The sequence below is a fragment of the Paenibacillus taichungensis genome, assembly GCF_047302525.1.
Taxonomy (GTDB): Bacteria; Bacillota; Bacilli; order Paenibacillales; family Paenibacillaceae; genus Paenibacillus; species Paenibacillus taichungensis_B.
In genome coordinates, this window is sequence record NZ_CP168020.1 from 229,594 (window position 1) to 287,264 (window position 57,671).

Consider the following 57,671-nt stretch of genomic DNA (forward strand, 5'->3'; position numbering starts at 1 on the left):
ATATCAGGCTTTATGAATGAAGATGTTGCAACCCATTCAGGAAAGCGGTCACGGACAGTTGCAGGCTCTCATCCGGGTCAAAGTTCATGCCGAAGCCCCCCTTCTCACCCATGGAGGCAAAGCCGTGGCAAAGACTGCGTAAACCGCGAACGGCATGGAGTGCTTCCGCTTCACTTAGCGGATAAGGCTGCAACAGGCGGAGCAGCAGATCCAGGGCAGCTGTACTCTCGACAACGAGTTGCGGTTCCTGACGGTCTGGGGCATGGAAGAAGGCTTCGTACAGCCCTGGGTGCTTGCGGACGAAGCCGATATATGCGGCAGCGACCTCCTGAATGGCTTCGTCGCCCGAACGGCCGACAGAAGCCTCAGTTAATGCACGCCTGAGCTGCTGTGCGGACATCAACGCCATTTCCTGGCGAAGCCCGGGAAGACCGTTGATGTGGTTGTAAAGCGACGGGGAGCGCACATCCAGCCGCTGGGCCAGAGCGGCCAGTGTTAGCGAATGGAATCCGTCGCTGTCGGCAAGCTGGGTGGCGGCGCTTAACAGAGCGCCGCGATCCAGCCCTTGGCGGGGGCTCACAGATGCCCCCCGGCAGGGCGCAGCCGCTGCTCCGCGTCTGCCGTAGCTGCGCGCATGGCCGCGCCGGGCTGACGCAGCATTCGTCCGTGCCCTACAGCAAGCACGGACGGCTCCAGCTCAGCCAGGCGCTTGGCGCTGGCAAGAGCAAGTTCACGGTTCCACGTCGCCAGCGCGGGGAACGGAAAGAGCGGGCGTAGGCGGCCGGATACGGCGAGGCCGCCGTGCAGCTGATACGCGTCGCCAGCGATGAGCACGCGGCTACGCGTATCCATGAAGGCCATATGGCCCGGCGTATGGCCTGGGGTAGCAATGGCGACCAGAGATCCGATCCGGTCGCCGTCATCGAGCAAGCGGTCCGGCCGGGTGCGGATCGCTTTGGGTACACTGCCTCGTACCGGAGTCTGTGGCTCGCCGGGAAGCAGGGAAGCGTCTCCGGCCAGTAGCGGGGCATCCCGTCTGGAGATGCAGACTTCGGCTTTAGGCAACGCGTCCTTAAGACCATCCAGTGCACCAACATGGTCGCCATGGGCGTGAGTCAGAATGATTTTGGTAATCGGTTTGCCTAGGGATTGTGCGGTAGCCAGAATCCCCTTGAGACTGAATGGCATTCCGGCATCAATAAGAGTAAACCCATCTTCTTCTTCAACAAGATATACGTTCACGGGGAAGAGGCGTGGAAGGAATGAAACTTGGACAACATCATGCTCACGTGTAATTCGCATCATTGAATCCTCCTTATAACTAATGTTATTAGTAATATAACTAATGTCATTAGTTTTTGCAATACCCCCTGTTGATATGCTTAAAAAACAGGATATTTTAAGCTCCAAAAATACTTTACAAAAAAAGCGTTTTCAAAATAGGAATAACCGATTATAATAATCTCGTAAGCCCTTTCATATGTCTATCTTATTGGAGCCTTTCGCGAAGCGATTGGCTCACTTTTTTTGTTCTGTTCCCTTAAAACACGGATGGAACTCAACCTTTTTACTTAGCCTATGAGGGCCTGGATATACTGGTATGACAAGGGGAATCAGGTTTTCTAACCCCCAAGTTGAGAATGTTGACAAACATAACTGTTATTCCTATAATAACAGTTATACTTACCTTGGATTGAATTTTCATCGGTGAACGATATGCCGGGAAGGGAGTAAGTAATGAACAGTGAATTTACCATTGCTGTGCACTGTCTGGTCTTTCTGTCGATGAAGGATGAGTGTATGGCTAATAGTGAAGACTTGTCTCAAAGTGTTGGTACGCATCCAGCCAGAGTACGCAAGGTGCTTAGTGTACTGCGGAAGCATGGATTCCTGACAACCAAAGAAGGTGCCCACGGTGGATATCTGCTCAGCCGTAAGAGTGAGGAAATCAAGCTTGGAGAACTGTACAGACTGGTAGCAGGTGGATCTCTTGGTCCCAGCTGGTGTTCGGGAGAATCCGGTTCAACGTGCGTTGTTTCTTCCAATATGCAGGATGTGATGGGAAGCATCTACGATGGAGGCGAAGAAGCATTAAGCGCTTATTTTGACCGTATATCCATTGAGGATGTGAAGCATCGTATCGGTAATGGGGAAGAATGTTCCTTGTCTATGGAACCCTTGTCCATGAAGGATAGATCATGACAGATTTGATCGTTAATAGATCTTCATGATCTGCCTTGGACTGCTGCTGTCAGGCATGGTGGACAGGCTATATAAGGGCGTTTGCTCCGGTTGTAGGAAGGATCCATTGATGTTTCAGGCGATTCCGGGCATAACGTGAACACAGATGGAAGCGATCGTCTGCGCTGATGTTATTTTCGGAAGGTGAGTACTCGGTAGAGTTTGGCCTTGCGAATGTAAAAAAATAGAAAAGAACTTGGGGAGTGGAACGCATGTCCAGCATTGAAAACAATGAAACACTTCGCGTGATTAACGAACGTCACGCTGTCAAAAAGTACGAAAATGGTTTTGTTATGCCTGAAGCAGATCTGAACGCTATCCTGACTGCCGCTTCCGAAGCACCGTCTTCATGGAACCTGCAGCACTGGAAATTCCTCGTGATCGAATCCGAAGCAGACAAAGCCAAGTTGCTGCCAATCGCTTATGGCCAAAGTCAAATCACAGACAGCTCTGTTACGATTGCTGTACTCGGGGATCTGGAAGCGAACCGCAACGCCGTGATTTATGATCAGGCTGTTGAAGCAGGTGCAATCCCAGCTGAAGTTCGTGACGCATTGGTTGGGCAGATCAATGGTGCTTACAAAAATCCGCAAATCGCCCGCGATGAAGCGATCCGCAATGCATCTTTTGCTTCACAGAACATTATGCTTGCTGCACGTTCCCTGGGATATGATACTTGCCCAATGGGTGGTTACAACCCGCAACAATTGATCGAAACATTCAACATCCCTGCGCGTTATTTGCCAACGTTGTTGATCACTGTAGGTAAAGCTGCAGTTCCAGCTCGTCCGGCAGGTCGTTTCCCGCTGTCCGAAGTTGTTGTTAAAGGTTCTTTCTAAGACTGATTTTGAATCAGTTATCACTATAGATGTAACGTAAATAGCCGCATGTCCCCTCTAGAGGGAACATGCGGCTATTTGGTATTTAATTGAAGAGGGGCATTATTTCTCTGGTGTTTCCGGGATTTTCGGTGCATTGAAATCTTCCAGATACTCAATTGCGTTATACATCATAACCGCAGCTTCGGCGCGGGTAATGGTTTCCTTCGGATTGAAGTTGCCTTCTGCATCGAGCGTATTAATCTTCAAGACAAGGGAGCGTTGAACCGCACCTTGAAATTCAGGAGTAAGCTCTTTTTCATCCATGATATCTACAGGCTTGATGTTAATCATAGGCAGTCCGCCTTTGGCTTCAATGCCCTGCATCAAGAAAAGGGTATACTGTTCACGTGTCAACGCCTTGGAAGGATCGATATCGTTGGACATCTTAATACCATTGAACTGGGCACGGATAAAAGCATCACTGTACCATACGCCATCTTTTACGTTGGAGAAGTAGTCACTTGGCAGGGGTTGTTTGATAAAACGAATCGTGTCCAAATTCAGATGGAGACCATCTGCAATGAGCTGGATACCCTGAGCCGTGTTTAGTTCCTGTTCCGGTTTGAACAAGCTATCACTCACGCCTTTGATTAATCCATCCTGATGTAGGGATTCAATCTTGTCTGCCCCCGCAATACCTTGAATATCAGTGAATTCCGCTTGAGCGGCGTGAATCGGACCAGCGCTCAGAGAAAGGGTAAGTAAAGCTCCGGCTGTTAATGTAGCCAATATATTTTTTTTCATATCAGATTCGCCTCACTTTTCCAGGAAGTATCCCTTTGTATAAAAGTTATTTGTCCCTATAGACGACCCTATTCCTCAAAAGGTTGCTGTGATTTTCCATTGTTTTTCTACAAGAAATTCCGTTGGAATATGTACAAAGTGAATGGACTATTGTAAGGCCTTATACTTTGTATTATGGTGAGAAAAGATAACCACTGAAGCAAAAGTCTGTGATTTGGGTAAGTACATAACAGTGGAATCAACTATTCGGGTTACAACTTCTTATAATTGCATGTAATTAGAGTGTAAGGTTAATCATTTGAATCAATAAGGAGAGAATGAGACGATGGAACCGACAGCAACGAATGAAGCTTTTTTCTATACAGGTACTTATGCATCAGCAGAACAGCCGGGAATTTTTCTATGTGCGTTGAACAAGGATACAGGCGAGTTGCGGATTGTAAATCATATGGATGGGGTGGATAATCCATCCTATCTGGCTTTATCTGCGGATGGGAATGGTCTGTACGTGGTAAGTGAGACAGATGAGGGAGAGGTGCTGGTCTATCGCAGGGATGCCGCAACGGGTGAGTTGCACTTGATGGATCGCAAGTTAACGAAGGGCGCTTCGCCTTGTTATGTGTCTGTCACGGAGGACGGCAAGTGGGTGCTGACTTCGAACTACAGCAGTGGCAGTGTGAACGTATTCCTGGTAGGGGATCAAGGCACGCTTGAAGAGATGAGTGCGCTGATTGAGCATACAGGAAGAGGGCAGAATGATGACCGTCAAGAAGGGCCGCACGCCCATTCCATTCAACCAGACCCTTCGGGTCAGTATGCCGTTGTCTGTGATCTGGGTCTGGATCAGATTATCGTGTATCGTCAGGAAGAAGGCCGCCTGGTTACGCATCGTGAGACGAATCAGCCTCCAGGCTCCGGACCAAGACATCTCGTCTTCCACCCAAGCTCGAAATGGGCCTATGTGATTAATGAATTGAGTAACACCGTTACGGCATTCATGTATGATCAACGCAGAGGTGAGTTCACTACGTTGCAGCACATCACCACACTGCCTGAAGGACATTCTGGTGAAGGTACAGCAGCGGATATCCGTGTGTCCCCGTGTGGTCGCTTCCTGTATGCTTCCAACCGTGGGGACGACAGCATTGTGCTGTATCACATTGATCAGGAATCGGGTGAGCTGGAGGCTATAGAGTGGACTACCACTATTGGTCAGACTCCGCGTAACTTCAACCTGCTGCCAGGTGGTATTCTACTGGTGGCCAATCAGGACAGCAACAACCTCGTTGCTTTTCAGATCAATGGTGAAGATGGACGTCTGACACACAACGGATTCAAATTGGAGATACCCCGCCCAGTGTGTATTGCCCCGGTAGTATAAGGTGGGATGACACAACATTCTTTGTTACGTTCAGACTCCGATCGAGCGTGCGAGAAAGAAGCATCCAAGTCGAAAGATTCATCTTTCGGCTTTTTTCCTTTTTTCCATACATAAAATTACTAAGTTAGACCTATAGATGGAATTATATGTTTAATTTAAGATGAATATATTAAAGCGCTTACATTGATATGAGATGGCGCTACTAAGGGCATCGGGCTTACCAATTCGATTGGGGAGGCAATGGCTTTATGGGAAAACGATCGTTATGGAAGCGTACATTGCGGACCGCAGGGGTATCCCTGCTGAGTTCTGCGTTACTGGTTACTTCGCTCGGTCTTGGATACACGCCAGTCACTCATGCTGCAGGTGCCCGTCAGATGGAGTTTCTGGACCGAGGTGTAGTTGCAGTGAAGACAGGCACAGGTGTGTTTGTCAGTTGGCGGCTTCTGGGTACGGAAGGGTCGAATGTATCGTTTAATGTCTATCGGGATGGAACCAAGGTAAACGCATCGCCCATAACAAACAGCACCAACCTCCAGGATGCAAGCGGGACAAGCAGTTCCAAATATACGGTTCGAGCCGTAGTCAGTGGAACCGAACAGGCTGCTTCGGCGGCAGCGAGCGTGTGGGGCAATAATTATTTGTCTGTACCTCTCAGTGTACCCGCAGGAGGCACAACACCGGATGGTGTAGCCTACACGTACAGTGCCAATGATGCGAGTGCAGGAGATGTGGACGGGGACGGAGAGTATGAACTGATTGTTAAGTGGGACCCGTCCAACTCCAAGGATAATTCCCAAAGCGGCTACACGGGTGAAGTATTTATCGATGCCTACAAATTGAATGGAACGCGCCTATGGCGAATTAGTCTGGGTAAAAATATCCGTGCGGGTGCTCATTACACCCAGTTCATGGTGTACGATCTGGACGGAGACGGCAAGGCTGAAGTGGCGATGAAAACGGCTGATGGTACCAAGGACGGCACGGGAGTAGTCATCGGGGATGCCAGCAAGGATTATCGTAATTCCAGCGGATACGTTCTGTCAGGACCGGAGTTCCTTACGATCTTCAATGGACAGACAGGCAAAGCACTTTCCACGGTGAACTACGAACCGGCGCGCGGTAATGTGTCCGATTGGGGAGACAATTATGGCAACCGGGTCGATCGATTCCTTGCTGCGATTGCGTATTTGGATGGAGAGCGGCCAAGTCTGGTCATGGCGCGTGGATACTACACCCGAACCGTGCTGGTAGCGTACAACTGGCGGGATGGACAATTGACGAAACAATGGACTTTTGATTCCAATACATCAGGTAATTCCGGTTATGCTGGACAAGGTAATCATAATCTGAGCGTGGCGGACGTGGATGGCGATGGCAAAGATGAGATCGTCTATGGCGCGATGGCGGTAGATGATAACGGCAAAGGACTCTATACGACAGGACTTCATCATGGAGATGCAATGCATCTCAGTGATCTGGACCCGGATCGTGCAGGACTGGAAGTATTCCAGGTGCATGAGACAGCGTCCAATGCCGGAGTGGAATTCCGCGATGCGCGTACAGGTCAGTTGATCTGGGGCATACCTACGACAAAAGATATTGGACGCGGCATGGCAGCCGATATTGATCCACGTTATAAGGGTGCCGAAGTGTGGGCAGATGGTGGTTTGTATACAGCCAAAGGACAGAAAATTGGGACAACCCTGCCTTCCTCCACGAATTTTGGTATCTGGTGGGACGGTGATCTGCTCCGCGAATTGCTGGACAGCAATCGGATTGATAAATGGGACTACGCCAATAGCAAAACGGTTAATCTGTTGACGGCATCCGGTGTTTCTTCCAATAATGGAACGAAGTCCACACCGAATCTGCAGGCTGACCTGTTCGGAGACTGGAGAGAAGAAGTGGTATGGCGGACCAATGATAGCTCTGCGCTGCGCATCTACACGACAACAGCCGTTACGGACAAAAGGATCTACACCCTGATGCATGATCCGGTATACCGTCTTGGCGTAGCTTGGCAAAATGTAGCCTATAACCAACCGCCACACACGGGCTTTTATTTGGGAGATGGCATGAGTACACCTCCCGTACCGAATATCCGGTACGCTGGCAAATAAGAGGGAAAAGGCATGAACTCATGCCAACCCCCGGGATGATGTTTCAGCGAATAAAACATACACGCTGACAAGGGAACAACGGACTTTGGTCTGTTGTTCTTCTTTTTCTGCCAATTACACAGATATTCGGTAGAAATCGGAAAAAACGTTTGACAGTCATATGTACTGCCCTTATGATACGTATATAACTCACTAAACAGGTAGGAATAATAAAAATGACTATGCTCTATTTGCGGAAGCAGTCATTTACAGTCACATGAGAGATCGTAACGTGAACAGAATAACGTTCTCACCGTAAAAACGGAGGAACACCGCAGCGCATCATTTCTGGATGAAGCATACACGGCCTTTGGGTCGGCATGACTTTATGAGGGAGAAGTGCGCGGGGGTTCCTCCGTTTTTTGTTTTTTTCGGTGCGTTCCATGCTGTTCAGCCTGTTGAGGTAATCTTGCAGATCCATTCGGGGGGAGTGTTATCTATGAAAAAGAGAATTCATAAGGGTATTCTGGTTGGTCTGGCATTGGTGTTAACAGGGGTACTGGCGGCATGCGGATCGGATAGCGGTGGCACGAATGCGGCAGGAACATCGGGGGGAACGGAAGGTGGCAAAGAAGGGGCAAAAGCGATCGAGCTGCTGAATGTATCCTATGATCCGACACGTGAACTCTATGAGCAATATAACAAGGCGTTTGCGGCGTACTGGCTGAAAGAGAAAGGTCAGGAAGTAACGGTTAAGCAGTCTCATGGCGGTTCAGGTAAACAAAGTCGTTCTGTTATTGATGGGCTGGACGCGGATGTGGTTACTCTGGCATTGGGATACGATATCGATGCTATTGAAGATAAAGGTCTGATCAATGCGGGGTGGCAGGACAAATACGAGCACAACAGCTCCCCGTATACGTCAACGATCGTGTTTTTGGTACGCAAAGGCAATCCAAAAGGCATCAAGGACTGGGATGATCTCATCAAGGGAGATACCCAAGTCATTACCCCGAATCCAAAAACGTCCGGCGGGGCACGTTGGAACTATCTGGCGGCATGGGGATATGCGCTCAAACATAACAACAATGATGAAGAGAAGGCCAAAGCATTTGTTGCAGAGCTGTTCAAACATGCACCTGTCCTTGACTCTGGAGCACGTGGAGCGACGACTACGTTTGTAGAGCGCGGTATTGGTGATGTACTGCTTGCATGGGAGAATGAGGCTTTCTTGTCAGTTAAAGAGCTGGGTCCGGACAAATTCGATATTGTGGTGCCTTCTGTCAGTATTTTGGCTGAACCACCTGTAGCGATTGTAGATAAAAATGCAGACAAAAAGGGCAGCCGCGAAGTGGCGGACGCCTATCTGAAATATTTGTACAGCGAAGAAGGGCAAACCATTGCTGCCGAGAACTATTACCGTCCAACCCTGGACAGCGTGAAGGAAAAGTTCAAGGATCAATTCCCGCAGCTTGAGCTGTTCACATTGGACGATGTATTTGGTACATGGCGCGATACCCAGGCCAAGCACTTTAATGACGGCGGTATCTTTGACCAGATCTATGTTCCGGGCAGCTAATGCATCTGACGTCGATGATGTTGAGTGACCATGTAAGCGGCCAACCAGTCCGACCGACTGAAGGCAGAGAGGATGAACGTGCATGAGCAAGGTGATGGTGGCCCGGAGTCGCACACTGCCGGGATTCGGATTAACGATGGGTTACAGTGTGCTTTACCTGAGCCTGGTTGTACTTATTCCACTAGCAGCGCTCTTGTTTAACTCCACGGGGCTCACCTGGTCCACACTGATTGAGGTGGCGACCAATCCCCGGGTACTGGCTTCTTTCCAGGTGAGTTTTCTGACTGCAGGTGCAGCGGCCCTGATCGATCTGGTTCTCGGGCTGCTCCTGGCTTGGGTACTTGTCCGGTATGAGTTCCCTGGAAAGAGGCTGTTTGATGCCGTTATTGATCTGCCTTTTGCCTTGCCGACAGCAGTGGCGGGGGTTGCCTTAACGGCGCTGTATGCCGGGAATGGCTGGATTGGGCAGTTTGTGGAACCTTTGGGCATCAAGCTGGCCTATTCACAGGCGGGCATTACTCTCGCGCTGATGTTTATCGGGATTCCGTTTGTGGTGCGTACGGTGCAGCCGGTTTTGCAGGAACTGGAGACTGAAGTGGAGGAAGCTGCGGCTACGCTGGGAGCGGGAAGATGGCGGATATTTCGTAAGATTCTGCTTCCGGATCTGATCCCGCCGCTGCTGACCGGTTTTGCGTTAGCCTTTGCCCGAGGTATTGGCGAATATGGTTCAGTGGTGTTTATCTCAGGCAATATGCCGATGAAAACGGAGATTGCACCCCTGCTGATCATGGCGAAGCTGGAGCAGTTCGATTATGCGGGAGCTACGGCGGTAGCCTTGCTGCTGCTGCTGGTCTCTTTTGTCCTATTGCTGATCATTAATTCACTTCAACGCTGGAGCCGCAAGGCAGGTAGAGCTTAGTGAGCAGTGAGCCAACCTAAACCAAAAGGAGGTACAGAATATGGCGGGTACCGTTCCATTAACGCCTGCTTCCCGTGTGCGAACCGGGCCGGGGCCAAATCGTGCAACCACGGAAGCTCCGTGGGTTAAATGGTTGTTGATCGGATTGGCAAGTCTGGTGCTGCTCTGGCTGCTCATCTTGCCGCTGGTGATCGTGCTGATGGAGGCTTTAAAGCAAGGCTGGGGTGTCTACATCGCCGCGCTTACCGAGCCGGACGCGATGTCGGCATTGAAACTTACGCTGCTGGTTGCCGGGATTACCGTACCGCTCAATACGATATTCGGTGTGGCGGCTGCGTGGGTCATTACCAAGTTCCAATTCAGGGGCAAAGGACTCATGATCACCCTGATCGATCTTCCTTTTTCGATCTCGCCTGTCGTAGGCGGGTTGATCTTTGTTCTCATCTTTGGTTCGAATGGATGGTTTGGACCGTGGCTGGCCGAGCATGATATCAAAATTATTTTTGCCCTGCCCGGCATTGTCATCGCAACATTGTTCATTACGTTTCCCTTCGTTGCCAGAGAACTGATTCCGCTGATGGAGGATCAAGGCACGAGGGAAGAAGAAGCGGCGGTTACGCTTGGCGCCTCCGGGTGGCGGATCTTCTGGAACGTGACACTTCCCAACATCAAGTGGGGGCTGTTGTATGGCATTATTCTGTGTAATGCGCGGGCGATGGGCGAGTTTGGGGCCGTGTCTGTTGTATCGGGACATATTCGCGGGGAGACCAACACCTTGCCGCTGCATGTCGAGATCCTGTATAACGAATATCAATTCTCCGCTTCGTTTGCCGTCGCCTCCTTGTTGCTGATTTTGGCTCTGGCAACGTTGCTGCTCAAGAGCTGGTTGGGTCATAAAACGATTCCCGAAAAGTGATGTAACACTCCTGTATCCATGCCGATCATCTTGGTTATGAAGAGGGTTCCGATGAAAATGGATTTTGTTTAAACTTCATGAAAATTCGGATTGACAGCTACTGGAAGCCCTGCTAATGTATAAACCAAGTATATAGGTTGGATAAGAATGAATTATAAGTCGGGTTGGATGACAGCGCACTTGAGGACTATAGCGGGCAGTAGCCCGAGAAGAGGAGGCGGCTCTATGGCTAAGCCGTTAAAAGTGGATGAGGTATGGATGGATCGAATTGCCGGACAACTGAACGACATGGAGTTTGGCTCGTTACACATCGTTGTACATGAAGGCCAGATTGTGCAGATGGAGCGGACCGAACGCAAGCGTTTTGAAAATACACCCTCCGGCAGCGCCTCCAAATCCGGCAGCACTGCACGAAGCAGCTCACCCCGTTCACTGCGCTCATCGAATGCAAGCGCGAAGGGATAGGCATCATGTAATCCAGGATCGAATTAGGCATAATGCAAAAAATAGTAGAAACCCAAAAAAGAGAAGCCGCGATTTTCCGGGCTTCTCTTTTTTGGGTTTGAATGAACTGAGTCTGATGATGCAGGCAAACCAAGTTAACAGAGAGGTTCACTTTTCGGAAATGGCTCCAGATGTGCGTGGTTTATAGAGGTTTAGCTCCATATCCAGGTTCTCATCCTCATGTGCTTCTGTACTGCTATTCAATTCCTTATCCGAATCGGTGTGTCCCGCGTACGGGCGATCACTGCGAGAAGGCGTTCCTGTCAGGCTGAAGCCAGAGATGAACAGGATGAGTTGCAATCCCAATGCGTAGGGAGCAGCAGCAAGTCCGATCAGATGAAGCAGCGAGCACATGGCAATTAGAGTAACAAGTGCTTTGGTTACTGTGCCCGATGAACCCTGTCTTGGGCTGGACCAGAGCAGATAACCATAGAACACCGTGATGATCAAGGAAACGAAGCGTATCCATGGCAAAGCATTGAACCAGGAATGCCAGAAAGGATACAACAGACCTTGTTGACGAAACACAAAATCAGCGATTAGGTACAGTACAGCCGCGACAGCGGTGGGCTCGGCAGCTGGACGGATGACATTCCAGATCGCTCTTCCCCAATGGTCAGGATGTACGGATCGATTCAATTCATCGGACAATGCTGCACTCTCTCGTTCCAGAGCCCTGTGCATCAATGCCAGTCGAGCGGGATCAACATCGATAATACAGCTGCGGATCTGATCCTGAAGCTGTGGAGACAGATGCACTGCGGCTCTGCAGGACAGCATGGCCGTTAATAATTCATGGTGCTCATGTTCCGTTATAGCAACATTTCGTTGTTCATTGGCTGTGAGTTGTCCCAATAGGGTTGTACTTATGTATAATGTATCTCGTATCGCGTGCATTCGCCTGTCACGGCTTCGTCTGACCTCAGTGGCTGACCACACGTAGAGTCCAAGCAGCACAGCGATCATTCCGAGTAGTACCGCCACGAAGCCCGGATATGAGAATAGAGCAAGCATCCAGCGTTGAAGCACAATGGTTCCTCCTTTGCAAAAACTGTAGTGTAGCATGAAACACGGTTCACATAAGCTTTCTCTCACTATTACACAGGAATTGCGTGAATTCAAGCAGGAACAGTAGGGAGAGGAAAATCTAAATTTTAACAGTTTATTAGTGTTATATTGAGTATTCACGCAAACTACTTTAATTTGTCATTATTTATTTTCTTTTTCCGATGATTAATTACAAAATTCGACAAAATATGCGATTGCTTAAATTGCTTACAATAACTATTATTAATAGGGTTGCTAGATAGTTGTATAAATGTGGTAGAAAAGTCGAATTAGGAGGAATATTGTTTGAGAAGTCTAAAACGAGTATTTTTGTTATTTTTAACACTTTCAATTCTGATTGGAAATTTTGAAGTTGCAATAGGTTTCGCTGCTTCGGAAGGTGGCAAGGGAAACGCTTCAATTCCAGTAACTAAGCAGAACTCGCAAGACAAAACATCAACTGACCCCGAAGTGGGTTCTGTACCGATTGACCAAGTGGATAGTGATATAACCAATGAGGTGGAAACACCAGAAAAGGAGGCAGAGGAAGTTGTTGAAGAAACTGTCCCACTGCCTGAAGAACCAGTTCAAGTAGATTCTCCAAAAAATGATGTAAGCGATGTTTTAAACAATATTAGCGTTATTGGAGATGTACATAATAATAAGCCTCGTTCCAAATTTTTGGTTCGGCTTAAAAAGGAATTCTCGGTTCAGCTTCCTTCAGTAACTGAAAGTGTTTATAAAGGGTCGGCAGACCAGAAGAGCATGAAAATTCAAGGCTTAATGTCAGAAGATCCGACTAGCTCGATTAGTGACATCGAGTACAAACTTGATCTATATAATGTGAAAAGTTTGGAAAGTGTAAACTCTTTATCTATGGAGCTGAATACTGAAGAAGTTAATCTTCTTTTGTCTGATCCTAAAATAGAGTCAATAGAAGAGGACAAACCAATTGAGATTGCAGCTGACAATGTAACAGAAGTAGAAGATAAATCAGTAAAAGAGAGTGCGCAAACCATCCCTTGGGGAATTCATTCAACAGGTGCGTACATGCTTCAGTCCAAAAAGGGTACTGGTGATCGTGTTGTTAAGGTAGCGGTATTTGATACAGGAGTTGTAGATCATCTAGATCTTAATATTGCTGGCGGGATAAGTTTTGATGAATCATCGACCAGCTATACAGATGACAAAGGACACGGTACACATATAGCAGGTACGATCGCAGCTATTGACAATGGGATTGGAGTAGTGGGTATCTCTCCGTCCACAGAACTTTATGCAGTTAAAGTGATTGATGGTACAGGTAATGGTTATACGAGTTCAGTCATCCAGGGTATAGAGTGGGCGATCACTAACAACATTAATATTATTAACATGAGTTTTGTATCGTCCCAATATAGCGAAGCTCTGCATGAGGAAATAGTGAGAGCAAAGGAAGCCGGAATCATTATTGTGGCTGCAGCAGGTAACAGCGGTTTAGGAGAAGATACAATTAAATATCCTGCTAAATATCCTGAAGTTGTTGCTGTCGGTGCTGTTGATTATTCTTATCACAGAGCTGATTTTTCTAGCACGGGTAGTGAATTGGATTTGGTTGCTCCCGGCTTTGGCATTATCAGTACCACGATGGACGGTGCATACGGAGTTTCTTCGGGGACCTCCAATGCCGCTGCACATGTGACTGGTGCAGCATCTTTATTATGGAGTCATAATCCTTCTTGGACTGGTGAGGAAGTAGTTCAAAGAATTTATGAAACAGTTACACCTTTGGAAGATACTCATGAAACAGGTCGTGGGCTTGTCAATGTGGCTAAAGCGGCCAATGTCATTGAAGGTTCAATTGCACCCCTCTCAGAAGAAAACTTATCTGGACTGAATACGGTGATCCCAGTTGAACCGGAAGGCGAGATTACAACAGCTTCATATGATTTGAAAAATAACGGCGCGACAATTGAGCCCGGGGATACGGTTACCGTTTCGCTTAAGCTAGAGGGTGATCAGAATGGGAATAACCCTCATAGCAAAATTATTATTGAGGTTTCTGCTGCGTCTAATCCAAATAACATTATTGCTTCACAAACGATATCCAATCCAAGCTTAAATGTAGACATTCCTTACACCTGGCGTACGTCTGCTTCAACTCCAACTGGAACTTACTATATCAAGTATCGCTATCCAGGTGTAACTTCAGGCAAATTCGATGACACATTTATTATTAATGTTGCACAACAAGGATCAGGGCAAGATACGTATGAACCCAACAATACAATCCTTACAGCAAAAAGTGTTAATCCAGGAAATAGCTATATTTCATATATTTCTTCAAGTAGTGATATTGACTATTACAAATTGACAGCTGATAAGGACGGACAAATCTCAATAACATTAGATATACCTTCTTCTGTAGACTATGAAATGGATATCTATAATGAGTCGGGAATTCAGGTGGGTGAATCTTCTAATGGAACTGGCATCACTGAACATATTGATTTTGAAGTAACGGCTACCAAATCATATTACATTAAAATTACTGGTTTCAGTGGTCAGTTCAGTACATCACCATACACACTTACGCTAAGCAATATAACAGCACAGGCATTCAAAGCGCCGACAGGGCTTGAGGCAGTGCCTTATGCAACAAGTATTAAACTCTCTTGGAACACAATGCCAGATGCCACATCATATGTAGTAAGACTGGATGGAAAAGAAGTAGGAACGGTCAAAACATCTTCATATACTTTCAGCAGTCTTGAGCCCTTAAAAGCATATAAACTTGAAGTGGCAGCAGTATATGCTGGAGGCAAAAGCTCATTTGCTTCAATTCAGTCATCAACAACTATTCCTGAACTATTCGTAGCAAAGCCGGAAGATATAGATCAGCCTGCGGGCAGAGATCAGGTATATAGTTTTACACCAGCTACTACAGGGGTATATCGTATCCGTACGAGTGCTTATCAAGGATCAGGTCCTGATGTCGATACTGAGTTATCTATTTATTCAAGCCTTCAGCTTACGAAGCAAATGGCTTCCAATGATGATGCCAATGATTCGGTGTTTTCAGAGATTACTATCAGTCTAGTTGGTGGACAGACCTATTATGTGAAAGTAAATGGTTTTGATACGACACCGTTACGGGCAAGAATAACAGCTGATGTTGTTAGTTCAAGTATCCCTTATATCTATCTAAACCAACCTCAGGATATTAATGAACAAGCAGGTAATAGCAATGTGTATGTATTTATCCCTGCGAGTAACGGTAAATTTAGAATTGCTACAAGCAGATATAATGGCAGTGCCAGTTCCAAAATTAATGATACAGAATTAAATGTGTTCTCTGATGCAGATATGCTGACGCCGATTACCAACGGATACAATGATGATAAAGGAGAATCCGTCTATTCAGAAGTTATTGTTAATCTAAGCGCGGGAACACCGTATTATGTTCGTGTAAATGAAGCGAATAAAAGAAAGGTATTAGCCAGACTTCAGATTACTGCTGCAGGTCAGACAGGTTTTGATTCTTTGAAACTAGGTGAAGCAGTAAGTCTATCTAAACCAAGTGGCGAGCAAGCATACCTTCAGTTTACGCCGTCCACAACGGGTAAATATCGTTTTTTCACATCATACTACCCTGGTAGTAATGAAGTGAATGATACTGATATTGCCTTGTATAGTGATCCGGAAATGGAACGACTTTTGGATTCAAACGATGACGTGAAAGGATATAGACCTTATGGAGATTTATTCTCCAAGTTAGAAGTCACTTTGAATGCCGGTACCACGTATTATATGGCTGTAGGCAGTTATGGTTCTGCACAAGGTTTACGTGCACAACTGACTGTAGAGAGTATGGCACATAGTACAAGGGAGACTGCGCAACTCATTCCATTTGGAGAGAGTGTTAATCAGGACCGAGCAGGAAATTCCTTGTCAATTTCTTCGCTTTATGATGTAGATTATTACAAATTTGAGTTGAGTACTCCTGAGGAGCTTAGTATTGCATTGTCTGAAGGCGAAGGGATTTTGGAGGATGATAGTGGATTTACTGTAAGTGTGTCTGACTCAGAGTCTACGCAGGTCGTTGAACTTTATCCAGGGACGTATTACCTTAAGGTAAAGTCTGGACAATTCAAAAATACATTTAACCCGTATCTATACGATCTGGCTGTTGATATTAATAAAGTTGAATATCTGAACTGGGTCGACGGTGAAGAAGTAGTAGCAATGCGTATGGCTAAAGCAAGCGCTAAAGATGACCTTTATTTAGATGCAACCCCAGGATCCAACAGCTCAGCAACCATAAATTATCGTGTGAAAAATCCAACTCAGAAATTGTATTTTGAGGTTCGAACTATTGGTAAGAACCAGCTTGTATATAATGATTTTGTAGAAGGTAATTTCAAAAAGGGTCAGGATGTTGCAGTTGTATGGAAAGGACAGGTAAGCACTTTCAATAAAGATAAAGCAGAGTTCTCCAGACATGCTGTTATCTCAGGCAAGGATACTTACTGGGCGAAAAGTGCAACATACATTGTCACCATCTCTAGTTATAATGAAAGAGACAGGAGTAAGAAAGATATACAAGTGGTGAGAGTATACGTCAATAATGATAGTAAACTTAAATTAAACTGGATACCGGTTCCGCCAAAGAAGTATAAAAATAGTAATAAGCTTATTAAAGCAGGAGAGACCAAATGTTTGGAATGTAGAGATTACTTTTCTAGGTATGTATACATTCCCAACACTAAAGCTTACGAAACTCAGTATGATGCATGGTTCTCGGATATATATGGGAAAACTGGAATACAAAAGTTCTGGGCTGGGGCAGAGAAGCTCGCGACATGTCAAGATTTAAAAGGATCAAAACTAGTACACTGTACAATACAAAATATAGGTATGATCCCTATATTAGGTGAACCGTTTGACGGTATTGATGGAGTAATCTACCTAATAGAAGGTAACGTTGCTGAAGCTTTATGGTCTGCAGGATCAATGATTCCAATTGCAGGGAATGGATTAACAGGATTCAAGACTGTTAAGAGGGTATACAACAATACTTGTGGTTGTATGCCAGAAGGGACCTTAATCAAGACTAAGAATGGTGAAATTCCTATTGAGAAAATTAAAATAGGAGATCTTGTTCTAGCTAAGGATACTGATAAAGGCATACAGTCTTACAAGCCTGTAGAGCAGTTGTTTAATACAACGGCAGAGGAAATTTTCACACTGCAGATTGGTAAAACAAGTCTTAGATCAACAGGAGATCACCCGTTCTGGATAAAAAATCGGGGTTGGGTACCAGTTGATGAGTTAGCTGTCGGTGATCATGTTGAACTCCAAGATGGTTCCTTGGAAAAAATTAGTTCTATTGAAATTAATTATGAGTCTGTAAAAGTTTATAATTTTACAGTTAGTGACTTCCACACCTACTATGTTTCTGAAGCAGGAATTCTAACACACAATCTTCAAAAGGAATGTGATATCAGCAATTATATAAACCTAAAGACCAAAACTACTGGAGAAAAGGGAAGTAGCAATGGTGATAAGCTGGCTAAGGAGATTGAGAAATCCACTGGTATGAAGAGACCGGACGGATGGGATGCGCATCATATAGTGCCGGTAGGTTGCACAAAGGCTCCCTGTGTAAAGTTGCAAAAGATATTCGAAGATTTAGACATAGATCTTAACTCTTCTGCCAATGGAGTGTACTTGCCTAAAGACAAAGGAAAAGCAACTACAGTTATTGATGGAACATCAATGGCGACACACAACGGAGGACATGCAACTAGCTATTATGAATTTGTACTCGAAAGAATTCAACCAGTAAAAAATAACAAGAAGAAAGTGGAAGAACAACTTGAATGGATACGTGGAGAACTTATGTCCAGAAGATTAAGAATAGGGAACCTAGGTAAAAACGGGGAATCTTATGCACCATAAGTTAAAGGATGAGTTTATAAAATATGATTCAAATGAAGAGGATGTGATTCTTTGAAGGTATACGAATTAAGAAATAACGATAGCAGTATGGATCTTACTACTATTGATTGGGAACATGAACTGGTTTCTGATTTTAATGGAGATACTAAAGGTGGAATTTGGACCCCCACAAAAGTTAAAACTTTGTACAAAAAGAAATATAATGATTTTCCTAGGTTATTAATAGGAATAACAATCATGAAAGAGACTGTAAAAGAAGTATTTGAAGCCTTTATCTCCAGAGAGGCAGAATTTTTACCTTTAATTCATGATGAATTAGAGTTGTATGTTGTTAATGTTACAAATGTCCTTGATTGTGTGGATTGGACTCGTTCTGATGTAAGAACATTTAGTGACGGAGAGTGGGCAGATTTTAATAAATTGGTGTTTGATTTCTCCAAAATACCTGATGATACGTATATGTTCAAAATAAAAGAAACTGCTACTGTAAAGGTTTTCGTTACGGATTTGTTTAAAAAAGTTGTCGATGAACATAAATTCAAGGGCTTAAACTTCTCCGTAGTTTATGACTCTGAATTTACCCAAGAGAAGGAAGAAGAGCAGCAGCGACTATATGATGCTGCGCTCGAAGAGATCGAACGAAACAAAGGCCAAGAGTATACCTATGACGCTGCCCGTGAACTTGTAGATCAGGGAGAAGCAATGGCTAGCGGTCCGTGGAAGATGCAATTGAATCAGCATGGACAATTCTTGCAAGGTGAGTTGCTGAAAGATTTATCGTATCAATGGATGATTCCAGCTTATATTCCACCAGTGTTACTGTTAAAGTCATGGCATAAGATTAAGAAATCAGAAATTTAAATTGTTTTGGAGGATGAACATGAGAGGCTTGAGACATAATATTGCTGCTACAATAGCATTGGTCATGATTATATCCTTGCTCTCCCCCCTTTTTGGGGGAGTAGGCATTTCATATGCAGCGGATATACCGGGGGCCCCCATTACTACACATAATATTAAAGGGAATAAAAGCAGTAATGGTATCTACTATGGTGCCGTTGAATTGGAATTGATTGCTCAGGATACTGGTTCAGGCGTATCTATAACTAGATTCAGCTTAAATGATGGAGATACATGGTCTACCTATACTCAACCAATTCTTTTTTCGGATAAGAAAGTATATAACATCATCTATCAATCGGTTAGTAACAATAGCCGAGTGGAGACGCCCAAAGAATTGAGATTTACAATTAAAAAAGATACAAACCCTCCTGAAACTACGATTCAAGTTACAGGAACGCAAGGACAGAACTCATACTACCTAAGCCCTGTTATGATAAGTCTTCAAGGTACAGATACTCAATCATCAGTTGATTATACTGAATACAGCTTGGATGGTGGGCTGACTTGGGCGAGATATACAACTCCAATTACGGCCAATGAGGAGCAGAGTGCTATATATTATCGTTCACGCGATCTTGACGGTAATTTAGAGAAAACTAAAAAAAGTAAAATCAGTATTGATACAACTGCGCCGACCCCTCCTAATTTTAGTTATGAACCTGAAGAGTGGAGTAATTCTACATATTTGGTCAACATCTATAATGGTTCAGATGAACAAAGTGGAGTTATGAAATCTCAGTACAGATTGGATCAGGGGGCGACTTGGACTGACTATACAGTTCCGTTTAATGTAAGCGGTGAAAAGTTTAGAACGGTCTATGTTCGTACTCTTGATAATGCCGGTAATATTAGTGAAGTAGAGGAATTTACTTTGCAATTCGACAAAATGCCTCCTACCGCACCTAAAATTTATCTAGAATATGAAGAGTGGAGAGGTCACGAAATCTATGTGGAAATTGATGAAGGTACAGACGAAGATAGTAAGGTAAAGGGGTACGAATACAGATTAGGCTCCAGTTTGGAGTGGAAGGAATACATTAATTCATTCCCTGTACAGCAAGAGGGGATCACCAAAGTTTATGCTCGAACTTTAGATAGAGCAGGTAATGTAAGTGCAACAGTGGAAGCAGAAGTGAAGATTGATCTTACTCCGCCTTCTCCACCTGAGAATTTGTTTAAAGTTAGCCAATTGGGATCAACTGCTGTAATACGTTGGTCTCCTGCTAAGGATGAATTGTCTGGTATATATGGATATGAAATTTACAATGGCGATACACTTCTGGGTGAGACTACAGATACCAAGTTCACGATTACCAATCTCACACTTAATGAAATGCAGTCTATCTCAATCGTAGCGATAGATAGAGCTGAGAATTATTCAGAAAACAGCAGGCCTCTTATTTTCTTTACTAATAATTTGGCTGTCTCGGCTTATAGAGACCATACCTTTGCTTGGAATCAGCAAGGTCAAGTCTGGGGCTGGGGGCTCAACAGTAACTATCAGTTGGGTGAAGCTACTACAGCCAACCGTACAAGTGCTACCAGAATAACGAATCTGGACGGTTTTTCTATGATCTCTACTGGTTTAAAACAGAATATTGGACTCCGTCCAGATGGAACTGTGTGGACTTGGGGGGCTAATGACTATACCAATCAACGTCTTCCGCTTACGAGAGTTCCCGGGCTGGAGAAAATAGTTTCCATTTCTGCAGGTCTTCAACATTACATGGCACTTAAGGAAGATGGTACTGTGTGGACATGGGGAGATAACGGCTTAGGTCAACTCGGAGTGGGTGGTAAGATACCTTATAATAGCCTTGAACCAGTCCAAGTTGTAGGTCTAACTGATGTTGTTGCGATCAATGGAAGCTACTATAACAGTATGGCGTTGAAAGAGGACGGAACAGTTTGGATCTGGGGAGATGGAAGTCGGGCGATTGGGTATAAGACTTCAACCAGTACTATTCACTATTCTCCAATTCAAATAGCGGGCCTATCAAATATTGTTCAAATTGATATGACATACCTACATGGACTTGCTCTCAGAAATGATGGAACTGTCTGGAGCTGGGGAATGAATGAATCAGGTCAATTAGGTCTGGGAGATTATATTGATCACCCAACCCCTACTCAGATACCGAATCTGAATAACGTCATTAAAATCACTGCAGGTTACTCACATAGCATGGCCTTAACGAATAATGGGGAAGTTTGGACATGGGGTAATAACTACTATGGAGAGGTCGGAGATGGAACAACTATTCAGAAGCGACCAACTCCTGTAAAAGCAGCACACTTAAAAGGGGCTACGGATATTGAGGCTGGTGAAATGTACAGCTTCGCTCTCAAGAAGAATGGTTCTTTATGGGCATGGGGATTTAATATGTATGGACAATTAGGGAATGGGGCAACTACCGCACAACCTACACGTGTACTAGTGAATGGAATCAGTTATCCCGTGGATAAGGTTGCTCCGACTGCACCAGAACAACTTAGAATCACAGGTAAGACTTCTTCTACAGCAGTGTTGTACTGGGATGAATCAGAAGACAATCACGCAGTAAAAGAGTATCTGGTATATTCAGGTTCAACTTTGTTTAGTACATTGCCAGTAGATGGTAAATCTTTGGAATCGATTATTAATTATACTGCGACTGGTTTAGCCTCTGGTCAGACATATACCTTTACCGTTAAGGCTAAAGATTATCAAGGAAATATTTCTAATTCGAGTAATAGTGTAACTGTGACTACGGAACAGTCTTTCACTAGACAGATGTCGGGAGGACAAAGTCACTCACTCGCACTTAAAAGTGATGGATCTGTGTGGGCATGGGGATATAATCAAATGGGGCAGTTAGGCACTAAGGACGCTTATCTTGCTAAAACACCGATTCAAATCCCGACCCTTACTTCTATTACTTCAATTACATCTGGACCGGAATACAATTTGGCACTTAAAAGTGATGGTACGGTCTGGGCATGGGGAAGTAACCAATCAGGACAGTTGGCCAACACAAATGCGATCATGCAAAATGTTCCTATGAAAATAGAAGGTATAGACTCTGTTATAGCTATTAGTGCTGGAACAAGTCATGCTTTGGCGTTGAAAAAAGATGGAACTGTTTGGGCATGGGGAAGTAACTACTATGGTGATTTGGGACTAGGACATAATAATAGTCAATATGCTCCGACTAAAATTCCGACATTATCAGGCGTTAAATCAATTAGTGCAGGTGCTTTCTTCAGTTTTGCGATTAAATCGGATGGTACAGTCTGGGCATGGGGAGCTAATGGTTTCGGCCAACTCGGAGATGGGACAAAAGTTCAAAAGAATGTTCCAACGAGAATTGCAGGACTAACAGGAGTGGAAAGTATCTCCTTAGGCTTCTACCATGGACTTGCATTAAAGCAGGACGGTACTGTCTGGGCATGGGGATACAATTATAATGGTCAGTTAGGTGACGGAACCAATACAGATCGGCTAACTCCAGTTAGAATAAACAGTTTATCTGGTATTAGTCAGATTGCATCAGGTAACTTCTATAGCTTAGCCAGAACCTCCAATGCAGTGTATAGCTGGGGACAAAATAGTGCTGGAGAATTAGGTACGGGTGGATACTATGCAACCAATTCACCAGATAAGATTGCTTCCATAACTTCTGTACAGAGTATAGCTGCTGGAATAACTCATGGTATGGCTCTCTCAAACAATAATTTGCTGGCTTGGGGACTGAATCGAGATGGACAGTTGGGTAATGGATTAACTACTAATTCATATGTTCCAGTTAATGTTACGGGAATGTCTACGGCTAAGGCAGCAGTTGCCTCAAAGGCAGCGGCAGCACCAAAAACTGAATCAATGAATAAAACATCTGTGGAACAGGAATTGCTTACTAAAGTAATTCTAACCGATTTTATAGCTCCTACTGCTCCTTCTGACGTGAGGGTAATTCGCAATGGTGGGAAACTCGTATTGGATTGGACACCGTCAACAGACGATGTAGGTGTTAAGGAGTATTGGATTTACTTGAACGAAGAGTTAATATTAAAGACTCAATCTTATACTAATGTTCAAATACAAGAATTAGCTGAAGGACTGGTCAATATTATAATCAAAGCAGTCGATGAGGCGGGGAATATTTCAGCAGCTAGTGCCCCGGTGACACCATAATAAATTTTAAGTCAAGTCTCCTGAGTTAGTTCAAGCTCAGGAGACTTTTTTGATGATAAGAATAAGACTTCGAGCTTACAGATCTAAGAATTAAAGATGAAGTAATTGGTGAATAGATATTTTTTATAAATTATAATTGATTATATCCGTATTTATGAAAGGAGCATGATCTATGGACCAGATCAACATTGAACGTACACCGCCCTCAGCAGCAGAATACCTTTCATTACGGAAAAGCGCAGGTCTTAGTGCGATGAGCAAGGAGGGAGCGGAGATTGGGCTGCCCAATAGTCTTTTTGCCGTATGTCTGCGTGAAGAAAATGAAATCGTAGGCATGGGCCGGGTCATCGGGGACGGTGGTTGCTTCTTTCAGGTGGTGGATATCGCCGTGCGCCCGGACCAGCAAGGCAGAGGATATGGAAAATTGATCATGAGCGAAATCATGAATTATTTGCGTGAACATGTGCCTGCTCGTGGTTTGGTCAGCCTGCTGGCAGATGTTCCTGCTGATCGTCTGTACGCTCAATTTGGCTTCACCTACACCAGTCCGAAATCGGAAGGTATGTGGTGGAGACAAGGGGAATAGAGCGGAAATAAAGCGCAGTTTATTGAAAATTGAAATGAGGGAAGTATGCATGACCTCAAACTAATATGAAGTAATTGATGCTGAGCCGCATATGCGGCTTTTTTAGTATGGAGTAAGAGCTGGAAGAGATTTTTTCACGATGGTTTACAAGTAGGTGAAGACGGTTTAAGATGGCGTGAGCCGTTTAAGGTATATAACAATGGGATTAAGTATTAAAATAACGGTAAGTTGACAAGATGATATCTACTGAAAAGAGGGATTTGATATGAAAGTTGCCATTTTTGGAGCAACCGGAGCGATTGGAAAGACGATACTGTGGGAGTTAATGGACCGTGGACATGAGGTAACGGCGATTGTTCGTGATCCTTCGAAGGTTGAGATGGAGCATGAGCGTTTGCGTGTGGTACAGGGGGATTTGCTTAACCCGGACCAGGTTGCCGATTTTACAGCAGGACAGGAAGCTGTTGTGAGTGCCTATGGACCGAAGTTTGGTGCGGAGGAAGAGATGCTGGAAGTTACACGTTCATTAATTGAGGGTGTTCGCCGTGCAAAAGCAGAACGTTTGGTTGTTGTTGGCGGAGCAGGAAGCTTGCTTACGGATTCTGGAGAAATGCTGATGGACACACCAGGATTCCCTGAGGAAGTCAAACCATTGGCGAAGGCTCATGTCGATGCGTATAACCTGATTGAAGCATCGGATATTAACTGGACCTACATGAGTCCTGCGGCTACGATCACAACAGGAAGACGGACAGGCCTATTCCGGGTTGGTATGAATCGTGTAATCACAGATGATCTGGGTGAAAGTTCGATTTCCGTTGGTGATTTTGCAGCGGCATTGGTGGATGAGCTGGATGATCCGCAATTTATTCAATCCCGGTTTACAGTAGGTTATTAAGAATTGTAGGTAAGCTAGCAATATTTCTGTAAATTTCCGAAGAGGCCACCGGGGAGGGATGAACGTTGTTTATCGTAACCGCTGAACAGATGAGAGCTGTGGATGAGTATACGATTCACAAGCTTGGCATTCCTGCTGCCAGTTTGATGGAAAATGCAGGCAGAGCCATCGCCGAGGAAGTTATCCGGCTGTGCCGGGAAGACGATACTGACCGCCGTTCGGAGCAGCATGGCTGCTGGAACAAAAACGGGAAGCGGGCGCACACCGGGCCCGGGGATCTGCCTGCTCATGGTGGCGACATCATCGCCGATCCGGCGCTCGTGATGGAGCAGCCCGGCGATCAGCAGTGGTACATGCTGATCGGGAAGGGTAATAATGGCGGCGACGGGCTGGTTGCGGCGCGCCATTTGGTTGAAGCGGGGCTCGGCGTGACTTTGGTTTACGCCGATGCGCCTGATGCGTTGCGGGGCGAAGCCGCAGTGCAGCGGGATGCCGCCGCGCAGCTTGGCATCCCTGCTCTGGTCCACGGGCGTGAAGCCGTGGACTTCGGCCGGTGCACAGGCATCGTGGATGCGCTGCTGGGCACCGGCTCGCGGGGGGCGCCGTGTGGAGCATACGCGGCGCTGATTGAGGCGGCGAACGGCAGCGGCAAGCCGGTCGTGTCCGCCGATGTGCCAAGCGGGCTGAATGCCGACACCGGGGAGGTATATGAGCCCTGCATTCAGGCCCGGGTGACCGTATGTCTTGCGCTGCTTAAGCGCGGGCTGGTGCAGTACCCGGGCGCATCTGCCGCGGGGCGCATCGTGGTGCGCTCCATCGGTATTCCCGCGCGGCTTGCGCCGGAGCATGGCCCCTCGGTCCGTCTGCTGACGGAAGAGGTGCTGCGCAGTGCGCTGCGCGTGGACACGGGCCGACTCCGGGCACCGGACGGCCACAAGGGCACTTACGGCCACGTACTGCTGGCCGCAGGCAGTCTGCCGATGAGCGGCGCAGGCCTGCTCTCGGCCAAAGCCGCGCTGCGCGCTGGCTGCGGGCTCGCCACATGGGCGCTGCCCGCGTCACTGCTGCCGCATGTCATCGGCACCGTGCCCGAGCTCATGCTCGCTGCCGCCGCAGATGGCGACAGCGGCGAGTGGAACGCGGCTTCCGCGGACGCCGTACTGCGTCTCGCGGAAAGCCGCGACGTGCTCGCGACCGGCCCGGGCCTCGGCCGCTTCAAAGGCGACACTGACTGGCTGCGCCGTCTGTGGCAACATTCGGATCGCCCGCTCGTCATCGACGCGGACGCCCTCAACATGCTGGCAGACGCTGGCCCAACAGGGCCTCGCGACTGGGGCAAACGAAGTGCGGCGACTATCCTGACGCCGCACCCTGGAGAGATGGGCCGACTGCTGGGCATGCCGACCCCCGAAGTGCAGCGTGACCGAATCGGACACGCTGCACGGTACGCCCGCGAGCAGGGCGTGACCCTGGTGCTCAAGGGAGCACGAACGGTCATCGCAACGCCATCCGGCGAGGCGTATATAAACACAACCGGGCACGCCGGCATGGCGACCGGCGGTGTGGGAGATGTGTTGACCGGCATCATCGCCGGTCTACTCGCCCAAGGGCTTAGCGCGGAGCAGGCTGCCACCTTTGGTGTGTTTCTACACGGCCAGGCAGCAGAGAGAGCCGCGTTGCTGCGCGGTGATCCGGCATCCCTGCTCGCAGGGGATATCATTGATGCACTATAAATCATGGGGACGATTGGCGCCGCGCTCTTGGTACATTCGTTACTTCATAAGCTTGCATTTACACCGCTTTGAGCTCGTGTTATAGGTGCAGTTAGAGAGTACATGTCCTTCATGTGCTGAATGCCTCTGCACACAGCACAAAGATATAAACCACTCATAATATAAAGAAGGGGATGTCCCATAGTCATAAACATGACGAGGACATCCCTTTTTAGTGGTATTAACTTTTAACGAATCAAACACATGCTATTAGCTGCAATTTCCACAGTTTCGCGGTTTAACCAATCCCAGCGACGTTATTCCCTCGATCGGCAGCTCTTGCCCCTGAATTGTGGCAGGACTAACCGGAATAACCGGAATAACGTGACTGAAGACTGAAGTTCGTTAAACTTTGCATTTGTCACGAATCCTCCTATTAAGGCATGATCAATTCGTTAGATTCGCAAGTGTGTTGACCCCAGAGAAAGAAGTCACTTCCGACTTGCGGTAGAGCTTCTCTTTATTGTGACCCCACTACAACCGGAACCGTAAAAGCTCCTGATGCATCTCTGCACTGATATCCCGCAGGGTTTTCACCTTAGTGCTTGCTTCGGCGAACGAACGTTGTTGCTCTGCCGTTGAAGCTGTAATTTCCTCACTGCTTGCAGCCGATTGTTCCGTGATGGCACTTATATTTTCAATCGCCTGCTGAACCTGTGCGCTAAGTTCACTGGACTGCTGCATGTCTTCCGTAAGCTGGTTAATGCTTGTGCTGATTCGCTCTACACTGTGACGAATTCCGGAGAAGGATTCGCCGGTTTTTCCAGTGGCCTGCTCCTGCTCTGCAAAGAGCTGAATGCTCTGTGTCACAGAGTTTTTCACTTTGCCCATAGCTGCTGTGATTTCACCGACAGCGGCAAAGATATGCTGTACCGATTGCTCCGATTGCTCGGCCAGTTTCTTCACTTCCCCCGCGACGACAGCAAAGCCGCGTCCAGCTTCACCTGCACGTGCCGCTTCGATGGAGGCGTTCAGAGACAGAAGGGTTGTCTGCGTAGCGATGCCTGATACATAGGCAGTCATGGTTGCGATCCGGGAGGCGCTCTCCTCCAATTCCTGGACAGTCTTTTCTACCTCAGACATGGCAATCCGGTTTACTTCAGCCAGTCGAAGCTGTTCCTGTACGGCAATGTGTCCCTCTTGCACGGAACTCAAAACTTCGTTACCATAAATGGCCGATTGTGAAGTCGCCTGAAGATTGCTTTCAAACATATGCTGCATCTTGTCCACGACCATGACCGTGCCACTTAGATCCTCAGCAATTTTCTGACTGCCAATCGACAGTTCTTCGGTCGTTCGGGATACTTGCTGCACAATGGCCTGCACGGTATCATTACCGCGATCAATATCCTGCGCCATCCCATCAACACGGTTTCCTGCGGCACCAATGGATTGAATGATACTGCGTATGTTTCCCGTCATAAGGCGGAAGGAGCGGTTTAAGTCATCCAGTTCATCTTTGCCTCGTGTCTCTGGAAGCTGCTGTGTAAGATCGCCGTTCGCAATTTGTCCTGCCGCTTCCTTCAATGTGCGTATGCGTCTCGCCAATTTTCGTGAAGTGTACATGTTAAACAGCAGGACAGCGACAAGCAGGATGATGGCTCCGGCGAGAGCAATCTGCCAGGTCCGTTGAATGTCTTGTTCAAGGTCTACTGTATATTGGTCATATCGATCCCGGGTCACCTCATCCAGCATATAGATATCATTTTGTATGCCTTTGACCCGTGAGCTGAAACGTTTGGCGTCCGAACTGTTCATGGCTGTGATGGCTTCGGTGGCGCCCGTGTCCAGAGCCGTTAATTTGGTTTGGATCGATTGGATCAGGCGAAGCTGTTCATCCGTTTCCAGCAAGCCTTCTGTGAGCTGCTTTACCATGGTTTTACCTTCATTCAGCAAGCGGGTTACATTATCCTGATTGCCAGCTGTCATGGAGAACGAGTACACATCGAGCGCCTGCTCGGTCTGTATCTGGTTAGCGTTCAGCTCAGTGACCTTCAGCATGGCAGGCACCAGATTTTGATTTTTGGCATTCATGCTCAGCAATTGAATAATGATATAGGCTACAAGCAAAAGGCATAACAGTAACGATACGATGGCATTCATTATCAGCTTTCCCTGCAATTTCATAAGCGTGCCTCCATATTAGCAATTGGTTTATTGATCTAGGGTAATTTTGGTTTTGCCGGAAGCGATCTGTGCTTTCAAATCTTCGAACGTTTGCTGTTGTTCGTCCGTGAGTATGATGTTATGTAGGGCGGTTAATCCTACGCCGTTTTCTGCCAGCCCATAGAACATTTCTTTTTCGGGAAATGAATGTTGGTTCTGATTGAACGTATTAATGGCGTTATGAAGAGAGACATCTACATTTTTGAGCATGGAAGTGAGTACTGCTTTTTCTGCTAAAAAGAACTGATCTTGGTCCACGCCAATGGCGTATTTACCCAATCGCTGAATCTCTGAAAGTGAGCCTATGCCTGTAAGTCCGGCAGCAACGTAAATGACGTCAACTCGTTGTTCCTGAATCATCTGTGCCGCGAGCTTACCTCCAAGATCAGGATTGCCGAAATCCCCGGCGTACACGACATGGACTGTGGCATCCGGATTCGCGGCCTGTACACCTTGCTCAAAACCTTGCTGGAAATCGTGAAGTACCGGAATATCCATTCCACCCAAGAAGCCTACATGGTCTTCGGTTGTTGCAAAGCCAGCAATGATACCTGCAAGATAGCTGCCTTCTTCTGCTTTGAAGGACATGGAGGTCACATTGGGGAGATCGGAATGCCCGTCAATGATGAGAAAGTGCTGATCGGGATACTTCTGAGCAATCTTCTCCAAATCGGTTTTTATCGTGTCGCTTAGACCAATAATCAGATCAACCTTATCCTTCGCAAATTGCTCAAAGGCTGCCTCGGATGTCAAATCCTTTCCCGGTTCCTTGTAATCAAAAACAATACTGTTCTCGTTTCTTGCCTGTACCAAACCCTCAAAAGATGCGTCACTGAAAGAATGATCACCCAGGCCGACATCCGTAAGAACGATTCCGACTTTGGTTCGCTGGTCTGCCGGGGACACCTTATCGGTTGCCGAACATGCTCCCAGGACCAGAACAACCAGAACCATCATCATGGTGAACCCGAATTTGATTTTCCATTGTGTTTTCATGTGCGTATGCCCTCTTTTCTGTAAGATGGAGATGACGTGTGAGGTGAGCAATTCCTCTCTATGTATATCGGATGGGAGCAGAGTCTCCGTAATGGGTAAGGATGAAAATTTACGAAAACTCAATGAAATTCCGATTATACCCATAAGTTATACATATGATTTACATTTGGAGAGGCATGAATTCTATACAGAACCTGTAATACGTCTTGCTGGTCAACGGGAAAAAAAGACAAAAAAAGGGCAAAGAAGAGACCGATTAGATCTCTTCTTTGCCTTTTCCTGAAACCAAACGAATGATGAATGAATACATATCATGAATCAAAAAATTCATATATATGAACGGTTTTCCCGGTTCGCACAGCATATGCCATACTCCTGAGCGTTACGTTCCCGCTCTCATTCAGCTGCACTTGCAGTGCATTACCACGCTGCTACCGAGCCATCGGCCCGGCTTTCCGTGCCGCCGCACAATACGCCGTTGTCCGGGTTGCGCCAGATGATCTGGCCGCGTCCAAACATCGACGGATCGAGGGCGACCTGTATATCATGCCCTTTGCGAGCAAGTGCCTGTGCAATATGCTGAGGGAATCCAGGCTCAACCAGAATCGTTTTGCCTTTGGTCCACTGCCAGCGCGGAGAATCGAGCGCAGCCTGTGGATTGAGGTGGAAGTCCACCGTATTCATGACGACCTGCACATGACCCTGGGGCTGCATGAAACCGCCCATGACCCCGAATGGTCCGACCGCTTCATCACCGTGTGTGAGGAAGCCCGGAATGATTGTATGAAATGTCCGTTTGCCTGGCTCCAGTGCGTTGGCGTGATCGGGATCAAGCGAGAAATTATGCCCCCGGTTTTGCAGGGCAATGCCTGTGCCTGGCACAACTAGCCCGGAGCCGAAGCCCATATAATTGCTCTGTATGAAGGAAACCATGTTGCCCTCACCATCTGCCGTTGCAAGATACACCGTTCCGCTTGCCCTTGGGTCGCCCGCTTCAGGCGGAAGTGCCACATCACCAATGAGCTTGCGCCGTTCGTCTGCATACGCTTCGGATAATAATTCCTGCACCGTTACGCCCATCTTGCGTTCCTCGGTAATGTATTTTTCTCCATCGGCAAATGCCAGCTTCATGGCTTCCAACTGCCTGTGGTATGCCAGGACGGATTCCTTTTCTTCAAAATCAAAGCCCTTCAACAGATTGAGCGCTGCCAGAGCAATCAGCCCCTGACCGTTCGGTGGGATCTCCCACACATCATATCCGCGATAGGAGACCGAGATTGGATCAACCCATTCAGGCTGGAATGCAGCCAGATCTTCTTTGGTCAGGTAACCTCCGTGCTCTGCCATAAAAGAGTGAATACGCTCCGCAAGTTCGCCTTCATAGAAGTCTCGCGCACCACTCTCGCCAATCCGGCGCAGTGTTGCCGCATGATCCGGCGAACGCCACATCTCGCCCACGGCTGGAACACGCCCGCCTGGGGCAAATGTCTCAAACCACGCACGCCCGGCTTCCGCATCGCCTTGGCGTGCGTAGATATCGGCTGCCCGTGCCCAATGGCGGGCCAGCCCCGGCGCAAGCGGGTAACCTTCTTCCGCGTAGCGGACAGCCGGTTCCAGCGCTTCCGTCAGCGTGAGCCGTCCGAATCGGCGGCTCAGCTCAGCCCAACCCGCCGGTGCGCCAGGCACCGTCACCGGGATGACCCCCAGCTTCGGCATCTCCGAATGGCCTGCCGCTTTGAGCGCCTCAATCGATATACTCTGAGGCGCAGGCCCGCTGGCATTCAGGCCATGCAGTTTGCCCTCGGTCCAGACGAGGGCAAAGGCATCGCCCCCAATGCCATTGGACGTTGGCTCCAGCACGGTGAGCGCTGCAGCGGTGGCGATAGCGGCATCAATGGCGTTGCCGCCCTTTTTTAACACATCCAGACCGGCTTGTGCGGCCAAAGGCTGTGAAGTGGCGACCATGCCTTGTTTGGCATAAACGGGCACACGATAAGACGGATACGGTTGGTAGAGTGGATCGTAGTTCATCAGGTTGTTCAGCTCCTTGTCGCAAGATGTCAGGTTCCGGCTCGCCGGATCAATTACTCCTAACCCTCTTCGGAACAGGTGACGTGATCTCCTGCTGCCAACGCGAAATCCAACCTGACATAGCCCGTGAATAGCGATGATACAGTTGCATTCATATCAGTGCTATTGTATTTTTTCAAAGGATTTGAGGTGTTCTCCAGATGACTAGGTCGTTACCATATCGCCGCCATTGACATGAATGCACTCACCAGTGACATAGGAGGAGTCGCGGGAAGCAAGATAGACGTAGGCAGCCGCAAGTTCATAAGGTTGGCCTGCCCGGCCCATCGGCGTCTCGGTTCCAAATACCTGCACGTCTTCAGCGGAGAAGCTGGAAGGAATGAGCGGTGTCCAGATCGGTCCGGGCGCGACGCAGTTGACCCGAATGCCCTGAGCAGCGAGTGATTTGGCGAGTACACGAGTCAGAGAGACCACAGCCCCTTTGCTGGATGAGTAATCGATCAGTTGCACTTCCCCTTTATAGGCCGTAATGGAAGCCGTATTGATAATGGATGCTCCTTTGCACAGATGTGGGAGAGCCGCCTGAATAAGAAAGAAATAGGCAAACACATTCGTCTGGAACGTATGGTACAGCTGTTCTTCCGTAATATCGACAATGCTTGGCTGTACGTACTGCACGCCATGATTGTTGACCAGGACGTCGATCTTTCCGAAGGTTTCCATGGTCGTACGGATGACAGCCTCGCAGTTTTTCTTTAACCGCAGATCAATCTCGATTAACAGACACCGTTGTCCCAGCTCTTCAATGCGTTCACGTGTCCTTTCGGCGTCGGTCCGTTCATATAGATAAGCGATGGTGATATCTGCACCTTCCTTGGCAAAAGCAATAGCTGCCGCTCTGCCGATTCCACTGTCACCACCGGTAATAATCGCAACCTTGCCTTCCAGCTTGCAGCTGCCAATATAAGCAGGATCTTCGCTGATCGGTTCAGGTACCATCAGGGTTTCCAGACCTGGCTGTTGGTCCTGATGCTGGGGTGGGAAAGCCAGCTTTTGTTGCTTGCACACCGTTTTCTCACCGTAAAAAGGATAGACAGGATTCATTCGGTTTACATCCTCCTCGCACGTTCGTTCATACGCCTAATCTATGCATTCGCCCAGAAGAAGGTGCGGCAGGAGGAAGAAGGGCATTTGTTTTTAACGCAAAATATACCATAATAAGGATGTAGCTATTGCAACAGTTCATTAAATGTGGAGGTGTCAGGAGCCAAATGAATATTCAGGGAATTAATCATCTGTGCTTTTCCGTATCTAATCTGGAACGGTCCATTACCTTTTATGAGCAGGCTCTCGGTGCCCGTATTCAGGTGAAAGGCCGGAAGCTGGCGTATTTCGAACTTGCCGGTCTGTGGATCGCTTTAAATCAGGAAGACGTCATTCGCAACTATACGGAACGAACGTATACACATATTGCATTTACCGTAAAAGAAGAGGACTTCGACGAGTCTGTGCAGCAGCTGCGAGCAGCTGGGGCTGACATTCTTCCCGGAAGACCACGTGACCCGAAGGATGCGTTATCCGTTTATTTTACCGATCCCGATGGTCATCTGTTCGAACTGCATACCGGAAATATGAAGCAAAGGCTGGATTATTACCGGGAAGACAAACCTCATATGACCTTTTATACGTAACCGAATGAGCTAAAATGGAAAAAAATATGACATATCTATTGTGCAAACAATGGATGTACATATAATATGGACAAATATACCCTTAATTTACCACTGTTTGATACTTAGTTCATACTCAAGGAGGTTTGTCATGATTCAGTTTCCCAAACCGGATGTAGAACAGTATTTCCAGACGTATCGGATTTCCCATTTTGCCGTATCAGCCGACGAGAAACGTTTGTTTTTTGACAGCAATCTGAACGGACAGCCCAATATCTGGGCGATGGATCTGCCGGGTGGCTACCCATATCCTTTGACGTATTTGAATCAGAGCAGCCAGTTTATCAAACCAGACCCAGAAGGACGTCATATTCTCACGGCGTTTGATCGGGACGGAGATGAGAATTATCATCTGTATGCACTTAAACCGGAAGGTGGGGTCCCATTTCCTGTTGTTCCAGCAGAGCCCAATGATCGTTGTTATTTCTCCCATCTGTCCGACGATGGGCAGCGTCTTTATTATATGACAAGTAGGGATAACCCGAACTATCTCAATTCACGCCGGATTAACCTGGAAACGGGAGAGGATGAGCTTCTGCATCAGGGGGAAGAGGTCACAAGCAATCTGGTTGCTGTGAGTTCGGATGAACAATCCTACGTAATCCTGAATGTATACTCCAATACCTACCAGACAGCATACGTGTACCGGAACGGTGAGTCAGAATCCATTATTCCGGTCTCAGAGCGGCAGAGTCAGGTCTCGTATGTCCTATTTGCAGACAATAATCGGCTTCTGATGATTACAAATGATAATGAACCGTACACCTATGTGGCCGAATACCGGCTGGATACTCAGGAATTTCGTCTTTTGTGCAAAGTGGAGGGAGAAGACGTGGATATCATCCGCTGGCATAAGGATTCAGAGACGTTATACTTCTGGACGTTTACGGGTCCCGAGAATCGGATGTACGCGCTGGACAAAGGTTCCGAGCAGCCTCGGCGTGTGGCCATGCCACTGGACACCGTAGAACATGTGACGGTTACCAAGGCTGGCAACGTGTATATTTCGGGGCGTGGAGCTATCCAGCCGCATAATATCTATCGGTTGATGGCAGGTAGTGAGTCCTGGGAACCGCTGACTGACAATCGGGTAACAGGGCTTGATCCGAGCGATCTCGTCTACCCGGATGTCATTCGATATAACTCCTACGACGGACTGGAGATCGAAGCGCTTTTTTTCAAAGCGAAGCCGGAACAGGCTAATGGTTACACGGTATTTTGGCCGCATGGCGGGCCACAGGCATCGGAAGCAAAATTCTTCCGTCCGATGTTCCAAATGATGCTGGCTCAGGGTTATCATATTTTTGCTCCGAACTTCCGGGGAAGCACTGGATATGGCGCCGAGTTTGGCAAAATGGTCGAAAGGGATTGGGGCGAGGGCCCAAGGCTGGACTGTGTTGCGGGTATAAACTGGCTGTTTGACGAGGGCATCTCATCACCGGATCGCCTGTTTGTGGTAGGGGGCAGTTACGGCGGGTATATGACCCTGCTGCTGGCAGGACGTCACCCGGAATTATTCCGCGCTGCGGTCGATATTTTTGGACCAAGTAACCTGTTCACATTCCTGGAATCTGTGCCGGAAGATTGGAAACCGATGATGGACAACTGGCTGGGTGATCCGGTCCGTGACCGCGAACGCTTAACGAAGGATTCACCTATTACGTATCTGGACCAGATGGTGAACCCGATGCTGGTCATTCAAGGGGCCAATGATCCAAGGGTCGTGAAGGCGGAATCCGATCAGATCGTGGCCGCGTTGCAGGGGAAAGGGGTAGACGTGGAGTATATCGTTCTGGATGATGAAGGCCATGGCTTCTCCAGAAAAACGAATGAGATTCTTGTTTATCGGCGGATGCTGGAATTTTTGCAGAAACATCAGGAAGTGCCGGTCGCACAACCGTAATTCATATGGTTGTATCACCGCTTTAAATATATGATGGTTTGAGAAAACCGCCAGGAGTGAGTGTGGCTCATCTTTCTGGCGGTTTTTTGGTGTGTTAATCCAGCAAAGCAATAACCGAATCCATGTACTGCTCCGCCCAATGTGCAAAAGGCATATCCGCTGCCCAGGTCACTCGGCCTGTTGCTTTGCATTCACCCCATAACAAAATGCGCTGATAGAGCAGATGCACCCTAAGACGTGTGGCAAAGTGCTGGTATCGCTCCGTATCTGCTGCGCAGACAACATCTCGGTAATCGTGAAGGAATCGTTTGGCAAGCTCAGGTTGGCCTTCGCGTATATACATGGCTGTCATTTTGGTTAGGTCTGCTGTGCCATCTCCGAAATAGGCCGTTGTAAAATCAAACAGACCAGTAATCTGCCAGTCCGCAGCAAGGCTATCACCATTCCTCTGAATCACAAAGTTCTCAACCTTAAAATCTCCCATCACAAATCCGGGAATAGGCATGGAGTGAAATGCAGATTCAGCGTTTTTTAACTGCTCGTCCACCCACTGTATATCTTCGTCTGTTATCACGGAGTACTTTGCAGCATCCTGCAGCCAGTGATGGATTGTCCCGTACAGCCAGTCCAGATATTTGCCCGCAAAGGGAACGATCTGTTTTGCTACAGGATCATACTCTCCCGCGTCAGGGACCTTCCAACGGTGCAGTTCTGCTAAGGAGTGGGCAAGCATTGTAGCGATCTTCTCCTGATCCTCCTGTGAAAGTGAAGCCTGTAATGACGGATCATGCAGGTGCATTCCAGGTAATCGGGGCATGATGGCATAGCTCCAGCCCAATATGTCGGTATCTTCATATAATAAATATGGATCAGGTACAGGAATGTTGGTGTGAGTTCTCAGCTGTTCTACGAAAAACTGCTCTTCCTGAAGTTGTCCCGCATATAATGGGTTGCCTTTCAGAATATATTCTCCCTCTGAAGAGCGAATAAGAAGTGTCTGACCCATCACACCTTCATCGGTTCGCTTATAATCCATAAGTGTTCCCAGATTGAAATCATGAAGCGCCTTTTGCAAGGATGCTTGCTCAATATCACCAAGTTTATTGGAGCCAAAATATATACGGGTTGTCATAAGCCCCTCCTGCGATCTCAGTCTTCATCCTCTTCGTCAGACAGATCAAACGTATCGGCATCAACCAATCCGCGAATAAAAGCTTCAAAATTAGGCGTCAGATATGTAATCTCATAATCGTTTTCCTGATCCACATGAACCACAGCAGGTTCGCCTTCAGGGCCACAGAATCGATAATCCAGCATCACCACATCGTGTCCGGCAGATGGACAATCACAGATCACAACACCGAGATCAGGGTATCCCCAATCTTCGATCATGAAACGACTTCCAAATTCTCCACCCAGTGTATTGGACTTGTCCCGCGCAATGCCCATAATCCCCGTAATGGCGATATGGTCTTCGGCCCATGAAGTGGCTTCTTTGGTTGGGAAAACGGTGTGTGCAGGGATTCCGCCGTTCTGTGTGTTCATTAACTGGATATAGGAGGCCGGTAATTTGTAGCCTAGCTCCTGTTCAATGGTTTGGATCAACTCTTCGTCAAAAGGTGTAGATACATAACTTTCTAATGCATATTCACTCTGTTCCCAGAATGAAACCGGATCGTAGGACCCGGAGGCGGCTCTGAGGTGGTTTAGCCTGCCGCTGTGCTCCAATTCCAACAATATCTCTTGATGACGATGTCGATCCTGTTGCATTTTTTCAGCTTTGGGCCGTGTCCATTCGAGAAATTCGATGGTCGATTCGTCATGGGGCAAGAGCTCGTTTGCCATCTCAAAAGCTTTGAGTGCCTGCTCATACATTGCCATATGATAATAAGCGTAACCCAACCGGTACTGCCAGAGAGGGTCACTTACTCCCTGCCCATTGACGGATAGTAACTGTTGGACAGCCTCACGGTAATGTCCTTCATTGTTATACGCTCTGGAAAGTTGTCCAATTAACTCATAATCCCGCTCCGATTCAGGGATATGTTGAATACGTTCAATAATGAGATCGAACTGGTCCTGTTCATGCCATTTATTTAGTTGTTCCAGCAGTTCTCTTTCCATCACTATGCCTCATTTCAATAGGGGAATGTGAACCTTTTTCCATTATATCTTACAAGCTCTCAGGATGGATGGGTATTGTATCCTATCCAGTCGTATAGAAAAAACACTCCCACAAGCAGAAAGCCATCAAGACATTCCAACAAGGGGAGTGTTGTGTATTTGATTAGATTGCGGTCACTGGATCAATCAACTTACAGATCGTCAAATCCGTTATCGTCGCCGACTTTGCCGTAGTTACGCGATTTGGCTTCGAAGAAGTCTGTTTTCGTAGCATTCAGTGCTTCGTCGGAGAAAGGTTTGATCCAAGGCATGCAGTTCACATCCACGCCTTCGTATGCTTTTTCCATACCCATCAGGCGCAAACGTTTGTTAGCGATGTACTTGATATAATCTTCCAACTCGTTCAGGTCAATCCCGCGTACGTTGCTAAGAGTGTAGTGTGCCCAGTTGGTTTCGAGTTCAACGGCACGGTTGATCGTTTTGTACACATAGTCCATGTTCTCTGGTGTGTTCAGTTCAGGGAAGTCTACCAGCAACTGTTTGTACACTTCAGCGAAGAAGTAGCAGTGTTGGTTCTCGTCGCGCTGAATATAAGAGATCATTTGGCTAGTTGCCATCATCTTCTGGTCACGGGCCAGATTGTAGAAGAAGGCAAATGTACTATAGAAGAAGATACCTTCAAGTACCAGATCGGCTACCATCGCCTGGAAGAACGTCTGTGGAGACGGGTTATCCCGGAAAGTTTGGTAGATGTCGGCGATGAACCGGTTACGGTCAAGCAGCACCGGATCATGTTTCCAGTATTCAAAAATTTCCTTTTGCTCCCGATCGGATACGATGGAGGACAGGACGTAAGAGTACGATTGGTTGTGTACAACTTCCTGTTGTCCGATGATTGCCGAGATCGCTTCCAGTGAGGAATCCGTGAAATAACGTTTCACGTCACCTACAAACATCGTTTGCATGGAGTCCAATACAGCGAGCAGGGAGATGTTGACTTTGAATGTACGTTGTTCTTCCGGGTCCAATTGGGCAAATTGGGAAGCATCCTTGGACATTGGGATTTCATCCGCGATCCAGTGGTTGAGCAGCAGTACTTTGTACAGTTTGTACATATGAGGCATACGAATATCGTTCCAGTTCAGAATGCCTGAGCATTCACCTTCAATGATACGGGTAGACTGGTTGGGTGCTTCGGTATTGAAAATTTTCTGCAATTGCATAATCCGTTCACTCCTTGAATGAATTTACACTATATAACTACGATGACAGAACAAGCTTCCGATCGCTGTTATCCCCAGATTTCTTTAACTCCTTTTCTAAATGGGAGAAATCCGGTGATAAAGGCGAAGCGTATGCTTCCGATGCAGCTTTCTTTCAGAAAGCTTTTAGCTCCGCTTCTCCAGCTTTTTCTGTCCTCTCCGTTATCGTGTAATATTATTTCAAAATATATATTAGGGGCTGTAATGTGGCATCTATATCAACATCTGATGATGTTGTGATCGTATTTTAGGCAAAAAAGAACCAGAGCAACGCCATTTTGCAATCAAAACAGGATGCCCTGGTGGTCATCGTGGATCTAGTTAATCATCTTGATCAATGATAAAAACGTAGCTTGTGCAAAAAAATCAAGATTCTTCAATCGTTAATGCCCGGCTACGAACATAATAGGTTGATTTCATGCCGGCTCTCCAGGCGTGCAGATGCAATTCCAGGAATTCTGTTGCTTTGATATCCGGTCGAACGTAAAAGTTGAAGCTTTGTCCCTGATCGACGTGGCGCTGACGGGCAGCCGCCATATTAATGGAAGCATGTTGATCTACCATGAACGCCGTTTGGTAATAAGGGCTTGTTTTTTCGGACAGATCCGGAGCCGGGTTGGCAATTTTGTAAGTTGTTTTCTCTTCATAAGATAACAGCTCATAGAGCGGATCAATACTAGCTGTTGAGCCAGCAATGATCGACGTGGAACCGTTAGGCGCAATGGCGAACAACCAGGCATTACGTACACCGTTTTGCTGTACTTCGGCTTGCAGTTCTTTCCACTGTTCTGTCGTTACGAACTCGCCTGCGCGCTCACCTGACGTGTACTCGCGTTGGTCGAAGTAGTGACCACTTTCCCAATCGGAACCTTTGAATTTCGGATAATGTCCTTTTTCCTTGGACAGCTCCATGCTGGCTTTCACGAGCAGGTAGTTAATTTTTTCGTACAGATTATCGTTATACGTTACCGCTTCATCGGACTCCCAATGAATGCCTTCGAGGGCAAGCAGGTGGTGAAGTCCAAACGTTCCCAGACCGACTGCGCGATATTGGCTGTTGGTATATTGGGCTTGCAGCACTTCAATGTTGTTAATATCGATAACGTTGTCCAGCATGCGCACCTGAATCGGTACCAGACGCTCCAGTACATTGTGAGGCACGGCACGTGCCAAGTGAATGGAGTTCAGGTTGCAGACAACAAAGTCGCCAGGCACTTTGGAGATCACGATGCGAGTTTGTCCATCCTTGGTTACAAGTTCTTCCTTTTCGATAACCGTGGCAGACTGGTTCTGCATAATTTCGGTACACAGGTTGGAGGAGTATACCATACCGTGTGCACGATTCGGATTCGAGCGGTTAACCGTATCCCGGTAGAACATGTATGGCGTACCTGTCTCCAGTTGGGATTTCAGTACACGCTTCATGATATCAATCGCCTGAACCGTGATGCGGGACAACAGCGGATGGTTGACTGCTTCTTCGTATTTATCACGAAATGCACCTTCACCAAAGGACTCATCGTAGAAATCTTCCAGTCCGAGTGCACGACCGTTCTCGTCTTTCCAGCCCATCACTTTCTTTGTTTCATGTGGGCAGAACAGACTCCATTCGCCGCGGCTGGATACCCGTTCCATGAACAGGTCAGGCAGACAGATGCCGTGGAATACGTCATGCGCACGCATCCGCTCGTCGCCGTTGTTCAGCTTCAGGTCGAGGAAGGCCAGAATGTCTTTGTGGAAGACGTCCAGGTATACCGCAATGGCACCCTTACGTGTACCGAGCTGGTCTACGCTGACCGCTGTGTTATTCAGCTGGCGAATCCAAGGGATTACACCGGAACTTGTATTTTGGTGACCACGGATATCCGAACCTCGTGCTCTGACTTTGCCCAGGTAAACGCCGATGCCACCGCCCATTTTGCTCAGACGCGCTACATCCGTGTTGGAATCGAAGATGCCTTCGAGTGAGTCGTCCACGGTATCAATGAAGCAGCTGGAGAGTTGTCCGGCTACTTTTTTACCTGCATTGGACATCGTAGGTGTAGCTGCCGTCATGTACATGTTGCTCATCGCCCAGTAAGCTTCTTTGACGAGATTCATACGATTCTCAGCAGGCTCCTGATGCATTAAGAACATTGCGATAACCATATAACGCTCTTGTGGCAATTCCATTACTTTTCCATCAAAATCGTGAGCGAGGTAACGTTCTGCCAGTGTAAGCAAGCCGATGTAATCGAAGAGCAGATCGTTGCGGTAGTCAATGCACTCAGCAAGTTCGTCGATCTGTTCTTTGGTGTAACATTCCAGCAATTCTTCCCGATAGATGCCTTTTTTTATGAGGTCTACAAGAAGAGGATGGAATGCACCATAAGGTTCGTCCGGGTAAGACTTGTATCTGCGGTTGGTAGCCGCTTTTTTGTACAGGGAAGTGAGCAGGGAGCGCGCCGCTGCAAATTTCCAGTTAGGCTCCTCTTTGGTTACCAGTTCCAGTGCGCTCATCATAAAAGCACTGCTGATTTCGTCCCCGGTAACTTCATCACGACGGAGCTTGCTGTTTACTCCACGTACCAGACGTTCCTTATCCAGCATGTCCAGTCCTGCCAGAGTACGGTCGGCATATACCGAGATGCGCATATCATCAAAGGCAAGCTGGCGGTTGTTCGGCTTGGTCACAACTTGTGGCATGAATATTCCTCGCTTTCGCATGTTTAAGAGATAAATTGGAGAAATTCTTTATATAAAGAATTGAGTGTCTTCTAACGGTGAGAAAAAAGATATAGGTTGCGGACTGAAATGGCGGTACAGGTCACGTCTTAAATCGCTCAACGGAGGAGCACAAAGCAGCACAACACAGAACATGCTCATATAAAAAGCATTCTCCCCGCCTCGCGGCTGAAAATGCCCATGGATGCTCTGGCTTCCTTCCTGTCTTAAAGGTTTGGAATAACGACAGAAAAGGGTGCTTATGTAAGCTTTTGTCTATTGCAGACGCGCCTGTAGTTTGAGGATACCGGGTGCAGTCCAAACAGCCCCGTTAACCTCCGTGTCAACTCTGTTTCGAGAAAGCGATTTACACCTACAGGGACGTGCCTTTGGAGGTGATTTCATCCTGTTTTTCGCGAGAATGCAGAAGGTGACTAATAGAAGCGGAGAAATCTAGTGTTACTACATTTTGTAGCTGTCAACATACTCTAACCCAACATATTGTGTTTGTAAAGTGGGCCAATACAGTAAAACGTAATTCCGAGTATACCATTTAAGCTAGAAATCCGCAAAGGAAAAGGGCTGGAAGATTTGAAGATTTATCAAAAAAAATTTTTGGTCAAATCAGATGACGTCATCACGTCAGTTTGAATTGTGGCTCCTTCAACTGGTAGAATAAAAACAGGTAAAAATCGACTAAAAATGAGCGGCACCGGTAACTTGCGGGGCCCAAGGGAGGCGGAGCAAAATGGCAATAGCAGAGGTGACCGTAATTCCAATTGGCACCGGGACGACCAGCTTGAGCAGTTATGTGGCGGACATGCAGAAGGTATTGGAAAACCAGCGGGGCATTACATATCAGTTGACCTCCATGAGTACCATTATCGAAGGTCCGCTCAATGAAGTATTTACAGCAATTGCGGCTCTACATGAAGCACCGTTTCTATCAGGAGCTCAGCGTGTCTCCACCTCCGTCAAGATCGACGATCGTCGTGACAAACCGGATGCCTCCAGTGTGCAGAAGCTGCAATCTGTTCAGGACAAACTGGCATCCCGTTCCCGTCAGGCACGGCCAAATTAACGGCAGTCAGCAGAGAATAGAAAATAGTTCTACATATTACTGTAAGCCCTGTATCTGGGGCTTACATTTTTTTGCATTTCCTTAGGTTCAATAAGGGCGGATTCTTCAGAGCATTCCTGAGTTTTGCCGTGCCTTTTAACTTGAAATCACATATTTTATATTAAACTGACAACCTTTGTCGGCAGTTGTATGAGGAAGGGAGGGATTACAATGCCCTATACTACAGGTCTCCTCTTTAACTCTCCAACGGGGAGTGATCGTGCCACACAATTAATTGTTACCTGTTTAAATGATTCTCTCAATATTCCAGCCAATATTGAGCTTCAGGTATTTCGCTGGGATACTTCCCAGACTGCCAGAATTCCGATTGGTCACGATCTGTTCCAGCTACCTCCCCAGGCGTCCAAAACATTGTTGTATACGCTGAACACAGCAGATTATTTTGAGGTCCAGAGCGATTATTTTAGTGCTACAAGCGCGGTTATTCAGGCTTACAGTCTAGATTCCGTGGGTAATGTCATGCAGCGTGTGCTGCAATCGGAAATGGTGTGGGTGGACCGCTTTACGAATATTCCATAACCCAAATATGACGGAGGTGAGAGAAATGCCAGTTGTAAATATTACAGGGGCATTGGGGGGCAACCAATTCGAACCGTCAATTGCGGTCAATGAATTATTGCCTAACATTATGTGTGTTGTAGCAGTCGATACAAGTACTGGGCCGACACTGATTGGGTTCTACCGCTCCATTGATGGGGGACAAACTTGGTCAACGACTACATTACTACAACCTGCGGGATACGCCGGAGCGGAAGCCCCTACCATTGATTACACATTCCCCAGTACGTTTATTGTAACGGTTCATATTTTTAATGGGGATAATGACGGGACAATTATTAGCTATACTTCAATGGATGACGGTCTCACATGGGCTCCCCCGGTGTTTGTAAACAAGGGATATGGTCTCATTGTTCACAATGATGAACCTTATATAGCGTGTGATCGTACACCGGGTAGCCCGTATCGCGGCAATGCCTATGTTGGATACACACCACTGGCAACGGCGGCATCATCGATCTTTTTTCAAAGATCCCTGGATCAGGCTGCGACCTGGCAAACGCCAAGCCGAATTTCCAGTCCTAGAGGGTTTCATGATCGTGCGACAATCGCTATTGGATTTACGGGTGAGGTCTATGCCGGGTATATTACCACAGGTCCGGACAGCCCTTATGCATTACTAAGGATATCCTACGACGGTGGTGCGACATTTCAGCCTCCAGTGAGTAATCAGTCTACCCTGATTGCTTCGGTAGTCCCGGCACCTTCGCCCTTACCTGTAATCGATTATGCGTTTCGTGTTCAAACAAATCTGAACTTGGCTGCAGATATTTCCAACAGTATCTACAGTGGTACAGTCTATGCAGTCTGGAATGATGCCCGGAATGGATATACAGACGTGTTCATGTGCCAGTCTCCAGATGGGTTGCTTTGGAGCGAACCGGTAAGCATCACGGGAGCCCCTGCAGGTTCACAGAATTTCTTTCCTTCGATCACCGTATCACCATTTACGGGTGCAATTCGAGTCATCTATTATTCAAATCAGATTAATGGATTTTTACTGGATGTATATGTAGCCGAGTCTTTTGATGGTGGTGCAACATTTACAAATCGGCGGCTCACAACGACATCTTTCAATCCGAATGGTAATTCCCCTGTACCGACAGTACTCATTGGTGACTACATCACAGCCTATACGCAGTCGCCTGATAACCTGGCCGCCGTATGGATGGCGACAACACAGCCAACAGGGAAACTGGATGTATATTTTGGTTCATAGTCATACCTCAACTGTAACCTTGCCCATTTTTAACGGAAGCCCGGTCTCGCGAGTGATTTTTGCATATAGTGAACTGTACCTCAAATAAAAGGAGGGTTTTGCATGAGTGGAGTTGTAGGTGGATACGGCGGCGCATGGACATCGACTGGTGCCATTTTGGTTCTCTTCATTTTGTTGGTTATCATTTCTAAAGCATTCCTCATCTAACAGACCCTTAACACCTAAACCATTGGTAAAGGAGGAATCTCCATGAGCGAAGTACTTGGAGGCGCAGGATACGGCGGCTGGACATCAACTGGTGCCATCTTGGTTCTGTTCATTCTTCTCGTTATCATCACTAAATCTTTCTGGGTATAATATGTTGGACTCCGCCGGTTAACCGGTGGGGTTTTTTTTAGGTTGAGGACAAGCCCATATGAATAGTGAAAACGCCTATTTTGTCAAAGTAGGGCCATAGCCCGGTCCAGAGGTAGGCAAAATACATAGCTTAGGGGTGTAGGCAAATGTTAAGGAGGAATGAACAATGAGCGAAGTAAAACCGAATTCACCGAACGGACAGGGACACGTATACGGACATATGGGAGGGTATGAGCATATGCAAGGATACCAGTACACAGGTCATGAAATGCATGGGTACGGATATGGTTGTACAATGCCAACGGGGTATGGCTACGGATACGCACATCATGCCAATCATGCCAATCATGCTCCAATGCTGCATGGTTATCATCAAGGTTGTGGAACATCTTATGGACACGGCGGGGGAAGCTGGGGATCCATGGGTACGATTCTCGTACTGTTCATCCTGCTGGTTATTATCTCCAAAACGATGTTTATCTAAATCGTGCAACAGCAACTGTATAAAGGAGTTGATCCATACAACTCCGATGAAAGGCGCCGAGATTGTATCGGCGCCTTTTAGCTGTCTGGACATTTTTTATTAAAAGTGGACATGGAAAAGCACCCGGAACCCAATTCCGGGTGCTTTGTGTATGTTTTCAATCTTCTCAAGAATAAGTGACATCCAAAACAACAAAAGCCCTACCTCTCTTTTGTCCTTGCGGCTCCGATGACCGCGCCAGTGTGAATGGGAACATCTTGTGAAACTCTGTACTACCGGGTTATTGTGATTCAGGTTCTTCAATCTTCATAGGTTAGTGTGCATATTAGCTGCGGTCGCAGCATGAAGAAAATATTCCGGGGTTTAAAGAAGACAGAAAATCATATGAGGTTGTTTAAATACCAACTCTTATAGTATACCACAGGCTGTAATTTTTTGCAATAAAAAGGAAGGTTGAAGCTTTTTTTGAAAACAATTTTGAAAACATTTCAGATTTTTTCTTCAATAAGGTAATCCTCTTCAAATGATTATGCGTAGGTTATAATAAGAGGGATGACACGGAAAGGGGCCCTCGCATGACTGAATCAATAGAGGACAGCAGGTTAATGCGGCAGATTGCAGAGCGAGATGCTTCCGCACTGGAGCTTTTATATGACCGCTACGAGCGGGCGGTGTATTCTTTTGCTTATCGGATCGTTGGTGATCCAATGACAGCAGAAGAGACTGTCCAGGAATTATTCCTGCGGGTCTGGAACAATGCTGAACGATATGAGGCCTCACAGGGGAAGCTGACCACGTGGATGTTCGCCATTACGCGCAACATTGCAGTGGACATGCTGAGGCGAAAATCCAAAAGCGCAGCTACGACCTCAATGGAAAACGAAACACTGGCGGCATATGCCGATGAACATACAAATACAGAAGAAGAAATAGAGCGCAAATGGGAAGGTGTCCGAATTAAGGAGGCCTTGTCCCAGTTGAATGGTGACCAGCAACAGGTCATTGAATCGATCTATTATGCAGGCTTAACGCAACAGGAGGTATCCAGCAGATTCGGGATTCCGCTGGGTACGGTAAAGAGCCGTGTCAGGCTTGCGATGCGACAGCTTCAGAAGCTGCTTGCCGATGCTGAAATGCATCCGGATGCGGGAAGGGAGGGCATACATCCATGATAGAACGACATGAGGAATGGTCTGATCTGGCACCGGTGTATGTGCTGGGAGGACTTGAAGCGGCGGAAGTGGCAGCATTTGAAGCGCATTTAGCCAATTGCGAGTCTTGTCGCCAGGAGGTGAGGGAATTGCAGGAAGTAACAGGCTTCCTGCCACTCGCGGCGGAACCTGTTGCACCGCCGCCTGGCATGCGAGCACGTGTGCTGGGCAACGTGCTCGGACACGCGCAGGAGAGCGCCGGAACGAAGCCGGCGGCTGCTCCTGCGGAGCCTGAAGCACCCGTGGTGCTTCAGGAGGATCTTGCGCCGCAGCATCAAGCGGCGCAGCCCGGGCAAGGCTTGCCGCCGGAGACGGCGGTGCCTGCAGCCCGGGCAGAAGAGGCTGCACAGGCACAGCCGTGGCAGCCTCAAGGGCGCGCGCGTGCGCGCAGCAGCCGCTCCTGGCGCATAGCGAGCGCAGCCCTCGCGGCAGCGGCGCTTGTGCTCGGCATCTATGCCGGGCAGCTGCAAGGCCAGGTCGATTCGCTGAAGCAGCAAGCTGAGGGCTCATCGACGGTGCAAGAGCAGCTTGCTCAGACGCAGGCACAGAATGCTCAGCTGCAAGAGCAGCTTGCTTCATCCCTGCAGCCTGCACAGGGAATGCAGACAGGCGAAGCCGTCAAGCTTAGTCCTGCGACACAGGACATTGTGGCCCAAGGCCTAGCTACCATCGTCATTGACAGCAAAGGAACTCACCTAGTTGTACAGGCGGAGAACTTGCCTACGCTGGAAGGGAATGAGGCGTTCCAGGTTTGGCTGATCAAGGGCGATACACCTCAGAATGCGGGGACCTTCCTAAGTCATAATGGAACGGGAGCGGTATACTATACGTTAGACTCTGCCAACGACTACGACACGGTCGCGATCACACTTGAACCGGATGCGATGGGTGATGAGCCGCGTGGTACAATGATTCTGGCTGCCAAAATTAAAGGATAAGAAATGTCTTGCTATATCAGGCTGTTTCCTACGGGGAGCGGTCTTTTTTGTATGGTTGTACGCGTACATATAAGTTAGATGAACGATTCATAGTTAATTCCAGGATGGAGGTTTCCCATCCGTGAAATGAATTAATTTTTTCAGTCCGAGTAACCGATAACAAATAGGAGGCTGTACCCTTAATCTCCCTCTGTCATCATCAATGGGGAGAACTGGTTTACAGCTAGAGAGTGAGGGGTTAGGGTGGAAGTATACCGTTCATTTATCTTTCGTCTGATGCGAAATTATCTTATCGGTTCAATGGGAGCTGTTTTTGTGGTAGGTACAGTAGTTATGGTGTCTACCTTACAAATACCGAATATTCAATTTGTACGACTCATTATCATTGTGTTGATTTCACTATTGTTCATGCTTGTTGCTGAACTGATTACGTTATGGGCACAACTTGGCCCCATCCGGCAGTTCTTTGCCGCCGAGCATCATGAAAAGGCCGAATTGACAAAGATGTATGAGAGCATTCACCGTTTTCCGGGACAAACGATCTATCGTATTTTGGGTCCGCATATGCTTGGATTTTCCCTGCCTGCTGCCGGATTGACGATATGGATGATTTCTACAGGATGGCTGGAATTTCCGTATGGATATGTCGCAGTTGCAGCGGCGTGTGCCTTATTGATCGCCGTGATGCATGCCCTGATTGAATATTTTTTGACGGTTCGGACCGTGAGACCGTTGCTGCTGGAAGTTCGCCGCAGAGGCAAAGAACAGCATGGTATGGAACCATCTCTCGGAGGACGTGTCCTGGTGTCCATTCAGCGTAAATTTCAGTTGAGTACGGCGCTGATCGGTTTATTTCCATTATTTCTGTTCTTCCTGGCTACATCGATCCGTCTTCAGTATATGGATAGCGAGTTTGCGAAAGAGTATATTCTGTGGGCAGTTCTTATCGTTGTGCTGGGCGGGGGCTTCGCCCTTGTGGGAAGCTGGCTGCTGATTCGGGATGTTCGCGGTCCGGTTGCGGAGCTGACTGAGGAGATGAACCGAATTCAAGAGGGAGACCTTGGCAGAAGAACCCCTGATCTGTACGCGGATGAATTTTCTGCGCTCATCTCCGGATTCAATATGATGATCAACCGGCTTGAGATGAGACAGGAACGCAATCGGCAGTTGCTGCAAAGTTATTTTTCCACCCTGGCGGCTGCATTGGACGCACGGGACAAATATACGGCCGGTCATTCCATGCGGGTGGCAGAGTATTCAATTATGATCGGCAAGCTGAGTGGCATGAATGAAGAACAAGCAGATCTGTTATACAAATCAGCGCTGCTACATGATATTGGGAAAATCGGCATACCCGACGAAGTGTTATTGAAAGATGGAAAACTCACCGATGAGGAATTCGCCATCATTCGCACACATCCCGTTCTTGGAGAGAGCATTTTGCTACAGATTGAACCGATTGATGCCATGGCAGACTTCCTGCCAGGTGTAAGGTCTCATCATGAAAGATATGATGGCAAAGGATATCCTGATGGCATAGCAGGCCAAGAGATTCCGCTGTTTGGCCGTATCATTGCCGTGGCTGATGCCTTTGATGCCATGACGTCTGATCGTCCATACCGGAATGGGATGAGCCATGAGAAAGCGCTATCTATTTTGGAAGAAGGAAAAGGGACCCAGTGGGATCCCTATTTTGCAAGCTTGTTTATTGATGAGTGGAGACGGCAACAGCATCTCCAGAAATCGTCGGAGCGAGGGGTCAGCTGATTCCCTCTGTCCACTTCGATTCTTTTCTGCGACGACGGTGCAGTGAGAGCCCAGTGATAATTGTGAAAACGCATTCACCGAGTACGACCGCACCCAGGGCGTCATAGATTACATGTTGTTTGATCATTAAGGTGGATAATATAATCAGTGCTGCCCCGGCAGCAACAAACACCTTAACCTGTTTGCGAATGCTCTGAACGGAGAGAACAGCACGCATAACCAGATAAGAATGAAGGGCATGAATACTTGGAAAACAATTATATGGGCGGTCCTGGCCGTAGAGCCATCCAAGAAGAGAAGCACCGAGACCTGTACCTGTTAACTCGGGACGCGGCACCATGGTCTGAAAATTAAAATAGATCAGGTAACAGATCCAGACACAGATGTTCATGGATAACAGGACGCGATAATAAGTGAGCCGATCCTTGGCGCATAAATAAGCCAACACACCGAAGACAAACGGATACCAACCCAGATAGGGTATGGACATGGATGGTACATAAGGGATGATCCGGTCCAACGGGGAATCAAGCACAGAGAAACCGCGTTCCGGACTATTCAGAATATCATAGAACATCCCCATGACAGCCAAGGAAAGCATCAAGCTTAACGACAGCCAGTAGGATTTGCTTTTTAACACGTGCACAACACCGTTTCTCCTTTCATCCAAGTTCGCAAGGAACTGGATCACAGCAATTAAAATCGAACAACAATATATTCTACTACGTTCAGCGCACAAATTGAATCCTGATTTGTGTATTTTTGTGCATTTTTTTGACGACGAAGAAATGTCGAAGGTTGAACGGGCATGATATGATAGAGATGCATACGGACTAAAGGTTTTCTGTCAATGAATACACGACAACAGGAGTGAGTGAATGCAATTTTCAAAAATGTTCGTATTAAATATGGGGATGCTCATTACCATTGCTTACCTTGCTAGTGTGTTCTATAAATACATCGTAATACGAGCTTCATCACGAGTAAAACAGATCTGTTCATTGTTTGTACTTATTTTTGCAGGCTGGTTCAGCACGGTATTTGGATTCCAGCTTAATGATGAAGTTGTCTTCGATCTTCGTTTTGTTCCTTTAATTGTTGCCGTTTTGACGTATAGACAACCTTATAGCGTTATTATCGTGGGGGTTGGAATTGGAATGACCAGGTTAACTTTCGGTATCCATGAGGCTACGGTGGCTGCACTAATTAATATGTCGATCCTGGGCGTGGTGTGTGCAGGGTTGAATATATGGATGAGACGCAGTGACTACAGGCTAATTGTTAAAGGTATCATCGTCATATTGATTGTAAATGTGGTCAATAGTTTAAACATTGCTATTTTTGGTGTTATCCCGGCTACATATTTTTTCTCGCATATTATGCCGTATACCCTTCCTGTTGGTATTGTACTTAGTCTTATTTTTGCTTTTATTTTACGAGATTTCCAGAATGAACAGAATCGGATTTTGCTCATCCAGAGTACCAATCGTTTATTGTCTGTGCAAAAAGAAGAATTGCAGAAGGCTCAGATTGTGCTGGAGGATCGTGCCAAGCAGCTGATGATTGCTTCACAGTACAAATCGGAATTTCTGGCGAATATGTCGCATGAACTGCGAACACCGCTGAACAGTGTCATTAACTTTGCCCAGATGATCAGCGAGAACGGAGATACGATGGAGCAGGAGGATATCGTACATTTTGCCACAATGATTGAGCATTCTGGTCAGGAGTTGCTAACGTTAATCAATGACATTCTCGATCTGTCCAAAGTGGAAGCGGGCAGACTGGATATCGTCTTGGAGGATATCAGTGTTGCACAACTCACGGAAGATGCCATGACTCATTTCCAGCTGGTTGCCGAGAAAAAGGGAGTAGAACTGAAGCTGGACAAGAAGCCAGGGCTACCAGAGACCCTATGGTCTGATCCCCAACGAGTCCAACAGATTTTGCGGAATCTCATGTCCAATGCCATCAAGTTTACGCATCAGGGGAAGGTTACACTGACCGTGAGCACCAAACAAATGAAGAAGTCAGGCATTCTAAGTCAATGGATTGTTTTCTCGGTACAAGATACGGGAATTGGCATTGCTGAAGATAAACATCAATCCATTTTTGAAGCATTTCAACAGGCTGACGGGTCTATTAGCCGCAAATTTGGGGGAACAGGACTCGGCCTGTCAATCAGTCGGGATTTGGCAAGATTACTGGACGGATCGATCGAACTTAAAAGCGCTGAGGGCAAGGGAAGTACCTTCTATCTCTATCTCCCGTTGAACCGTGAAAAAATGAGTTGACAACCATCACGCTGTGAGTAGAATTTGGGGTGACAACTAGCATCGACCGGCACTTGAAACCCGGTCTAAGGAGTGTATCCCCATACAGAAGACGGTCAACGTTAACCCTCCTCCGTTTGCAGGCAAAACACGGCGCAAGGGTTCGACACAACGCACGAATTTATCCATTGCAACATGGGAGGGTGTACCGGCAATTATTTTGCAGACGTTGCTGGGAGGCCCATTTTTAACCGGATTTCTGCTGTACCTCGGGGCCGGGTCAAGACATATTGGCTTTGTGCTCGCCATTACGACGTTTGTCAATATCGCCCAGATTGGAGCGGCTTACTGGATGCAGCGCATTCGCAGCCGCAAACGCATGCTTGTATTGTTTGTGGGGATACATCGCATCCTGTGGAGTTCGACGGGACTGATACCGTTCCTGTTTCCCAAGGAGTGGTGGGTAGGCATTTATATTGGTGTGTATACGGTTGCATTCATAGCCAATACGATTGGCGGTATGATCTGGACCTCGTTGATTGGAGATATCGTGCCTGCCAAGGTGAGAGGGCGTTATTTCGGAATTCGTAATACGATTCTGAACGCACTTGGAAGCGTATGCTTATTTGCTGGAGGCATCGTTCTGGACCGTTTCCCCGGGGAGATGGGTTTCTTAATTCTGTTTATTCCTGTGTGGATCTGCGCCATAGCTAATACGATTATTTATTGCTTTTATCCGGATGTACCGTTTGAACGTTCAACTGAAAAGGTTTTTTGGGGGATGTTCAAGAAGCCGTTTCAGGATCCTTCCTTTCTGAGGGCTGCACTGTTCCTCGCGGCCTGGTTACTGATCCAGACGTTGATCGTTCCGCTATTTTCCTACGTGATGCTTGACCTGCTTAACATTAATTATCAGACGGTATCCATAATTACCGTGGTGCAGACGCTCGTTATGATGGCCGGATTCTATATCTGGGGCAATCTGAACGCGAGATTCAGCAACAAAACCTTATTATTTTGGACATTACCGATCATCGCACTCTCCTGTCTGTCATGGGGATTGATGTCGTTTATGCCTGTTTTGATAGCGCTTTTTTTATCCCATATTTTTCTCGGTATTGGTGTGGGTGGATTCAACCAGCTTGCTTTTAACTTCACAATCGGAGATACACCAAAAAGCGAAAGACCGATGTTTGTCGCCGTGTATTCGGCTCTGACCGGAGTGACCTCGTTTCTTGGACCGCTGATTGGTGGCTGGTTGTATGAGAGAATGGAAACCTGGCCGGACGCGATGAATTGGGTTTCCGCCTATGGCTTCCAAGTGGGTGTTGGTGCAGCGATGCTGGTTCTTACGTTTACGCTTGGACGTCGTGTGCTTCTGAAATAGAGATATGTGGAGGGATGTACTTGGAGAATCACGAACGGCAAGCCCTAGTGATTGGAGCCACCGGGCTTGTGGGTGAACTGCTGGTAAGGAGCTTGCTTCAGAATCCGGCTTATGGCCGGATTCGTATATTGGTTAGACGACCGCTCGAATTGGAACATGCAAAGCTGGAGCAGCATGTCGTGGACTGGGAACAACTTGAAGAGCAAACAGATCTGTTTCGCGATGTTGATGACTTATATTGTTGTTTGGGTACAACAATTAAAAAAGCTGGCAGTCAGGAAAATTTCCGCCAAGTGGACCTTCACTACCCCGTAAAAGCCGCCATACTTGCCAAGGAGCATGGTGTATCCCAGATGCTCGTCATTTCTTCCATGGGAGCCGATGCCGGGTCACGTGTATTTTATAGTCGGACCAAGGGAGAGATGGAAGAGGCGTTATCGGCTATCGGTTTCCGTTCACTGCATATATTCCGTCCGTCGTTAATCCTTGGAGATCGCAAAGAAAAACGGTTGGGTGAGCAATTGGCAGCTCATGTCATGACGTTTCTGGATCGCTGGATGAAAGGCAGAGTGGATAAATACCGGGCAATCCAGGCTTCAACCATAGCTCGGGCCATGATGAACATTGCACTTGTTCAAACCAAGGGAAATCACGTGTATTCCAATAACGTTATTCATGTGTTGGGATTGGATGAGTCCTGAGATATCCATGGTTTGCCCATATCGGAATGAGAGCTAAGGATAGACGTTTCTTGCCTGGGCGGGATCGTGGTATAATAAGCTTCAAAAATGAGTTCGAGGCTTGTCTCCTCGCGGCGGCAGGACAGCGAACATGAAGGAGAACTCATCATGAAAAAACCAATCTCTACCGATCAGGCGCCAGGCGCCATTGGTCCATACAGCCAAGCTGTTGAAGCAGGCGATTTCATCTATACTTCCGGTCAGCTTGGCCTAAACCCGCAAACAGGAGAGTTCGGAGCTGATGTACAGGAGCAGACTCGTTTGTCCCTGAGCAATGTAAAGGCCATTCTTGAAGCAGCAGGCACGAGTATGGACAAAATCGTGAAAACGACTGTTTTCCTGAAAGACATGAATGATTTTGTTCCGGTGAATGAAGTGTATAGCACGTTCTTCGAACAGCCTTATCCAGCACGCAGCGCGGTTGAAGTCGCTCGTCTGCCGAAGGATGCACTTGTGGAGATCGAGGTCATTGCCCTCAAATAGGGGAGACTGATATTTGCCAAGCAAGGAAAGTTACATAAAAAGCCGATTTCTGGTCAGATGACCTAAATCGGCTTTTTGAATTTATATGAACAGTGCCGGGTTAATCCCGATCCTGATTACGGGCGAAGAACAGCCATACCGCATAAATGGCTAGCACGATCGCAATGATAATTGCCGTATAATATACGGAGGTAACGTCTTTTTGTTTGAGTGCGATGGCAATGTATGCCCATGTAAAGACAAGTGGGTATACACTATCCCGATAAGGGAAGCTCACCAGTATAGCCAGCACCAGGCCTACAATTAACATGATGATGGTCCAGGTAGGTTCACTGAGTCCAAAGCCATCCCATCCGATTTTATATAATAATACAGCCGCATTGATTATGGTTGCTACGCTAACCCATCCAAGATATATGCTGAACGGCAGCTTCACAAGCCAGATTTCGGCAGTTGTGGGAAGGGTGATTGCACGCGTTTTTACATATAACATGATCAGGGACAACAGAAGCAGAACGATGACGACTAAGGCGAGACCGATTTTGAGATTTTGAAAAGCAAAGATCCACGCTACATTAAAGGCACAGCTTGCTAGAAACCAGTAACCGAGGCGGGTAATGGAGTCCCTTTTCCACGAAGAGGGAACGAATTGATAAATAACAAAGCCAGCGAGCAGCAGATAGATCAGTCCCCATATGGAGAAAGCATAGCCTGCAGGTGTGAGCAATACAGGGTACATATCCGATACTTCCTTGTTGGTCCTGCCTCCGATAGGCAGTGCGTTGGAAAGGTAGTTTACTACGATAACAGCGATGAATCCAATCGCGTTTAACCACTTGTACGGATTGTTACGTGACATTGTGTTTCCTCCTTGGTTTTACAAAAATGAATGAACCACGGGTCAGTCTACAATGAATATACCCAGTTCTTTCGCATTCTAATAAGAAGCCGCAAAAAATTCACAGGATCGTTGTCTGCTATCCTGCGGTTTGCCGCTCTCTTATTCGCTGTGCTACGTCTCAATGTACGCTGATTGAAGCGGAAATATGTTTAATGCCATGGACTTACTTCTTATTAATTCGGGTGGTAAGTTTATCTATATTCGTTCACAACGTTCTGCTATACTCAAATTTAGGACAAATGTAATCGGTGGGAAGACACGGCGAAGCTGCTCCGAAAGGAGGTGGAGCCGTGTCCCTTGATTTGATCGTGAAGATTCTGGACGCTTTATTAAAGATCGTCAGTATTTGTACTGGCCTGAGAACTTTATTCAGCGTTAAGAAGACACGTAAGAACAAGAAAAACCACCGACGATAGGTTGGCCCCTTAATTCGGTGGTTTTTCATGCATTTGAAATTCGCGCCGTGGTCACCCATCGGTCTTTTGTCTGGATATCCGCAATGTTAGCGCATTGCGGATATTTTCATATTACCCAGAACTGCTTTCTAATATGACAATAACATATACTTCAATTCACTACAACTCACTACAAACGTACAATTATCATTTTGATATTGTGATAAAATGCTAATTCTCAGAGGGAGAGGAAGAAGGTTGTTTACGAGAGAAACGATGGAGAAGCAACAAACGTGGTTTTATGTCGTTGCCTTGTTCGTGGGAGCAGCGATTGGGCTGGGCACCCCTGAATGGGGGTCAGCGCTGCATTATACGGTTTCACCTGTGCTTGCCATTTTGTTATATAGCATGTTTGCACAGATTCCTTTTCTACAGCTAAAAGAATCCTTGTCCAACCTGCGATTTATTGGAGCATTGCTGGTGGCTAATTTTATCGTAGTGCCTGTGGTCGTGTGGTTGTTAACCCTGGCGTTTCCGCAACCTCCGGCCGTACTCATTGGCGTTTATCTGGTACTGCTAACGCCCTGCATTGATTACGTCATTGTTTTTACACAGCTGGGTCGGGGCAATGAGAAGCTTATGCTGGCTGCAACGCCAATCCTGTTTGTTATACAAATGGTCTTATTACCTGTATATTTATGGCTGTTCATAGGGAAGGAAGCGGCACAGGTCATGCAGGTGGGGCCTTTCGTGGAGGCTTTTCTGTTCCTGATCGTTATTCCGTTGCTGTTGGCTATTCTTACGCAAGTTGTGACCAAAGGCAAAGCCGGAGGAGAACGGGTGATGAACGCAACCGCTTGGCTGCCTGTACCCATGATGGCTCTGGCCTTGATTGTGGTTGTCGCATCGCAGATCGGGAAGGTCTACAATGATTTTGCTGTAATTGTGGATGTTCTGCCCATTTATATTATTTTTCTAATTGTTATGCCCTTCATATCACGAATCTTAGTGGCTCTATTCCGATTGGACACTGGCGCAGGCAGGGCCGTTATTTTCAGTGCAGGGACCCGAAATTCACTTGTCGTTCTGCCATTGGCACTTGCATTGCCGCAAGAGTGGGCCACAATTGCTGCCGCAGTGATTGTAACCCAGACGATCGTCGAGCTGGCGGGAGAGTTAATCTATATTCGTATTGTTCCTTCCGTCATACTGCGGGATCGCTGATTCCTTTAGAAAAGAAGATCAGGGTGTATCCATTAAGATGCATCCATATATGTAAAAAGGAAAGGGGCAATTCCCAGAGTCATGAACATGACGGGATGCCCCTTTTATCGTTTAACGAATCGAGCACGTTCTAGTAGACGAATTTCCACAGATCCGGCGGCTCAATTAAGCATTTCCGTCAGATAACGTTTTGCGGTACTCCCCCGGTGTGATGCCCTCCATTTTTTTGAACACTTTACTGAAATACTTCTCGTCCTGATAGCCGACCATTTCCGAGATTTTTGCAATTCGTAGTGAAGGGTTCTGTAACAGCAGCTTGGCGTTATTGATTCGCAGTTTGCCCAAATACTCCGACCAGTTCAATCCGAACTGCTGTTTGAATTTGCGAGATATATATTCGCGACTCAGGTAGAACCGTGCAGCAATCTGCTGTAGAGACAGGTCTTCTTGATAATGAGCATCCATATAACGTGCAATCTCACTCATTGGGTCCGGTGTTGCATGATGATGTGCGGTGAGGGCCTTTCCGGCTGCGAGCAGCCGCTGTTCCAGCAGGGAGCGGAGCAAGGGCAGCGATAACAGTCCGTCACAATCCAAAGGTAATTCGGCGAATGGAATGGATTGTTCCTCTATCGCTTCATCTTCCTCCTTCGGTGGGGCGCCGGCGGCATCGTCGAGCCAACGACCAATCATCCATTCCATTTCATCCATCCATTGCTGTATCTGCTCCGCTGTTACGACATCGAGCCGGGTAATGGGATCAATCCATTCTGCAACGGCATTGGACACGCTGGAAGCGCGCCCGCTCATAGACGCGAGTCGTAAGGACTCCTCAAAGGTAGATAATCGCAGCCCCTTGTTTCCGTTGGAGGACTCCATTGCATCGTGAATACACTGCTTCGTTTGCAAGGCATTACGTCGCCACAACCGCAAACTAGCTTCCTGATATGCTCCCGAGGTTCCGGTAGGATAAAACTCACAGCTGGATATACCAAAATGAAGACGGCGTTGGATGGTCTGCTCCAGACCATCGTTCACTTTTTCCAGAATGGTTTGGAGTGTCGAGCACTGACCCCAGTACAGGAGAACGACTT

General features: G+C 47.2%; 45 protein-coding genes (1 of these 45 running past the window's edge). 30 read left to right on the plus strand and 15 right to left on the minus strand.

Going from position 1 to position 57,671, the window contains the following annotated elements; translation table 11 throughout:
• Nucleotides 1-10: 10 nt before the first annotated feature.
• Together ACDJ58_RS01235 and ACDJ58_RS01240 are read right to left on the minus strand one after the other, a co-directional pair.
• A complete protein-coding gene (locus ACDJ58_RS01235; protein WP_413374840.1) occupies nucleotides 11-580 on the minus strand; it encodes a TetR/AcrR family transcriptional regulator in 570 nt (189 codons plus the stop codon).
• Nucleotides 577-1,302 carry an MBL fold metallo-hydrolase gene (locus tag ACDJ58_RS01240; protein WP_413379412.1) on the minus strand — a complete coding sequence of 242 codons (726 nt, stop codon included), beginning with the start codon at nucleotides 1,300-1,302 and terminating at the stop codon, nucleotides 577-579. The genes ACDJ58_RS01235 and ACDJ58_RS01240 overlap by 4 nt, the downstream gene beginning before the upstream one ends.
• Nucleotides 1,303-1,737: 435 nt before the next feature.
• On the opposite strand from ACDJ58_RS01240, the gene ACDJ58_RS01245 reads away from it, so the two are divergent.
• Together ACDJ58_RS01245 and ACDJ58_RS01250 are read left to right on the plus strand one after the other, a co-directional pair.
• Nucleotides 1,738-2,202: an Rrf2 family transcriptional regulator gene (locus ACDJ58_RS01245; RefSeq protein ID WP_413374842.1), complete on the plus strand. Its 465-nt coding sequence runs from the start codon at nucleotides 1,738-1,740 to the stop codon at nucleotides 2,200-2,202.
• 251 nt (nucleotides 2,203-2,453) lie between these two features.
• Complete coding sequence (locus ACDJ58_RS01250) at nucleotides 2,454-3,080, plus strand: nitroreductase family protein (RefSeq protein WP_413374844.1); 627 nt, start codon at nucleotides 2,454-2,456, stop codon at nucleotides 3,078-3,080.
• 102 nt (nucleotides 3,081-3,182) lie between these two features.
• Here ACDJ58_RS01250 and ACDJ58_RS01255 read toward each other — a convergent pair whose 3' ends face one another.
• A complete protein-coding gene (locus ACDJ58_RS01255) occupies nucleotides 3,183-3,866 on the minus strand; it encodes an S-layer homology domain-containing protein (RefSeq protein ID WP_413374846.1) in 684 nt (227 codons plus the stop codon).
• A 325-nt stretch (nucleotides 3,867-4,191) separates the two neighbouring features.
• On the opposite strand from ACDJ58_RS01255, the gene ACDJ58_RS01260 reads away from it, so the two are divergent.
• From ACDJ58_RS01260 to ACDJ58_RS01285, 6 genes are all read left to right on the plus strand, one after another.
• Nucleotides 4,192-5,247 (plus strand): lactonase family protein, encoded by a 1,056-nt coding sequence (locus tag ACDJ58_RS01260; RefSeq protein ID WP_413374848.1) that lies wholly within the window; start codon nucleotides 4,192-4,194, stop codon nucleotides 5,245-5,247.
• Between the two features lie 248 nt (nucleotides 5,248-5,495).
• Nucleotides 5,496-7,370 (plus strand): rhamnogalacturonan lyase, encoded by a 1,875-nt coding sequence (locus ACDJ58_RS01265; RefSeq protein WP_413374850.1) that lies wholly within the window; start codon nucleotides 5,496-5,498, stop codon nucleotides 7,368-7,370.
• A 478-nt stretch (nucleotides 7,371-7,848) separates the two neighbouring features.
• Nucleotides 7,849-8,928 (plus strand): sulfate ABC transporter substrate-binding protein, encoded by a 1,080-nt coding sequence (locus tag ACDJ58_RS01270; RefSeq protein ID WP_413374852.1) that lies wholly within the window; start codon nucleotides 7,849-7,851, stop codon nucleotides 8,926-8,928.
• Between the two features lie 82 nt (nucleotides 8,929-9,010).
• Nucleotides 9,011-9,847, plus strand: a complete 837-nt coding sequence (cysT, locus tag ACDJ58_RS01275; protein WP_063566191.1) for a sulfate ABC transporter permease subunit CysT — start codon at nucleotides 9,011-9,013, stop codon at nucleotides 9,845-9,847.
• Nucleotides 9,848-9,887: 40 nt separating this feature from the next.
• Nucleotides 9,888-10,763, plus strand: coding sequence for a sulfate ABC transporter permease subunit CysW (cysW, locus tag ACDJ58_RS01280; protein WP_064642596.1), 876 nt, complete (start codon nucleotides 9,888-9,890; stop codon nucleotides 10,761-10,763).
• Nucleotides 10,764-10,988: 225 nt separating this feature from the next.
• A complete protein-coding gene (locus ACDJ58_RS01285) occupies nucleotides 10,989-11,228 on the plus strand; it encodes a YezD family protein (RefSeq protein ID WP_062322628.1) in 240 nt (79 codons plus the stop codon).
• A gap of 147 nt (nucleotides 11,229-11,375) precedes the next feature.
• Here ACDJ58_RS01285 and ACDJ58_RS01290 read toward each other — a convergent pair whose 3' ends face one another.
• Complete coding sequence (locus ACDJ58_RS01290) at nucleotides 11,376-12,296, minus strand: hypothetical protein (RefSeq protein WP_413374854.1); 921 nt, start codon at nucleotides 12,294-12,296, stop codon at nucleotides 11,376-11,378.
• Nucleotides 12,297-12,620: 324 nt separating this feature from the next.
• Between ACDJ58_RS01290 and ACDJ58_RS01295 the strand changes: the two genes are divergently transcribed.
• The 6 genes from ACDJ58_RS01295 to ACDJ58_RS01320 all read left to right on the plus strand — a co-directional run bounded on the left by ACDJ58_RS01295 (nucleotide 12,621) and on the right by ACDJ58_RS01320 (nucleotide 26,545).
• Nucleotides 12,621-18,254 (plus strand): S8 family serine peptidase, encoded by a 5,634-nt coding sequence (locus tag ACDJ58_RS01295; protein ID WP_413374856.1) that lies wholly within the window; start codon nucleotides 12,621-12,623, stop codon nucleotides 18,252-18,254.
• 51 nt (nucleotides 18,255-18,305) lie between these two features.
• Nucleotides 18,306-19,115 (plus strand): imm11 family protein, encoded by an 810-nt coding sequence (locus ACDJ58_RS01300; protein WP_413374858.1) that lies wholly within the window; start codon nucleotides 18,306-18,308, stop codon nucleotides 19,113-19,115.
• A 19-nt stretch (nucleotides 19,116-19,134) separates the two neighbouring features.
• On the plus strand, nucleotides 19,135-23,328 hold the full coding sequence (locus ACDJ58_RS01305) for an OmpL47-type beta-barrel domain-containing protein (RefSeq protein ID WP_413374860.1): 4,194 nt from the start codon (nucleotides 19,135-19,137) through the stop codon (nucleotides 23,326-23,328).
• 172 nt (nucleotides 23,329-23,500) lie between these two features.
• Nucleotides 23,501-23,914 carry a GNAT family N-acetyltransferase gene (locus ACDJ58_RS01310; protein ID WP_413374862.1) on the plus strand — a complete coding sequence of 138 codons (414 nt, stop codon included), beginning with the start codon at nucleotides 23,501-23,503 and terminating at the stop codon, nucleotides 23,912-23,914.
• Between the two features lie 265 nt (nucleotides 23,915-24,179).
• A complete protein-coding gene (locus ACDJ58_RS01315; RefSeq protein ID WP_413374864.1) occupies nucleotides 24,180-24,812 on the plus strand; it encodes an NAD(P)-dependent oxidoreductase in 633 nt (210 codons plus the stop codon).
• A 65-nt stretch (nucleotides 24,813-24,877) separates the two neighbouring features.
• On the plus strand, nucleotides 24,878-26,545 hold the full coding sequence (locus ACDJ58_RS01320; protein WP_413374866.1) for an NAD(P)H-hydrate dehydratase: 1,668 nt from the start codon (nucleotides 24,878-24,880) through the stop codon (nucleotides 26,543-26,545).
• Nucleotides 26,546-27,058: 513 nt separating this feature from the next.
• Here the strand turns inward: ACDJ58_RS01320 and ACDJ58_RS01325 are convergent.
• The 4 genes from ACDJ58_RS01325 to ACDJ58_RS01340 all read right to left on the minus strand — a co-directional run bounded on the left by ACDJ58_RS01325 (nucleotide 27,059) and on the right by ACDJ58_RS01340 (nucleotide 32,881).
• Entirely contained in the window at nucleotides 27,059-28,711 is a 1,653-nt protein-coding gene (locus ACDJ58_RS01325; RefSeq protein ID WP_413374868.1) for a methyl-accepting chemotaxis protein, read from the minus strand.
• 27 nt (nucleotides 28,712-28,738) lie between these two features.
• A complete protein-coding gene (locus tag ACDJ58_RS01330; protein WP_413374870.1) occupies nucleotides 28,739-29,746 on the minus strand; it encodes a BMP family lipoprotein in 1,008 nt (335 codons plus the stop codon).
• 420 nt (nucleotides 29,747-30,166) lie between these two features.
• Entirely contained in the window at nucleotides 30,167-31,777 is a 1,611-nt protein-coding gene (locus ACDJ58_RS01335) for a gamma-glutamyltransferase family protein (RefSeq protein ID WP_413374872.1), read from the minus strand.
• Between the two features lie 204 nt (nucleotides 31,778-31,981).
• Nucleotides 31,982-32,881 carry a glucose 1-dehydrogenase gene (locus ACDJ58_RS01340; RefSeq protein WP_413374874.1) on the minus strand — a complete coding sequence of 300 codons (900 nt, stop codon included), beginning with the start codon at nucleotides 32,879-32,881 and terminating at the stop codon, nucleotides 31,982-31,984.
• 167 nt (nucleotides 32,882-33,048) lie between these two features.
• On the opposite strand from ACDJ58_RS01340, the gene fosB reads away from it, so the two are divergent.
• A complete protein-coding gene (gene fosB / locus ACDJ58_RS01345; RefSeq protein ID WP_413374876.1) occupies nucleotides 33,049-33,468 on the plus strand; it encodes a metallothiol transferase FosB in 420 nt (139 codons plus the stop codon).
• Nucleotides 33,469-33,598: 130 nt separating this feature from the next.
• On the plus strand, nucleotides 33,599-35,410 hold the full coding sequence (locus tag ACDJ58_RS01350; protein WP_413374878.1) for a S9 family peptidase: 1,812 nt from the start codon (nucleotides 33,599-33,601) through the stop codon (nucleotides 35,408-35,410).
• Between the two features lie 94 nt (nucleotides 35,411-35,504).
• Here ACDJ58_RS01350 and ACDJ58_RS01355 read toward each other — a convergent pair whose 3' ends face one another.
• The 4 genes from ACDJ58_RS01355 to ACDJ58_RS01370 form a co-directional block, all read right to left on the minus strand.
• Complete coding sequence (locus tag ACDJ58_RS01355) at nucleotides 35,505-36,542, minus strand: phosphotransferase family protein (RefSeq protein WP_413374880.1); 1,038 nt, start codon at nucleotides 36,540-36,542, stop codon at nucleotides 35,505-35,507.
• Between the two features lie 17 nt (nucleotides 36,543-36,559).
• On the minus strand, nucleotides 36,560-37,534 hold the full coding sequence (locus ACDJ58_RS01360; protein ID WP_413374882.1) for an SMI1/KNR4 family protein: 975 nt from the start codon (nucleotides 37,532-37,534) through the stop codon (nucleotides 36,560-36,562).
• 191 nt (nucleotides 37,535-37,725) lie between these two features.
• Nucleotides 37,726-38,757: a ribonucleotide-diphosphate reductase subunit beta gene (locus tag ACDJ58_RS01365; protein ID WP_024632189.1), complete on the minus strand. Its 1,032-nt coding sequence runs from the start codon at nucleotides 38,755-38,757 to the stop codon at nucleotides 37,726-37,728.
• A 405-nt stretch (nucleotides 38,758-39,162) separates the two neighbouring features.
• On the minus strand, nucleotides 39,163-41,481 hold the full coding sequence (locus ACDJ58_RS01370) for a ribonucleoside-diphosphate reductase subunit alpha (RefSeq protein WP_413374884.1): 2,319 nt from the start codon (nucleotides 41,479-41,481) through the stop codon (nucleotides 39,163-39,165).
• Between the two features lie 766 nt (nucleotides 41,482-42,247).
• On the opposite strand from ACDJ58_RS01370, the gene ACDJ58_RS01375 reads away from it, so the two are divergent.
• The 9 genes from ACDJ58_RS01375 to ACDJ58_RS01415 all read left to right on the plus strand — a co-directional run bounded on the left by ACDJ58_RS01375 (nucleotide 42,248) and on the right by ACDJ58_RS01415 (nucleotide 49,174).
• Nucleotides 42,248-42,580, plus strand: coding sequence for an MTH1187 family thiamine-binding protein (locus ACDJ58_RS01375; protein WP_413374886.1), 333 nt, complete (start codon nucleotides 42,248-42,250; stop codon nucleotides 42,578-42,580).
• Between the two features lie 210 nt (nucleotides 42,581-42,790).
• Nucleotides 42,791-43,159 carry a hypothetical protein gene (locus ACDJ58_RS01380; protein ID WP_413374888.1) on the plus strand — a complete coding sequence of 123 codons (369 nt, stop codon included), beginning with the start codon at nucleotides 42,791-42,793 and terminating at the stop codon, nucleotides 43,157-43,159.
• A 25-nt stretch (nucleotides 43,160-43,184) separates the two neighbouring features.
• Nucleotides 43,185-44,417, plus strand: coding sequence for an exo-alpha-sialidase (locus tag ACDJ58_RS01385; protein ID WP_413374890.1), 1,233 nt, complete (start codon nucleotides 43,185-43,187; stop codon nucleotides 44,415-44,417).
• 102 nt (nucleotides 44,418-44,519) lie between these two features.
• On the plus strand, nucleotides 44,520-44,624 hold the full coding sequence (locus ACDJ58_RS01390) for a hypothetical protein (RefSeq protein WP_017690880.1): 105 nt from the start codon (nucleotides 44,520-44,522) through the stop codon (nucleotides 44,622-44,624).
• A 42-nt stretch (nucleotides 44,625-44,666) separates the two neighbouring features.
• Nucleotides 44,667-44,774, plus strand: a complete 108-nt coding sequence (locus ACDJ58_RS01395; protein ID WP_197521564.1) for a sporulation protein YjcZ — start codon at nucleotides 44,667-44,669, stop codon at nucleotides 44,772-44,774.
• Between the two features lie 355 nt (nucleotides 44,775-45,129).
• Entirely contained in the window at nucleotides 45,130-45,258 is a 129-nt protein-coding gene (locus tag ACDJ58_RS01400) for a sporulation protein YjcZ (RefSeq protein WP_113055317.1), read from the plus strand.
• Nucleotides 45,259-45,833: 575 nt separating this feature from the next.
• Nucleotides 45,834-46,430, plus strand: coding sequence for an RNA polymerase sigma factor (locus ACDJ58_RS01405; RefSeq protein ID WP_413374893.1), 597 nt, complete (start codon nucleotides 45,834-45,836; stop codon nucleotides 46,428-46,430).
• Nucleotides 46,427-47,407, plus strand: coding sequence for an anti-sigma factor domain-containing protein (locus ACDJ58_RS01410; protein WP_413374895.1), 981 nt, complete (start codon nucleotides 46,427-46,429; stop codon nucleotides 47,405-47,407). Before ACDJ58_RS01405 ends, ACDJ58_RS01410 begins: the two co-directional genes overlap by 4 nt.
• 243 nt (nucleotides 47,408-47,650) lie before the next feature.
• On the plus strand, nucleotides 47,651-49,174 hold the full coding sequence (locus ACDJ58_RS01415; RefSeq protein ID WP_413374897.1) for an HD-GYP domain-containing protein: 1,524 nt from the start codon (nucleotides 47,651-47,653) through the stop codon (nucleotides 49,172-49,174).
• Here the strand turns inward: ACDJ58_RS01415 and ACDJ58_RS01420 are convergent.
• Nucleotides 49,167-49,820 (minus strand): phosphatase PAP2 family protein, encoded by a 654-nt coding sequence (locus tag ACDJ58_RS01420; RefSeq protein WP_413374899.1) that lies wholly within the window; start codon nucleotides 49,818-49,820, stop codon nucleotides 49,167-49,169. The two genes, ACDJ58_RS01415 and ACDJ58_RS01420, sit on opposite strands and share 8 nt — an antisense overlap.
• Nucleotides 49,821-50,052: 232 nt before the next feature.
• Between ACDJ58_RS01420 and ACDJ58_RS01425 the strand changes: the two genes are divergently transcribed.
• The 4 genes from ACDJ58_RS01425 to ACDJ58_RS01440 all read left to right on the plus strand — a co-directional run bounded on the left by ACDJ58_RS01425 (nucleotide 50,053) and on the right by ACDJ58_RS01440 (nucleotide 54,057).
• Nucleotides 50,053-51,468, plus strand: a complete 1,416-nt coding sequence (locus ACDJ58_RS01425) for a sensor histidine kinase (protein WP_413374901.1) — start codon at nucleotides 50,053-50,055, stop codon at nucleotides 51,466-51,468.
• Nucleotides 51,469-51,676: 208 nt separating this feature from the next.
• Nucleotides 51,677-52,834: an MFS transporter gene (locus ACDJ58_RS01430; RefSeq protein WP_413379415.1), complete on the plus strand. Its 1,158-nt coding sequence runs from the start codon at nucleotides 51,677-51,679 to the stop codon at nucleotides 52,832-52,834.
• 20 nt (nucleotides 52,835-52,854) lie between these two features.
• Nucleotides 52,855-53,535, plus strand: coding sequence for an oxidoreductase (locus ACDJ58_RS01435; RefSeq protein ID WP_413374903.1), 681 nt, complete (start codon nucleotides 52,855-52,857; stop codon nucleotides 53,533-53,535).
• Between the two features lie 147 nt (nucleotides 53,536-53,682).
• The gene (locus tag ACDJ58_RS01440; protein ID WP_076290583.1) at nucleotides 53,683-54,057 is read left to right on the plus strand and encodes a RidA family protein; all 375 of its coding nucleotides are present in this window, start codon (nucleotides 53,683-53,685) and stop codon (nucleotides 54,055-54,057) included.
• Between the two features lie 100 nt (nucleotides 54,058-54,157).
• On the opposite strand, the gene ACDJ58_RS01445 is transcribed toward ACDJ58_RS01440, so the two are convergent.
• Nucleotides 54,158-54,916: a tryptophan-rich sensory protein gene (locus tag ACDJ58_RS01445; protein WP_413374905.1), complete on the minus strand. Its 759-nt coding sequence runs from the start codon at nucleotides 54,914-54,916 to the stop codon at nucleotides 54,158-54,160.
• Between the two features lie 665 nt (nucleotides 54,917-55,581).
• Between ACDJ58_RS01445 and ACDJ58_RS01450 the strand changes: the two genes are divergently transcribed.
• The gene (locus tag ACDJ58_RS01450) at nucleotides 55,582-56,577 is read left to right on the plus strand and encodes an arsenic resistance protein (RefSeq protein ID WP_413374907.1); all 996 of its coding nucleotides are present in this window, start codon (nucleotides 55,582-55,584) and stop codon (nucleotides 56,575-56,577) included.
• 165 nt (nucleotides 56,578-56,742) lie between these two features.
• Here the strand turns inward: ACDJ58_RS01450 and ACDJ58_RS01455 are convergent, their stop codons facing one another.
• A protein-coding gene (locus tag ACDJ58_RS01455; RefSeq protein WP_413374909.1) for a response regulator transcription factor crosses the window boundary here: on the minus strand, nucleotides 56,743-57,671 show its 3' portion. Its footprint extends 703 nt past the window's final position; the window shows 929 of its 1,632 coding nt (coding positions 704-1,632); its start codon lies off the right edge, out of view — the gene reads right to left on this strand; it ends in the stop codon at nucleotides 56,743-56,745.

Excerpts from the sequence above, each read along its gene's own strand:
- ACDJ58_RS01395 (WP_197521564.1), top strand. The coding sequence starts at position 44,667 with ATGAGCGAAGTACTTGGAGGCGCAGGATACGGCGGCTGGACATCAACT.
- ACDJ58_RS01310 (WP_413374862.1), top strand. The coding sequence starts at position 23,501 with ATGGACCAGATCAACATTGAACGTACACCGCCCTCAGCAGCAGAATAC.
- cysT (WP_063566191.1), top strand. The coding sequence starts at position 9,011 with ATGAGCAAGGTGATGGTGGCCCGGAGTCGCACACTGCCGGGATTCGGA.
- ACDJ58_RS01265 (WP_413374850.1), top strand. The coding sequence starts at position 5,496 with ATGGGAAAACGATCGTTATGGAAGCGTACATTGCGGACCGCAGGGGTA.
- ACDJ58_RS01445 (WP_413374905.1), bottom strand. The coding sequence starts at position 54,916 with ATGTCACGTAACAATCCGTACAAGTGGTTAAACGCGATTGGATTCATC.
- ACDJ58_RS01315 (WP_413374864.1), top strand. The coding sequence starts at position 24,180 with ATGAAAGTTGCCATTTTTGGAGCAACCGGAGCGATTGGAAAGACGATA.
- ACDJ58_RS01340 (WP_413374874.1), bottom strand. The coding sequence starts at position 32,881 with ATGAATCCTGTCTATCCTTTTTACGGTGAGAAAACGGTGTGCAAGCAA.
- ACDJ58_RS01360 (WP_413374882.1), bottom strand. The coding sequence starts at position 37,534 with ATGGAAAGAGAACTGCTGGAACAACTAAATAAATGGCATGAACAGGAC.
- ACDJ58_RS01370 (WP_413374884.1), bottom strand. The coding sequence starts at position 41,481 with ATGCCACAAGTTGTGACCAAGCCGAACAACCGCCAGCTTGCCTTTGAT.
- ACDJ58_RS01380 (WP_413374888.1), top strand. The coding sequence starts at position 42,791 with ATGCCCTATACTACAGGTCTCCTCTTTAACTCTCCAACGGGGAGTGAT.
- ACDJ58_RS01250 (WP_413374844.1), top strand. The coding sequence starts at position 2,454 with ATGTCCAGCATTGAAAACAATGAAACACTTCGCGTGATTAACGAACGT.
- ACDJ58_RS01270 (WP_413374852.1), top strand. The coding sequence starts at position 7,849 with ATGAAAAAGAGAATTCATAAGGGTATTCTGGTTGGTCTGGCATTGGTG.
- ACDJ58_RS01350 (WP_413374878.1), top strand. The coding sequence starts at position 33,599 with ATGATTCAGTTTCCCAAACCGGATGTAGAACAGTATTTCCAGACGTAT.
- ACDJ58_RS01285 (WP_062322628.1), top strand. The coding sequence starts at position 10,989 with ATGGCTAAGCCGTTAAAAGTGGATGAGGTATGGATGGATCGAATTGCC.
- ACDJ58_RS01425 (WP_413374901.1), top strand. The coding sequence starts at position 50,053 with ATGCAATTTTCAAAAATGTTCGTATTAAATATGGGGATGCTCATTACC.
- ACDJ58_RS01410 (WP_413374895.1), top strand. The coding sequence starts at position 46,427 with ATGATAGAACGACATGAGGAATGGTCTGATCTGGCACCGGTGTATGTG.
- ACDJ58_RS01335 (WP_413374872.1), bottom strand. The coding sequence starts at position 31,777 with ATGAACTACGATCCACTCTACCAACCGTATCCGTCTTATCGTGTGCCC.
- ACDJ58_RS01440 (WP_076290583.1), top strand. The coding sequence starts at position 53,683 with ATGAAAAAACCAATCTCTACCGATCAGGCGCCAGGCGCCATTGGTCCA.
- ACDJ58_RS01305 (WP_413374860.1), top strand. The coding sequence starts at position 19,135 with ATGAGAGGCTTGAGACATAATATTGCTGCTACAATAGCATTGGTCATG.
- fosB (WP_413374876.1), top strand. The coding sequence starts at position 33,049 with ATGAATATTCAGGGAATTAATCATCTGTGCTTTTCCGTATCTAATCTG.
- ACDJ58_RS01245 (WP_413374842.1), top strand. The coding sequence starts at position 1,738 with ATGAACAGTGAATTTACCATTGCTGTGCACTGTCTGGTCTTTCTGTCG.
- ACDJ58_RS01330 (WP_413374870.1), bottom strand. The coding sequence starts at position 29,746 with ATGAAAACACAATGGAAAATCAAATTCGGGTTCACCATGATGATGGTT.
- ACDJ58_RS01405 (WP_413374893.1), top strand. The coding sequence starts at position 45,834 with ATGACTGAATCAATAGAGGACAGCAGGTTAATGCGGCAGATTGCAGAG.
- ACDJ58_RS01385 (WP_413374890.1), top strand. The coding sequence starts at position 43,185 with ATGCCAGTTGTAAATATTACAGGGGCATTGGGGGGCAACCAATTCGAA.
- ACDJ58_RS01450 (WP_413374907.1), top strand. The coding sequence starts at position 55,582 with ATGCTAATTCTCAGAGGGAGAGGAAGAAGGTTGTTTACGAGAGAAACG.
- cysW (WP_064642596.1), top strand. The coding sequence starts at position 9,888 with ATGGCGGGTACCGTTCCATTAACGCCTGCTTCCCGTGTGCGAACCGGG.
- ACDJ58_RS01325 (WP_413374868.1), bottom strand. The coding sequence starts at position 28,711 with ATGAAATTGCAGGGAAAGCTGATAATGAATGCCATCGTATCGTTACTG.
- ACDJ58_RS01390 (WP_017690880.1), top strand. The coding sequence starts at position 44,520 with ATGAGTGGAGTTGTAGGTGGATACGGCGGCGCATGGACATCGACTGGT.
- ACDJ58_RS01355 (WP_413374880.1), bottom strand. The coding sequence starts at position 36,542 with ATGACAACCCGTATATATTTTGGCTCCAATAAACTTGGTGATATTGAG.
- ACDJ58_RS01260 (WP_413374848.1), top strand. The coding sequence starts at position 4,192 with ATGGAACCGACAGCAACGAATGAAGCTTTTTTCTATACAGGTACTTAT.
- ACDJ58_RS01240 (WP_413379412.1), bottom strand. The coding sequence starts at position 1,302 with ATGCGAATTACACGTGAGCATGATGTTGTCCAAGTTTCATTCCTTCCA.
- ACDJ58_RS01375 (WP_413374886.1), top strand. The coding sequence starts at position 42,248 with ATGGCAATAGCAGAGGTGACCGTAATTCCAATTGGCACCGGGACGACC.
- ACDJ58_RS01400 (WP_113055317.1), top strand. The coding sequence starts at position 45,130 with ATGCTGCATGGTTATCATCAAGGTTGTGGAACATCTTATGGACACGGC.
- ACDJ58_RS01255 (WP_413374846.1), bottom strand. The coding sequence starts at position 3,866 with ATGAAAAAAAATATATTGGCTACATTAACAGCCGGAGCTTTACTTACC.
- ACDJ58_RS01365 (WP_024632189.1), bottom strand. The coding sequence starts at position 38,757 with ATGCAATTGCAGAAAATTTTCAATACCGAAGCACCCAACCAGTCTACC.